The organism is Viridibacillus sp. NPDC096237, assembly GCF_050278625.1.
Taxonomy (GTDB): Bacteria; Bacillota; Bacilli; order Bacillales_A; family Planococcaceae; genus Viridibacillus.
The window spans coordinates 57,672-104,537 of record NZ_JBNNTI010000005.1; the positions used below are offsets into that span (position 1 = coordinate 57,672).

The following is a 46,866-nucleotide window of genomic DNA, read 5'->3' on the forward strand; positions in this document are numbered from 1 at the left end:
ACTTAAAGTGAAAACAAAAAATGGTCTAATTGATTGTGAAAGATCTGCATTTAAGAGTGCTGATTTAGAAACTGCTAACGGTGCTATTAAAGTTAAGAATGTAGCTGGAGAAGACCTTGAAGCCGAGACGTTAAATGGTCAAGTGTATATTGATGGTGCTATTCGAGACATTGAAGCAAAATCCGTAAGTGGTCATGTTGTAGTGACTACTCGTGCAATCGATGCGACAAGAGTGAAGGCGCAAACTGTTGCAGGTGCTGTTGAACTTTATATTCCAAGTACACTGTCACTAGAAGGTGAAGTATCTTCTAATCTTGGTAAAATGGATGTTCGATTGGAGGATGTCCAATATCGCAATGAGCAGGAGCAATTTTTACAAAAATCGGTACGCTTCTCTAAAAAGTTACCGGATACTTCAACATTAACTATTGATGGTGAAACTAAAACAGGATCTGTCGTTGTTCGATATAATCCTTAATATGAAAAATTTTAGCGAAGGAGATTTGATCTCCTTCGTTTTTTTAATACAAATTTATGATTAATTCGCTATCACAGCAAATTTTTTTTGTAATAAGCTAAAATTGAAATTTCAATTTAATTGAAATGAAATTGTAATAGTAGACAGGCTATTCAATGATATAATAGCTTTATAATAGAGTTGGGCTTATAGAAAATAGGTGGTAAAAAAATGATCGAAATGAAGAATGTTTACAAGAAATATCCGAATGGAATTGTGGCGGCAAATGGATTAAGTATTAAGTTTAATCAAGGCGAATTTGCGTATATTGTAGGACCAAGTGGCGCTGGAAAGTCGACATTTATCAAAATGATGTATCGAGAAGAACGAGCTACATCAGGAGATGTTATCGTAAACGGTATGAATTTGACTACACTAAAAAACAAAGAAATACCTTATCTCCGTCGACAAATTGGCGTGGTGTTCCAAGATTTTAAATTGTTACCGATGTTGAATGTCTATGAAAATGTTGCATTTGCACTGGAAGTAATTGAAGAACAACCTGCTACAATACGTAAACGTGTTATGGAAGTGCTAGAGTTAGTAGGGTTAAAACATAAAGCTCGAATGTTTCCGAATGAACTATCTGGTGGGGAGCAACAACGCGTATCAATTGCGCGCTCGATTGTTAATGTGCCGAAAGTTGTCATTGCTGATGAGCCAACTGGGAACTTGGATCCTGAGACATCTTGGGATATTATGAATCTTTTTGAGGAAATAAATGCACGTGGAACAACAATTATTATGGCAACACATAATAAAGAAATTGTTAATACAATAAGACGTCGTGTTATCGCTATTGAGGGCGGATTGATTGTTCGTGATGAAAATGGAGGTAGTTACGGCTATGAAATTTAGAACTATAGGTCGCCATTTCCGTGAAAGTTTAAAATCAATAGGTCGTAACAGTTGGATGACAGTTGCTTCTGTCTCAGCAGTAACGGTTACGCTATTAATAGTTGGCGTATTTATCATGATAATGATGAACCTGAATAAAATTGCGACAGATTTAGAAAATGATGTCGAAATTAAAGTGCTTATTGATTTAGAAGCTGATAAAAAAGCTGAAGAAACTTTGCAGAAACAGATTAAAGAATTGTCAGGTGTAGACTCTTACAAATATTCAACAAAAGAAGATGAACTTAAACATCTTGTAAAAGACTTTGGTGAAGATTTAAGTCTATTTAAACAAAGTAACCCTTTACGCAATGTTATCTATGTAAAGGCTAGTGATCCGCAGAAAACGGCTACAGTAGCTGAAGGGATAGACAAGCTCGATAATACATATGAGGTATTATACGGAAAAGGCAAGATTGAAAAGCTATTCAAATTCTTAAACATTAGTAGAAATGTAGGAATTGGTTTAATCGTAGCATTGTTATTTACGGCAATGTTCCTGATCTCAAATACAATTAAAATTACAATTGTAGCGAGAAGAAAAGAAATAGAGATTATGAAATTAGTAGGGGCAACAAACTGGTTTGTACGTATTCCGTTTATTCTGGAAGGTATGTGGTTAGGTCTATTAGGTTCTATCATTCCTATTACGGTTGTGACCATTGCTTATGTGAAATTACATAGTGTATTGCAACCAAAATTACAAGGTGAAATGTTCCAGCTGTTAGATGTAACACCATTTATTATCGAAGTAGATTTATTAATTTTAATAATGGGTATATTTATCGGTGTTTGGGGAAGTTTCATGTCCGTACGTAAATTCTTAAAAGTATAAGTAAACGAGATATGTTAATAGAGAATGAGGAGGGTTAATTGTTGAATAAGCAGTTGAAAAATATTTTATATGCTATTACAGCTACAGTAACTTTATCATTAGTTGTCCAACCAATAGCGAATGCTGAATCACTAAACGATTTAAAGTCTAAACAGCAAAAATTAGATCAAAAGAAATCGAAACTTAATTCCAACATAAATAAAAAATCAAGCAAGATTAAGTACAACAAATCTAAGCAAGAAAAAATTATGAAACAAATCCAAAAGCTTGATAAAAAGATCAACAAAACGGATGAGAAAATTAGTATTGTAAAATCAACAATTGCTCAAACAACTAGTGAAATAGAAGATTTGCAAGCATCTATCAAAGAATTAGAAATTAAAATTGCAGAACGTGATGCATTATTGCAAGAACGAGCACGCGCCATTCAAGAGGGTGGCGGTTCAGTTAATTATGTTGACGTACTATTTGGTGCAAGTAGTTTTGTAGATTTAATTGACCGTTTTTCTGCAGTAAACACTTTATTAGATGCGGATCGTAAAATTTTGCAAGAACAAGCAGATGATAAAAAGAAATTAGAAGAGCAACAGAAGAAACTTGAAGAAAAACGTGCAAAACAAATCGACAATCGTGATCGATTAGAAGACCTTAAGAAATCTTTAGACTCACAAAAATCAAGTAAAAATAAGTTAATCGATGATTTAGAGAGAGAGCAATCGAAGCTTAAATCTCAAAAGAAATCACTTGAGAAAAAATATTCTGAAGCACTTAAAGTAAGTAAAAAAGTCCATAAAGAAATTCAAAATGAGCAAGCGCGTTTAGCCGAAAGAGCTCGTAAAGAAGCTATAGCAAAAGCAAAGGCTCAAGCTCAAGCGAAGGCTGCATCAAATTCTAGTGCTGGAACATCAAACGTTGCAAATGATGAAGAATCATCAAATGTTCCATCAGTATCTAGCGGTACATGGACAAGACCGACAAGTGGTAATTTTACTTCTGGTTTCGGCTGGCGTAATATAGGGGCGGGTCCGGAATTCCATTATGGAGTGGACATTGCTAATGCACAAGGAACACCAATCGTAGCAGCAGCAGATGGTATTGTCTTCCGTGCAAGTCCTCTATCCACTTACGGTAATGTCATTATGATGACACACTCAATTGATGGGAATACATTTACAACAGTATATGCACACTTAAGTGGTTATAAAGCAACGGCTGGACAATCTGTATCAAAAGGTGAAGTAATCGGTTATATGGGACAAACGGGTCGTGCATTCGGAAGTCACTTACACTTCGAGATTCATACAACAGCTTGGCAAGGACAAAAAGTAGGGGCAGTTAACCCACTTCGTTATATTTCATTCTAATCATGTTAAATAAAGGTCGTCTGGAAATCGGTTAAATTACCGACTACAGGCGACCTTTCTTCTAGGTATAAAAAATAAGTAAAGAAATAAAGCACTGTAAATATAATTTAATACTCCACCAATCTGTAAAAACAAAAATCTTGTAGTCTGTAATGACACCTATCGATATACGGTATAGGGTATGTTGAGAAAGTAGGTTTGAACATTGCCAGTAACAGAATGGTATACTATACGCGGAGTGACATTACCGACATCATGGGTTTCAGCTCTTATCGCGTTTACTTTGACTGGATTTATTCTATGGTGGCGTTATAGCAGAAAAAAAGCTAGTGTATATGCAGATCATGCCATATTTTTCATCCTAATTTGGAAATTTAGTGTGATTGTCACAGATTTGTCGTTAGTAATAAAACAACCTTTAATTATACTATTCTTTAACGGAGGAACTTAAGGTTTCTTCATAGCGGTTGTTGCAACATGCATTTCTATATTCCGTCAATTGAAAAAGAATGCATTTGTAGCTTCTCAATTACGTACATTAACAATGACTATTATTTTAACGCAAGGCGTGTATAAAAATTGCAATGATCATACAAAGTGACGGTCTCGCATGGCGAAGGTGGCTAACAGCTATGATCTTCATCATGTGGCTTCTTATTGCCTTAAAGAATGGTCTTGATCAAGCAATTTGGCGTAAGCAACTCATCGTTTTGTTTAACTGCACGCATACAATTAGCGCATTAATACAGCCATGTGGTTTTTGGCAGAAGTCATTAATGGTAACTTTTATATTTAGTTTGTTTTTGTTACTTGTCCATTTCTTAAAAGATAACAATCGTGAACAGATGGAGGCTTCTACATGAAGAAAAAAATATTTGCATTGCTACTAATTGCAGCGATGATTGGATTTGCTGTCACAAATTTTGTGAAAACAAAAGTCACTGAGGAGCAGAAAGTGGATATGAGATCAACAATTGTCGAGGACAAATTAGGTGTTAAAAATGGCTTAGCAGTTGGAGAATTGGCACCAGACTTTGAATTAGAAACGTTGGATGGAAAAAAAGTAAAGCTATCTGATTTTCAAGGGAAAAAGGTTATTTTAAATTTCTGGGCGACTTGGTGTCCTCCTTGTAAAGCAGAAATCCCTCATATGCAAAAGTATTACGAGAACTTTGCAAAAGAAGATAACTTTGAAATCGTGGCGGTCAACTTAACAAGTTATAAAGAAAGTATAAAATATGTGGAAAAGTTTGTTAAAACGTATGAGATGACATTTCCTGTATTATTAGATACTGAGGGTGAACAAATGAATGCATATGATATTCACATCATTCCAACGACTTACTTCCTAGATACAAAAGGAATTATTCAGAAGAAGGTAATAGGACCTGTGGATCAAGATAGTATGCAGGAAAGTGTTAAATCGTTAAATTAATAAAGAAAAAACCACTTTTTGATAGTGTTAATCCCTTCTATCCGTTCATAAACTGAATAGATATGAAAGGGGTAGACATGATGCGGAAATGTTGGGTTTTTCTTTTTTTTATAGTGTTGTTAGGGGCGACAGGGGTTTATGCAGTATCAAAAATGCAAGTATCAGAGCCTTCAAGTGCAAAAGTGAGTAAGCTAGATAAAATTGATGAAGCTTACAAACTAATTAGAAAGGAATCCGTGCATGAGACTTCTGAGGAACAGTTAGTTGAAGGGGCAATTAAAGGGATGGCGAGTTCACTGGGTGACCCATATAGCACCTATCACACAAAGGAAGAAGCTAGAATGCATAAGGAATCGTTGTCTGATTCTCGTGTTGGCATTGGAGCAGAAATCACATCTAGTGATGGACGATTTATTATTGTTTCACCGGTTAAGGCGTCTCCAGCTGAAAAGGCAGGATTAAAACCTTATGATGAAATTGTACAAGTAAATAAAGAACGATTAGAAGGTAAATCAATGGCACAGCTCTTAGCTCTTATTCAAGGCGAAGAGGGTACAACATTAAAAATGACTATTTTCAGACCATCAGAAGATCGTCATATTGTGGTTACAATGACTAGAGCAGCAATTTCTATGGAAACGGTGCATAGTGAAATTTTACAAGCTGATGATAATCTTCTAGGTTATGTGTCTATTTCATTATTTGGCGAAAAAACGGCTGAAGAATGGCAGAAGCATACGTCTTCTTTAATGAAACAAAAAATATCAGGTCTTATTATTGATGTTCGTAGCAATCCAGGTGGCTATTTACGTAGTGTTGAGCAAGTTATCGGAAGTTTAGTTAAACCAGGCTCTACATATGCTTTTATGCAAAATTCACAGGGTGAGCTTGGACCGTTAGTAACTGATGAGAAGAAAGCGAAGTTGACTTTTGATGCGCAATTGAAAAAGGTACCAATTGTATTACTTCAAGACGAAGGAAGTGCCTCTGCAAGTGAAGTTTTAAGTGGAGCATTGAAAGAGTTAGATCGAGCTACGATTGCGGGTGTGAAAAGTTTTGGCAAAGGTACGGTACAAGAAACTTGGCCATTATTAAATGGCGGAGAATTAAAGTTATCGACGCATAAATGGCTTACACCTGATAAGGAATGGATTCACGGTAAAGGAATAGAATCAACATTACATGTAGTTCAGGATGAGTTATATCATATGGAATTACCGCCATTAACAGGTAGCTTCCAAGAGGGCGATTTCAATGAGCAGGTCCGATATGTACAAGAAGTATTATCTAAAATGGGCTATAAACTAGAAAGAACAGATGGCTATTTCGATCGCCAAACAGCTGAAGCAGTTCTGTTATATAGAAAGACAAAAAAACTAGCACAAGAACCAATTATTAATGAATCATTCTTTTCAGCATTACATAAAGAAATGGTAGAATATAAGGATAGCAATGAAAACGACCATCAATTGCAAATGGCTATCGGGTATATGCTGAAAAACTTAAAATGATGATATAGTAACCAATTTATTTGTTAAAAGTAGCCAATAAAATAAGTATAGCCTTATCATTTTGAGAAAGGGCCTTACCTTTACAAGCTTTTTTATAAATATTTCACCCAAAATAGGCTCTAATTATGAAATATAATCCAAATACCACTACGTTTTCAAACAGTCGTTTGATACAATTAAGAAATAATCATACTACTAGATACACAACGGAAGGTGATGCGGAAAATGTACTTAGATATAATAGTTGAGCTTGTAAAAGGCATTGGCCGTTTCTTTTTAAACCCAATTCTATACATTGCCATTATTTTTGCCATATTACTAGGCTATCGACGCGTGATTAAAGAGCGTGAATCATTCAACACAAGAATTCGCTGGGGCTGGACAGAAACACTTTTCTTGTTAAAAGACGGATGGCTATTAGCACTAGGCATTTCGATAGTAAGTATTGCTATTGGATTAGTTATACCATTTGAATACTTAATATTATTCATTTGTGCAAGTATCATTTGTATTTTAACTTTTTATTATTATACAGCTTCAGCAGTTTATCCTTTCTTCATAGCTTTTGGTGTAATTTGGTATTTATATGCGAGTGATAAGTCTTTTGGTTTTTTGAAATGGACATTCTCTGGCGAATCAATGGACAACGGGCTATATGTTGTAATACCAGCATTTATCGGTTTACTTCTGTTAGCTGAAGGTATACTTATTTATAAACACGCAGCGAATTTTGCCTCACCTAGATTAGAAAAGTCTGAGCGTGGTATGCCGGCTACTACATATTTAGTGAAACGATTATGGCTACTCCCGATATTCTTCGTTATCCCAGGTGGATTAATACAAGAATATCTACCTTATTGGCCAAAATTTACGATGTTCAATTTAACGTTTTCAATAATATTAGTACCAGTAGTTATTGGATTTCAACAGCGCACACGTAAAACATTGCCGGTTCACTTTTATCCTCGAATGGGGAGAACAATTATCTTATTAGCCCTAATTGTGTTAATAGGAGCAGGTATTGCTTACAAGGTAACTGTTCTTGGCTTTATCGCTGTTTGTATCGCCGTATGTGGGCGCGTTTTAATTTCAATTATATATACTTGGACTGAGAGAAATGCAGGGTATGCGGTAACCCCACGCAATTCTGGTGTGGTCATAGCAGCTGTCTTACCAGGGTCACCTGCACAGGCGATGGGACTACAGGTAGGTGAATGTATCCGAAAAGTGAATGGCATTGAAGTGCAAAAAGAAGAAGAATTGTACGAGGCGTTGCAAATAAACGCTGCACATTGTCGTATTGAAGTATTAAATCATGAAGGCGAAGTTCGCTTGCGACAGCATGTTATTCATCGACATGATCATTATAAAATCGGTCTACTCGTTGTAAGGTAAAGGAGAAAAAATAGATTCTATGGTTACTAAAGTAATTTTAGCGCTGTTCATTCCAGGATTACTCGTCATATTATTTACACGCATCACATTTAGTCATTATGTAGCTTTAGTATTATCTGTTGCGCTTATAGCAGCTTCAGTTTATGCTGGCTTTACACATACAACATTTTTATTTGTCATTGATGCATTTTCATTAACCGTTGGCTTCTGGTATGCCACACGTATGATGAATCGTAATAAAGAACAATAAGAATACAAAAGAAAGCCCGAATTGTCGAATGAGACAACCGGGCTTTTGCTTTTTCAGGAAATGACCTGAACGGGATGTAAGCTACAAATGAGTAGTGTTTGTAAATATATTGCTCGAATGAGAGCGGGAAGAATAGTTGTTACAAATGAGTAACAGATGGAATGACTGTACTAGAATGGGAGTTATGAATAGATTCTCTCGCAAATGGGCGATACTCAAATGAGAGTTTCTTAACAGACAATTGATATCATCAACCTTCTTTATTGAACGAAAAGAGCCTATTGCTCCTTTACCAGAAAGAAAACAATAGGCTCTCAAAAATATACGAAAACCATCTCGTTCTCATCTTTCAAGCAAATGATGCTTGTAGGAATTGGCACAGTGTTCATACGTGAATCTGTTGCCGAGACTTCATAGGGCCTGTCCCTCAGTCTCTCTGGATAAGAAAGTAATGTTACTATTTAATTGTTGTAAGAATTATATATTACTATACACTGTGTTGAGTGAAAAGTCAAATAATTTTAAAGGGATTAAAAAAATAAACTATAAATTGATAAAATAGCAATAGCACCAATTACAACAATGATAACGTTAGCGCCAGCAAACGCGATAGCAAAAGCAGTTACTGTACCAACTAAGCCAAATAAAATATCGCCTTCTTTAATTAGTAATATTGCAGGGAAAATCATAGCACCTAATATTGCATAAGGTATGTTTTGTAAAATACCCGATATGATAGGGGGTAACTCTTTTCCTTCTAAAAAGGTTAAAGGAATTGCACGTGGAACATACGTTACAATTGCCATACCGATAAGCATCCACCAGTACCAAGAACCCATTACATAAAACCTCCTTTACTTTTCGCACGATTTGCATAAATGATTTCAACCGTTATTGAAGAAACCAGAGCAGCAACTAATAACGCCCAGCCGGTAGACAACATTTGAGTCCAATAGAAAAAGCAGTTAATAACCGCAGCGAGTAATGCAAGCATGACTACTTTGTGATTACCTTTCATAGAAGGAACTAAAAGTCCGACGAACATAGCATATAGAGCAATCCCCATAGCAACTTGTAAAAATGCTGGTAAATTTGCACCGATTAAGTGCCCGACTGCTGTGAAAACAACCCAACTCCCATATGCGATGAGCATAACACCTACACCAAATGAGGTAGGTAGTTTTTCTTCATTTCGTGTCGCAAGTACAGAGAATGATTCATCCGTTACCCAAAAAGCATAGATTGATTTTTTCCACTTTTTATCAGATTGCATCTTTTCATTCAGTGATGCCGTCATTAAAAAGTGACGGATATTGACGACAAAAGTATTAAGGACAATAAGTAAAGGATCTGTCCCTGTTGTTAATAAATTTAAAGTAATATACTGTGAAGCCCCAGCGTAAACGAATATACTCATAGCCGTTGCTTCAATCATTGACAGGCCGGCTGTTTTTGCGAGCAAGCCAAATGTCAGTGCAATTGGAAAGTAGCCGATCGCAATACTAGAACCTGCCTTCATACCTGCTGAAAAGCCGAGTTTTTTCATGTGTAGGTCCTCCGTTAAAATGTTTAATAAAGTATACAACTGTATGATAAAATATACAAGAGGTGAAATTAATGGAAGAAATAAGCCGTAATTTAGGGAAACAATTGAAGAAGGTCCGTCATCAACGCTCGCTTAGCTTAGATGATATGGCCAAGTTAACTGATGTCAGTAAAGGTCAATTAGCGCAAATGGAAAAAGGAGAATCTAATCCAACCGTGTCGACGATTTGGAAAATTGCGGCCGGTTTACGTATATCATTTTCAACATTATTACAACCACCGAAGGAGCAATTTATTAAAATAAGTGGCGCAGAAATTCCCTTTGTCACAGAAAATGAAGGAAGATATCGAGTATATTCAATTATTCCTTATGACCCAGAGCGTGGTTGGGAATTGTTTAAAGTAGAGATGGATCCTGGGTGTAGTCATAAGAGTGAAGCACATAATGATGGGGTAGAAGAAACGATCACCGCTATAAGAGGACAAGTAGTTGTCGAAGCTGGTGACATGAGTGAAACCTTAAATGTTGGTGAAACGCTCGTATTTAAGGGACATCAAAGCCATCAGTATACGAATACTGCGAATGAAGTGACTGTCCTACATTTTATTTTACAGTATAAACAGTAACTTATAGGGTAGCGCTCATTCCTCAGTTAGGATTTGAACAAGACGCTATTTTCTAGAGAGGAAGAAATATATGCCGGATTGGTTAACATTAGAAAATTTTCATACATTAGCAACAGAATATAGATTATTTGGAACGCTTCTTGGCATCTTACTACCGTTTATAGAAGCGTTTTTACCATTCCTCCCATTAGCTGCTTTCGTTGTCGCAAATGCCAGTGCATATGGGTTATGGATTGGTTTTCTACTCTCTTGGAGCGGAGCAGTATTAGGTTCTTATTGTGTATTTTTGGTCGTACGAAAGTATGGGCAAAGTCGATTATTGAACTTTGTGACAAATCGTGCTACGGTGAAAAGATTAATCCATTGGGTTGAAATGAAAGGGTTTACTCCCTTGTTTTTATTATTATGTTTTCCTTTTACACCATCAGCACTTGTCAATATTGTCGCAGGCTTATCCAGTTTAAAACGCCATCATTATTTATTTACAGTAATGGCTTCAAAACTTGTTATGATTTTCTTCATTAGTTGGATTGGCTCAGATTTAAGTGCACTAATAACAGATCCTATTCGTACTGGTATAATTGTAATATTGATCGGCGTTATGTGGTGGGGTGGGAAAAAGGTTGAAGGACATCTAAATGCTAAAGTAGAAGAAGATATGAGAAGCATCTCCCGAGCAAATAAAAAGTGAAGTAATTTGCCATTGCTCTATTTTTAATATAAAATAAGAACAGGTGTTCCTGTTGGATTTGAGATTAACATGTTTAACACAAATAATAAAAGTAGTCGTCATTGAAAGAGGAGGAGTTAGAATGTCACTGCGTATCGTTTCTGGAAGGTCAGGCTCTGGAAAATCAACGCTTATTCATCATGAAATAGTTGATATTATAAAGGAACAGTCGATAGGGGCACCAATATTCTTACTTGTTCCTGACCAAATGTCATTTTCTTCTGAATATGATTTAACACATCGCTACGGTGTATCAGGGCTTATACGGGCGCAAGTTACGACCTTTAAGCGTTTAGCGTGGCGCGTTCTGCAAGAAACTGGTGGTATTAGCCGACAAGAGATTAACGGCTTTGGCTATAGAATGCTCATCAAACGTTTACTAGAGGATAATAAAGAACAGTTTTCATTGTTCCGTCAAGCAGCTGGAAAACGAGGTTTTACAGATGAGATGGAAACGTTGCTAAAAGAATTTAATCGCTATAGTTTAGATAGCAATACATTAGAAGCGCTTATATCAGATTTTGAAGGTTTGAATGCACCACAGACATTGCGCGATAAGGCGCATGATCTGCAGTTATTATTGGCAGCTTTAGAAGAGCGGTTAGGTACTACATATATTGATAGTGAAGGTTACTTCCCTTTACTAACAGCACAGCTAAAGGATTCGGAAATGATCCAATCTGCAGATATTTATATTGACGGATTTACAGCATTCACGACACGAGAATTCGAACTAGTGCAAGAACTTTTAAAAGTAGCGCGTCGAGTTACTGTTGTCTTACCTATGGAATCAGATGCTGATGCAGAGGATGAACAGGCATTATTTTATCAATCTGCTCGGACAAGTGTGCGCTTAAAAGAATTAGCATTTGAAGAAGGTATTGAAGTAGAGCCAACTGTACATTGCCAAACAACACATCGTTTTCAAAAAAATGATTTAAAATTTATAGAAGAAAAATTTGATTCACATGATGATGCAATAAGTAATTATTCGGGTAATTTTGAGATTATTGAAGCAGCTAATCGCCGTGCTGAAGTACATGCAATTGCTAGAAAAATTAGGGGATCTATACAAAATGACTCCATTCGTTATCGTGAGATGGCTATTTTGTATCGTCAAGCAGATGTATATGATCCGTTATTTTCTACAATCTTCCCTCAATATGATATTCCGGTCTTTGTGAGTCAAAAAAAACCAATGCTTCATCATCCGTTAATAGAACTTAGTCGCTCGGCTCTGGAGGCTATCCAATCTGATTGGAAGTACGAGCCTATTTTCCGTGCAGTAAAAACGGATTTGTTTTTTCCAGTAGATGCAGACTTACAAGTTTGGCGGGAGCGAGCAGACCGTTTAGAAAACTTTGTTATAGCGCAAGGTATTTATGGTGAGCGCTGGTTTGATGAGGATCGCTGGTTATATAAAAAGTATCGTGGACTAGAATTTTTAACGAAAAACCAAACAGATGAAGAGCGTGCCTTCCAGCAAGAAATTGAAGCAGCTCGCGGTAAAGTTAGAGAACCTTTAAGAGAGTTAGAAAATGAATTAGCTAGCTGTCAAACGGGTCGCGATATTGCAACAGCTCTGTTTAATTTTATTGAGAATCTTTCAGTTTATGAAAAACTACAAGCTTTAAAAGATAAAGAAATAGACAAAGGTCAACTCTTAGCTGCAAGCGAACATGAACAGGCTTGGAATCAGTGGGTAGACGTACTAGATCAATTTGTCATGATGTTCGGTGAACAAGAAATGACACTAGAAGAAGCACTACATACGTTAGAAGAAGGTTTTGATACTTTAGAGTTTTCACGTATCCCACCATCATTAGACCAAGTGACGATTGCAACGGCAGACTTGTCTCGTTTAACAAATATGAAAGCTGTTTTCGTAATTGGTATGAATGAAGGTATATACCCGCAACGGATGGACCATGAAGGGCTGCTATCAGATTCAGAACGTGAATGGTTTATGCAGCTTGGAATGGAGCTCGCACCAACATCTAAAACAAGGTTGTTAGAAGAATCATTCATCACCTATCGTGCTTTAACAATGGCGTCTGATAAACTTGTTGTTAGTTATGCGATTGCAGATGAAGAAAGTAAAGCATTATTACCATCACTATATGTGAAGAAATTACAGCAACTTATTCCAAATACGCCATTTACAAGAGCGTTAATGGATCCAACTGAAGCTTTATCAGAGCTATCGGATCTCCCTTATATTAATCACCCTAATACGTCTTTAGCCTATTTAATGATGCAACTAAGACAAGTGGAGCATGGAAAAGAGCTAACACCTGAATGGCGTGCATTGAGGGCTTATTATGAAGAGGATCCTTATTGGTCAGATATTTTAGAGCGTCTAATGCGTCCATTAACAGTACTGAATAAAGCAGAGCAACTTACACCGGATATCACTGAAGCCTTATATGGCTCAACACTTACCTCTAGTGTTTCACGTATTGAGAAGTTTTATGGTTGTCCGTTTTCTCATTTTTCTACTTATGGATTACGACTTGAAGAGCGCGCGGAATATCGCCTTGAAACGCCGACAATCGGTGACTTATTCCATGCCGCATTAAAATGGATTTCTGAGGAAACACATGAGAAGAATATAAAATGGGGTCAGTTAAACCCAGAGCAGTGTGCTGGTTTAGCGAAAAGAGCGGTAGATAAGATTTCCCCACTATTATATCACCAAATATTAATGAGTACGTCTCGTTATAGATACATTCAACGAAAGTTAACATTAATCGTACAAAGAACGATGCTTTCTTTAAGTCAACATGCACGGGTATCAAATTTCAAACCGATTGCTTTAGAAGCCGCATTTGGACCAGGAGAACCCTTACCACCTCTGATGATTAAATTAGATGGAGGTAAGAAAATGCAAATGCGCGGTCGAATTGACCGTGTAGATGCTACAACAATCAGTGACAAACCGTATATTCGCGTTGTAGATTATAAATCTTCTGCAAAAAAACTAGATTTAAATGATGTATATTATGGTCTATCTTTACAAATGCTCACCTATTTAGATGTAGCTGTTGAAAACTCTGAGGCATGGTTACCATTGCATTCCGAAGCTGGTGGTGTGCTATATATTCATGTCCACAATCCGATGTTAAAGCCTCATGATAATTTGGATGGACCACAGGCAGAGATTGAACGATTGAAAGAATTTAAGATGAAAGGTCTTTTATTAGACGATAGAGAGACTTTGATTGATATGGATGAAGCGCTTGAAGAAGGGGGCCATTCACAAGTTGTACCCGTTTATGTGGGTAAAAAGGATGGTACTGTTTCTCCAAAAATGTCTTCTGTTATATCGACGCAAGATTTGGGACATCTACGAGATTTTGTACGTCACAAGCATCAGCAGGCTGGCGAGGGCATTTTAGCGGGACATACTGATATAAGTCCTTACCGAATGAAAACACGAACAGCTTGCGAGTATTGCTCATTTAAGAGCGTGTGTCAATTTGATACAACAGATGCAAAGCAACATTATCGATACTTACAACCAATCGGCAAAAAAGAAGATGTTATAGAGCAAATTCGAAAGGAGACTAGAGTAGATGATGACAATTCCTGTGAAGCCGACGACAGCAACTTGGACTGATGAGCAGTGGAAAGCAATTTGGACTACTGGTCAAGATACTTTAGTATCGGCTGCAGCGGGCTCAGGAAAAACCGCTGTATTGATCAATCGAATGATTGAAAAGGTTATCTCTACAGATAATCCAATCGATGTTGATGAATTATTAGTTGTAACATTTACAAATGCGTCTGCAGCTGAAATGCGTCATCGTATGGCCGAAGCGCTTGAAAAAGCAATTACTAATCAACCAGACTCAAAGCATCTTAGAAGACAATTAAGCTTGTTAAATAAAGCGCAAATTTCTACATTGCACTCATTCTGTTTAAATATTGTTCGACAATATGCTTATTTATTAGATATTGACCCTGGCTTCAGAATTGCAAACGATACAGAAGCGGCACTATTAAAAGATGATACTTTAGCTGAGGTATTAGAAGAAGCTTATAACAGTGACCAAGTTGACGATGTTTACCGTTTAGTAGACAGTTTCACATCCGATCGAGATGACCAAGCAATTGAGTCGTTAATTGATAAATTATATGATATGTCACGTGTTAATCCAGAGCCGATGAAATGGCTAGAATCCCTTCCAGATCAATATAATCTTGACGGTATTACATCAATTAATGAGTTGCCAATCAGTCATATAATTAAGCGTTCGGTTAGCCATGCTATTGAAGCTGCATATTCGCTTATTAAAGACATGCGAGAGCTAAGCTTAGAACCAAACGGACCTTCAGCTTATGGTGAAACAGCTGAGAAGGATTTTATTTTATTAACTGAGGCACGTGCATTTTTACATGAACGTTCGTGGGAAGAGGCGTACGAATATTTCCATGCCGTAAGCTGGGCGAGAATTTCTACGAAGAAAATGGATTGTGATTTAGAACTAAAAGCTTTAGCTCAAAACAAACGTAAGCAAGCAAAGGATTTATTTGACACGGCTAAAAAACAATATTTCACAAGACGACCAGATAGATTGCTAGAAGAGATTCGTCTAATGAAACCTATACTCGAAACACTAGTGAAAATTGCTGCAAGTTTCAGTCAAAAATATGCTGCAGCAAAAAACGAAAAAGGTCTTGTGGATTTCTCCGACTTAGAACATTTTGCTTTGCAAATTCTAACGGATGAAATAGATGGAAAACTTGTCCCATCAGCAGTAGCACTTAGCTTTCGAGAAAAATTTAATGAAGTACTTGTTGATGAATATCAAGATACCAACAAGCTTCAAGAAACCATTTTACAGCTTGTGAAAAGTGGTAGAGAAGCGGATGGCAATATGTTTATGGTTGGTGATGTGAAACAATCTATTTATCGTTTCCGATTAGCAGAGCCAACACTCTTTTTAAATAAATATCTGGCGTTTGAAGAAGAACCAACAGAAACAGGTATGAAAATTGACTTAAATGCGAATTTCAGAAGTCGACCAGAGGTTTTACACGGTACAAACTATGTTTTTTCACAAATTATGGGCGAAGAAGTCGGAGAGATTAATTATGACGAAGCTGCAGCGTTAAAGCCGCAAGCTCCTTATAATGAAAAAGAAGCGCCTATTGAATTGACCGTCCTATATACAGACCAATCAGAAGAGGAAGTCGCTGCGGAATCTGATGATAGTCAAGTGGAGGTAAGTTCAGAGCTGCAAGCTGAAGAAGAATTAAAAAAATCTCAACAAGAAGCACGCTACATAATCGCGAAAATTAAGCAATTAATGGATTCTGGACAAATGGTTTATGATACAAAGAAAGGCATAGAACGCCCTTTAGAATATCGTGATATTGTCATATTAATGCGCTCGATGACATGGTCGGGTGACCTAGCAGAAGAGTTTAAGCTGGCAGGTATTCCGTTGTATGCAGAGTTGTCTAAAGGGTATTTTGAAGCCCTTGAAGTAATGATAATGGTAAATACGTTAAGAATTATTGATAACCCATATCAAGATATTCCATTAGCATCTGTACTAAGAGCGCCATTTGTTGGTCTAACGGAGAATGAGTTAGCAAAAATTCGTTTAGCTGACCCGAAAGCACCTTTTTATGATGCGTTGAAGCAATTTGTACGCATCGAAGGGACTGGTCTAAAATCTAGTACTGCTGAAAAGTTACAACGTTTCCTACTGCAATATGAAGATTGGCGTGATTTAGCACGCAGGGGTTCTCTAGCAGACTTAATTTGGCGAGTATATATTGATACAAATTATTATGAAATGGTTGGTGCAATGCCTAATGGCAAGCAGCGTCAAGCAAATTTACGTGCTCTTCATGATCGTGCATTATCGTATGAAAAGACTTCATTCCGTGGGTTGTTCCGATTTTTGAGATTCGTAGATCGTATGCGACTACGTGGTGATGATTTAGGAACTGCGCGTGCTATTAGTGAAACGGAAAATGTTGTACGTTTAATGACGATTCACTCATCTAAAGGATTAGAGTTCCCTTATGTTTTTGTAGCAGGATTAGGCCGAGAGTTTAACAAAATGGATTTCAATTTACCTTATTTATTTGACCAACAATTTGGCTTAGCGGTGAAAATGATTGACCCTGAAAAACGTATTCAATATACTTCTCTACCATTCCTTGCAATGCAAGAGAAAAAGAAGCTTGAATTGAAGGCAGAAGAGATGCGCGTTCTTTATGTTGCAATGACGCGAGCAAAAGAACATCTTTATCTAGTAGGTACAGTGAAAAATTGGGATAAGACAAAAGCTGTCTGGGAAGACGCTCAACTATTAACTGCAGGTGAAATGCTACCTGATCATGTACGAGCATTAGCAAAAAGTTATTTAGATTGGATTGGTCCTGCTTTAGCAAGACACCCAGATTATGACCGATGTCTAAATGATGGAGATCAGATAGAGGTTAACGAATTATCAAGATGGAAAGTTCAAGTTATAGGTGCAGAGCATTTTAAAGCACCATTAGAAGTAGCTGGAATAGAAGAAGAGGTTGTTGTAGATGCCAAAAAATCTGCTCAAGTAGATGAGGGCTTATTAACAACTATTAAAAAGCGTTTTGATACAGCGTATGCATATGATAGAGCGATAGCAAAACGATCTAAAACTTCTGTTAGTGAACTAAAACGTCTGCAAACTTTAGAACAATTTGAGCAACCTGAACTTTTTTGGAATGCTCCTAAAAAACTGCAGCAAGTGTCGAAAAGACCAAGCTTTTTACAACAACGTTCGTTAACTGCAGCCGAAATTGGAACAGCTATGCATACGGTAATGCAACATATACCACAGCAAGGTTTGCATTCAATCGAGGAGGTTGATGTTTTTGTGCAAGGACTTGTTGACCGTCAACTCTTGACGAAAGAAGAGGGGACAGCTGTGCAGGCACCGAAAATTACAGGTTTCTTTTCTACACCTGCGGGGCAACGCTTTATGAATGCAGTGGAACTTTATCGAGAAACGCCATTTACTTTTAGTATTACTGATGAAGACGGTGATTCACAAATTGTACAAGGGATTGTAGATTGTCTGTTTAAAGAAGAAGATGGCAAGTGGATATTACTCGACTATAAAACAGACCGTATTAATGGAATGATGAAAACGGATGAAGGCTTACAGAAAGAGATGAAGGAACGTTACGATGTACAGTTGAAGCTTTATAAAAAGGCACTAGAAGAAACTTTAAGGATTACTGTTGCAGAAAAGTTAATTTATGCATTTGACGCACAGCGATCAATTGAATTATAGGAGGGTAAGTTTTTGAGATTAACACCAACACCTATGCAAAAAAGGATTGATACACTCGATATAATACGTGGTTTTAGTTTGCTAGGTATTCTTTTAGTAAATATGTTTGCATTTAGTACTCCTTTACCACATATTGATTTAAAAACTTGGTTTGAAACGCCAATAGATAAAGAATATCATCAGTGGCTAGATATTTTTGTGCAAAGTAGCTTTTATCCGCTATTTTCAATGTTATTTGGATATGGTCTCGCAATGCAATTTACGAAAGCAACAAATATAGGTGACAACTTCTATAAAATTGGATCGAAGCGTTTAGCGGTGTTATTTGGCATTGGTGTGTTACATGCCTTCCTTATTTGGTGGGGTGACATTTTAATGACTTATGCATTTTGTGGTTTCTTCTTACTAACCCTGTTACGTTTGAAACCAGTTTGGTTAATAACGATTGGTGGAGCGCTATATGGAATAGTACAGAGCTTCTTAGTAATGTTAATGGGATTATCATCATTTGTGGAAGATTCTGCTGATTTATCTGAGTTTGTGGATATAGCTGCTATTGAAAGTGCAATAGCAGCATACGGTTCTGGTTCATGGACAGAGGCTTTCATGCAACGTCTAGCAGATTTACAAGTACAGGCTTCTCCAGGGGTGTGGATAGGAGCATTGTTTATGATTTTACCTTATATGTTATTAGGAGCTGCTGCATCCAAATGGCAACTAGTTGAACGTGCAAAGGAAAAACGAGTATTTTGGATTATTTTAACTGCTATTACCATACCGGTTGGGGTAACCCTTAAAATGTTGCCATATAACTTAGAGCGTAATTTTTTCCTTGACTATGTCCAAGTTTCATTCGGTGGGCCGATACTTGCGATAGGTTATGCGGGTCTCATCGTCTTAATATGCCAAATTCCGCAATTTATAAAAATCTTGTCGCCTGTAGCAAAGGCAGGTCGTATGTCGATGACAATATATTTAATGCAATCTATTATCGGAACATTCATTTTCTATCACTATGGATTAGGATTATATGGTAAAATCGGTGTCGATACCGTTACTTGGTTAGCTGTGGGGATTTTTGTTCTGCAATTAGTATTTGCTGAGCTTTGGTTCCTTAAATTTAAGCAAGGGCCGGTTGAAGCAGTATGGAAACGATTAACTTACGGAAAAATGTTAGAGAAAAAAGAGGAAATTGGTCGATAATTAATGTATCATTGAAAAAAAAAGAAGGAGTGCCAATATTCATGAAAATTTTATCATTTCGTTATAACAATGTAGTAAGTTTTGGTCCGAAAGTAAAAAAAGAAGAAGCTGTATGGGATGTTTTAGCCATCCAACAAGCTCTTCAAGTACTACCTTCTTTCGCTACAACAATTGTAGAGGGAATGACAGCTGGTTTCGAGTTTGTAGAACAATCTCGTAAACTTGTAGAAGCTGCACTGAATTCAGAAAACCCAGAGCAATTTAAATATGCATTTACTGAAATTGAGTGGTTAGCACCAATTCCACGTACAACGAAAAATATTATTTGTGTTGGTAAAAACTATCAAGATCACGCCAAAGAAATGGGCGCTGAATCTGCTCCAGAAAATTTAATGATTTTCACTAAAGCACCAACTTCAATTGCTGCAGATGAACAAACGATTTCTGCACATGCAGACGTCACTTCATCACTTGACTATGAAGGTGAATTAGCAGTTGTTATTGGTAAAAAGGGTAAGAACATCCCTACTAAACTAGCATATGATTATGTATTTGGTTACACAATTGCTAATGACATTACTGCACGTGATTTACAAGCAAAACATAAGCAATTTTTCTTAGGGAAAAGCTTAGATGGTGCATGTCCAATGGGTCCATATTTAGTAACAAAAGATGAGATTCCAAATCCGGATTCTTTATCAATCGTTACAAAAGTGAATGATGAAATTCGTCAAAATGGTTCAACAAAAGATATGATCTTCACGATTGAAGAAATCATTTCTGAGATTTCTAGACTAGTAACTTTAGAGCCTGGTGACGTAATCTTAACGGGTACTCCAGCAGGTGTTGGTAAAGGTATGAATCCGCCAACATTCTTAGCATCTGGTGACGTAGTAAAAGTGTCAATCGAAGGTATTGGAACTCTAGTAAATCGCTTCGAATAATAAGCTTAATAGAAATTTATAGATATTATGACAGGCCGGTGGGGAATTTTCCATCGGTCTGTTATATTTGTATAGTTTACCACCTCATGATAGGATATAAATGATTATTAATACTATTTAAGGTGGGGTAATAATGGATTTTTTTGCAAATACTAATCTACACATTGCAACTTGGGTAATCGCAATTATCTTGTTCCTAGTTTCTGCTGCTATGCAAAGTGGTACTAAAGGACAAAAAGTAACGCATATGATTTTACGTGTATTCTATATTTTAATCATCATTACTGGTGGCGCATTATTCGCTGATGGTATGCATTATAATATGGGGATGCTTTATGGTTTTAAACTTATTGGTGGTATTCTAGTTATCGGTATGATGGAAATGGTTTTAGTGAGAAAAGCAAAAGGCAAACCAACAACTATGTTCTGGATCCTATTTGCAGTATTCTTATTAATTACTATGTTCCTAGGGTTTAAATTACCCATGGGTGTGCACTTCTTAGCTTAATAACTGGCATGATAAACAGCCACATGACGAATCTCGTTGTGTGGTTTTTTTATGTTTGGAAAGATGTTTTATTAATTGAGAAGTCGTTTGTAGGACGTGAATATTCTGCTAAATAACAATCGGCGTAGTTAGCGCAACAATCAATGAAGATAGTGCAACAATCATCGACTTTAGTGCAACAATCAAGGCGCTTAGCGCAACAATCAACGAAGTTAGCGCAACAATCGAATTTTTGAGGAATATTCACTTGCGAGGTGTCGTCGTTGTACGGGCCGCTTCAGCATTTAGAGTTAAATTCACATTTTTGTCGAATTTGTTCTGCTTTCGTTTGTTTTTAATGTTAAAGCGTAGCGGGGAGGGTGGGGGTTTGGTAAAATTATGTTGGACAGTTCTGCAGAGGAGGACTATAAGTGAACGTTGCAAAGTGGATTAGTACAGTAGTTGCGTCAGCGCTTTTGGCTACGACAATGGGGTTTGCACCTATTGCGAAGGCAGAGACTGAAGTGACGCATAATATTAAAGACGAAAGTATCTATGATCTCTTAGTGGATCGTTATTTTAATTCATCGGTCGAAAATGACTATAATGTAGATGCCCGAGATCAAAATGAATTTGCTGGTGGTGACCTTTCAGGGATTGCTACTAAGTTAAAGCATATTCAAGATATGGGTTTCACTGTTCTATCGATTGGGTCGATTTTTTCGACTGAATCTTATGATGGGAGTGCAGTTGTAGATTACAAAAATATTGATCGTCATTTTGGTACAGCAAAGGAATTTGAATCTTTGCTGGCTGATGTTCATAAAGGCAAGATGAAGCTAATGGTTGATTTTCCGTTAAGTAATGTTAGTAAAAATCACGTTTGGGCTACAGATAAAGCCAACTCAGATTGGTACGATACCGCTGATAACGGCCGTATTAATTGGAAAACAGAGAATCCTAAGGTACAAGAGGAATTAATCAATGCAGCAACTGATTTTGCAAAGAAGTACGATATCGATGGTATTCGCTTAACTAATTTAGGCAATAGTGATAAAGCATTTTTAAATGAAATGATTCAGTCATTGAAAAATACTAATAAAGATATCTATGTTATATCTTCAGAAGACAGCGATGCAAATTTTGATATGTCTGTAAATAAAGAGACTATTGATATTTATCAATCTATTTTCAAAAATGTCGATATAGATTCATCAAAAGTTGAACAGCCACTTGGCACAATGAAAAAAGGTGATGAAGAAAAACCTTCAGCTATTATGTTAGACAGTTTAAATAGCTCTCGTTTCACATTTGCTTCTGCAAATGAAAATATGTATCCACCGACGCGTATTAAAGTAGCGATGGCGGCAATGTTTACGTTACCTGGTGTACCAATAATGACATACGGTACAGAAATTGCACAAAATGGTAAACAAGCTCCTGAATCACATGCAGTATTTGATTTCAAAACGAAGGATGATATTGTTTCATATATTGGTGACGTTCAATCTGTTCGTAATAAATCAGAGACACTTCGTACTGGTGACTTTAAACTATTAGAGAATAAAGATGGCTATATTGTATTCGAACGTTCTTCTGATGATGAGCAGTGGATTGTTGTTGTGAACAACACAAAGAGTACTCAACATATCGATTTAGGTAAAGATATCATTGGAGAAAACAAAGAGCTACGTGGCTTATTTGAAAATGATATTGTACGTCCGAACGATGATGGTACGTATCGAGTAGTGGTTGATCGTGAAATTGTCGAACTCTATCAAGTAAAAGACCATAATGGCTTTAATGTTTCTTATATAATTTCACTAGGTTTTGTCTATGTACTATTCATAACATTTATCGTATTAGTTTTACGTAGAAGTAAAAAAAATCGAAAAGCAAAAAATGACTAAAATAAAATCCCTTAGAGAGTGTAAGTAATCTCTAAGGGATTTTGTATTTTAAGTTGTGGGGTGTTGATTTAAGAAGAAAATAGCTAATGTACCAGGACCTGCATGTGATGCAACGGAAGAACCGATTAAATGGATTTCGACGGCTTTAGGCTGGAATTTGTCCATAATCATGGCTTTCATCTCTTCAGCAGCAGCTAAATCATCTCCGTGACTAATGGCAATTACTTGATCACTTAAATGGTCACCTGTTTCTTCCATCTTGTCTAGGATGCGTTTCATTACTTTCTTACGTCCACGATGTTTTTCAATCGGAATGAGTTTACCATCTTCTACATGAAGTAATGGTTTAATACTTAGTAAGCCACCGATAAATGCGCTTGCTTTTGAAACGCGTCCACCACGTGCTAAATAATCTAAGTCTTCTACTGTAAAGAAGTGTTCCATATGTTGTGCGTTGAAACGAACTTTGTCTACCATTTCATCTATGCTTAAGCCGGCTTCACGAAGGCGAACAGCTTCCTTTACAACTAGACCGTATCCTAATGAAGCACACTTAGAATCAACGATCGTTAATTTTAAATCAGGGTATTGTTCTTTTACCTGTTGGTAGATCATTACAGCAGTGCTGTATGTACCAGATAATTCAGATGAGAAGGCTATATAAAGTCCTTCTTCACCTGATTTTGCTAGCTCTTCGAATAGTTCTAAAAATAATTCAGGAGAAGCTTGAGAAGTCTTTGGTTGTCCACCTTGACGGATAAATTCATATACTTTTAAGACTTCGACTCCGGTGACATCTGCATATTCTTGGTTGTTCATATGAACTCTTAAAGGGATTAGTGTGAGGTTATTTTCTTCATAAAAAGATTTAGGTAAATCAGAAGCGCTATCTGCATAGATTCTCACTTATATACCTCCTAGTGTAGTTTATTTTAAGTTTAGTCGGTCAATTAGGAGGTTAGCTATACCATCCTCATTGTTGGTTTGTGTTATTTCATTTGCAATGTTTTTGAGCTGGCCAATACCATTACCCATTGCAACGCCAATACCCGCATATTCTATCATTTCTAAGTCGTTGTCTTCGTCGCCAAATGCAATTATTCGATCACGAGGTATTTGTAGGTCTTTGGCAACATGTGATAGTCCGACAGCTTTATTTATGCCGCGACGAACGATTTCAATTACTTCCCAAGGGTCACCCCAGCGACGATGATCGATTAGCTCGGCTTTTGTATCAGCTAAATGTTGACGAATTAAGGGTACATTAGAAGAGCTAGCCTGAATTAAAAGGCTTGTAGGATTATCTTTTAAATAATCACGTAAAATACCTGTCGTTACTCTTGGTTCGCCCATAGTTAAAATATCTAAGATTTTTTGATCATGGTATTGAACATACACATCATCCATAACCTCAGCGATTAAATTTTCAATTTCATAATGGTTGATGGATTCCACTACATCTTTTACAACTGATAACTCTATTGGGCTATGAAGTGTTTGCCAAGAGGTGTTGGTTGGATGATGTACGAAGGCTCCATTAAAGTTGACGATTGGTGTATATAAACCTAATTCTTGATAGTATATTTTACTCGCACGATAGGGTCTTCCGGTTGCAATCATAACTTGATGACCTTCTTCTTTCGCCTGTAGCAAAGTGCGTTTTGTTTTCTCAGAAATAACTTTCTCGTCGGTTAAAAGTGTACCGTCTAAATCTAAAACAATTAAATGAGGTTGTACCATATGAAAAAACTCCTTTCCTACTATAATAGAGTGTATCGTTAATCTTACTTGTTCGTCAAAACTTTGTCACCGTGAATAATTTTTGTTACGATATTATTAGGATAAACTATCAAGGAGTGAATGCAGTGAAGGTTCAACAAGAACAGTGGGGTAAAATTCCGTTACTTCACATTTATGATGAAAAGACCGTAACATCAGCATCACCAGTTGTCATTTTTCTCCATGGCTTTATGAGTGCGAGTGAACATAATTTACACTATGCGTATAAACTAGTTGAAAGAGGCGTTCGAGTACTATTACCAGATGCATATTTGCATGGTGAGCGAGATGAAGGACTAGATGAAATTCAACTTAGTTTACGTTTTTGGGAAGTGGTCTTAACTTCAATTGAAGAAGTTGATTTTTTACATAAGCAGTTAATAGAAAGAGGTTTGCTGCCAGAAGGTAAAATTGGTTTAGCAGGAACTTCTATGGGTGGGATTGTTACATTAGGTTGCTTACGTGTTTACCCATGGATTCAAACAGCATCAGTTATGATGGGTGCACCTGGTTATGTGGAGCTTTCAAAAGCTCAGATGGCTCAGTTTGAAGAACGAGGTTTCAAAATTCCAATATCAGATGAAGAGCTTCAGAAAATGGTGCAAACACTTAGCTACTTTGATATATCAAAGCATCCTGAATCGATGGCTAACCGTCCAGTATTATTCTGGCACGGTAAGAAAGACCATATGGTTCCATTTACACCTGCATATCAATTTTATGAAAGTATACAAGCAGATTATGCAGACCACCCTGAAAATCTTGTTTTCATTGTTGATAAACAAGCAGGACATAAAGTATCACGTCCAGGGATGCTTGCTGCTACGAAATGGCTCGCAGACCATTTGGCATAAGTCGTTTCATTTGTTATGATGTATTAAACACTATGCAGAAAGGGGAAACACTATGGATGCAGATATGAAAGAAGTAATATATGGTGCTTTAGAAAATGTAATTGATCCTGAGTTAGGTATTGATATCGTGAACTTAGGTTTAGTATATGAAGTGGATTTATCTGAAGAAGGATTATGTGTAGTAACCATGACATTAACTTCAATGGGTTGCCCACTTGGTCCAGTTATTGTTGACCAAATCCGTACAGCTTTATTTGAATTACCTGAAATTAAAGAAGTCACTGTTGATATTGTATGGAATCCACCATGGAATAAAGACAATATGTCACGTTATGCAAAAATTGCTCTAGGTATTCGCTAATTTTATAAAGATAAAACCCGTTCAGACTGGAAAAGTCGAGCGGGTTTTTTTAATGACATGTATGGATATAATACCTGAGGTTAGTCAATTCTACAAATTTGAAGAGGACAGTTTTCACATTCACATTCATCTTTGAGGAATTGTAAATTGAGAATTGTGATTGTGCTCTTATCAAATGTAATAATGTTATTTTTCTTGAGGTCATTTAACATACGGTTAATGACTTCACGGCTAGTAGCACAGAGATTTGCTAGCTCATTATTGGTCAATTTATAGTTAATATGGATTGAACCATCATCCAACTTTTCACCATAAGTGTTTGCTAAACGTATCAGTGTAGAAAATAACGCACCCTTTTTTCCGTGTAACAATAAATCGCGAAGTCTAGATTGACTTTTCATATTTTGTAACTGTATCCAACGCAAACATGCAATCATCAATGAAGGTTCTTGACTAAGGTAGAGTTCAAGCATGTTGTTATCGATAGTTAAAATAGTAGTTGGCTCCATAGCTGTTGCTGTCGTTGAATTATAGTCTAAGGAACTAAAAATAGTACTTTCCCCGATTAAATTATTGCTACTACATATGCGAATCGTCAATTCTTTCCCACTTGCAGTTTCTTTTGAAATTCTCACCTTACCAGACACAACGAAAAAAACATCCTGGGTACGATCGCCTTCTAAGAATATAGGGGTGTCTTTGGCGAATTTGAGAACTGTACCATGTTCTTCGAAAAGTGAATGGAGCTTAGGTGGGATAGTTTCAATTTCCTCCAAAAAAATTCACAACCTCTTCTGTTTTCCCTAATTATAACATACAGCTTTCTTGTAATTGGGCATATTTAAATATATCAAATATTTCCAATATTAAGGTGATAAAAATTCGAATGTATAGAATTTTAATATGAAAAATATAATAGTCAAAAAAGGTCAAACAAATCGCTTTACTTTAAAAGGAGAACGATAATATAATGAAGTTAATCAAAAGGTCAAATAAGGTCAAATAAGGAGTGAACTATAATGCAAATGAATATGAATGATGCAGAGCAAAAAAGTCCACTTGAACAATTTGGACGTAATTTAGTAGAAGAAGTGAAAAATGGCAAAATGGATCCTGTTATTGGTCGTGACCAAGAAATCCGTAATGTCATTCGAATATTATCTCGTAAGACAAAAAACAACCCTGTATTAATCGGTGAACCGGGTGTTGGTAAAACAGCAATCGTTGAAGGGTTAGCACAAAGAATCGTAAAAAAAGACGTACCAGAAGGTTTAAAAGACCGCAAAATTTATGAGTTGGATATGAGTGCATTAATCGCTGGTGCCAAATATCGTGGGGAATTTGAAGAGCGCTTAAAAGGCGTATTAAAAGAAGTAAAAGAAAGTGAAGGGCAAATCATCCTTTTCATCGATGAAATTCATACAATCGTTGGGGCAGGTAAAACGGATGGTGCAATGGATGCTGGGAATATGCTAAAACCGATGTTAGCAAGAGGTGAGTTACATTGTATCGGTGCAACTACATTAGATGAATATCGTATGTATATCGAAAAGGATCCAGCACTTGAACGTCGTTTCCAACAAGTTTTAGTTCGTGAACCATCTGTAGAGGATACGATTTCTATATTACGTGGTTTAAAAGAACGTTTTGAACTGCATCATGCCGTGAAAATTCATGACCGAGCAATCGTTGCTGCTGCGGAATTATCAAATCGCTATTTAACTGAGCGTTTTATGCCAGATAAAGCAATTGATTTAATCGATGAAGCTTGTGCTATGATTCGAACAGAAATAGACTCCATGCCACAAGAATTAGATGAGGTAACACGTCGTACTATGCAGCTTAAAATTGAAGAACAAGCATTGATGAAAGAAAAGGATGAAGCTAGTAAAAAACGTCTTGTAGCACTTCGTGAGGAATTATCGGAGCTAAAAGACTCTTCTTCTAATATGCGTGAGCAATGGGAAGCCGAAAAATCTTCACTTCATGTTATCCAAGAAAAACGTGAAACACTTGATCGTTATCGTAGGGATTTAGAAGAAGCTGAAAATAATTATGATTTAAATAAAGCAGCAGTGCTCCGTCACGGCAAAATTCCTGAATTAGAAAAAGAATTAGTAGAACTTGAGCAAACTTTGCAACAAGGAAATGATCGTCTGCTCCGTGAAGATGTGACAGCTGAAGAAATTGCTTCAATTGTTTCAAGATGGACAGGTATTCCAGTAACAAAATTAGTTGAAGGTGAACGTGAAAAACTACTCAACTTAAAAGCTACTTTACAAGAGCGAGTAGTTGGGCAGGACGAAGCAGTTCAGCTAGTGACAGAAGCAGTTTGGAGAGCACGTGCAGGTATTCAAGATCCACAAAAACCAATCGGATCTTTCTTGTTCTTAGGACCAACAGGTGTAGGGAAAACCGAATTAGCAAAAGCATTAGCCGCTCAATTATTTGACTCAGAGGATCATTTCATTCGAATTGATATGTCTGAGTACATGGAAAAACATAGCGTATCACGCTTAGTAGGAGCACCTCCTGGCTATATCGGTTATGAAGAAGGCGGTCAATTGACAGAAGCTGTCCGTAGAAATCCATATGCAGTAGTGCTTTTAGATGAAATTGAAAAGGCGCATCCAGACGTTGCGAATATTTTATTGCAAATTTTAGATGATGGTCGTATTACCGATAGCCAAGGTCGTATGGTTAATTTCACAAATACCGTAATCATATTGACTTCTAATATAGGCTCAAGTTACTTACTAGATATGCCTAATAATAGTGAACATGCTGTTGAAGACCTAGTAATGGCCTCTTTAAAAGAGCATTTCAAACCAGAGTTATTAAATAGATTAGATGATATCGTTATGTTCCATTCATTAACAAATGAACATTTTTATCAAATCACTTGGAAGTACATTCAGTTATTAAAAAAACGAGTAGCTGAACAAGAAATTGAACTCCAAGTAGATGGAAATGTCATTGAGTGGGTAGTAGCAGAAGGAACAGACCCAACTTTTGGTGCAAGACCTTTAAGAAGATTTGTACAGCGATATATTGAAACGCTCGTTGCAAAAGAATTGCTAAAAGGGGATACAGTACCAGGGGATCGATTAGTCGTTTCAATGGAAGATGATAAAGTAACAATCCATAAAGAATCAGCGCAAGCATAAAAAAGAGTCTGAGCAACCTTTATATAAGGGTGCTCAGACTTTTTTAAAAGAAAAAACCCCGTCCAATCTATGGACAGGATTTTGATTATTGTTGGTGACCTACTTGTTTAGGTGATTCGTTTGGAATAATATTGCTAATAATAATTAAGAATACTGAGAAAACTACTGAAAGCCCTAATCCAAGATTTAAGTTAAATCCAACATTCTGAATTGAACTTACTACGTAGTTCAGTACAGAAACTAATAATGCTGACCACAAAAATAGCATAATATATCTCATTAATTTCACCTCTAACTAACTTTTTTACCTGTTCTATCATATCATATTGCCACATTTAAATAAAAGAATCTTTTCATTATTATGCCCCGTTATTTGGACAAAAATTGACGAAGTGTTGAAAAAATATAAATCTTTCGTTATAATTATTACCAGGTACTAATAATTGATAACAAAAGAAAAGAGGCGCTACTTCATGAACGCTGGAATAATAGGCTTAGGAAGATGTATCCCTAATCGTGTAGTCACAAATGCTGACTTAGAAAAAATGATGGATACATCGGATGAATGGATTCGCACTAGAACAGGAATCGAAGAACGAAGAATTGCATCAGATGAACATAACTCTTCTCATTTAGCTTTTGAAGCTGCAAAAAACGCAATAGCTAATGCTGGTATTTCGGCTGATCAAATCGGGCTTATTTTAGTTGCAACCGTAACACCTGACCGACCATTTCCGAGTGTAGCGTGTATGATACAAGACCAACTAGGTGCACATAATGCGGCTGCAATGGACTTGTCCGCTGCATGTGCAGGATTTATGTACGGCTTGGTAACGGCTAAGCAATTCATTGAATCTAATACATATGATTATGTATTAGTAGTAGGTGTTGAAAAGCTTTCAAAAATTACAAACTGGGAAGATCGAAATACTGCTGTCCTATTTGGTGATGGTGCATGTGCAGCTGTGATGGGTAAAGTATCTGATAATAGAGGGATTTTATCATTTGAGCTTGGTTCAGACGGCTCAGGCGGAAAACATTTATTCCAAAATGATGCAGGTCACATTGAGATGAATGGCCGTGAAGTATTCAAATTTGCGGTACGTCAAATGGGTGAATCAGCTTTAAATGTCATAGAGAAAGCGGGATATGCTAAGGAAGATGTTGATTTCCTAATTCCGCATCAAGCAAATATTCGAATTATGGAATCTGCAAGACAAAGACTAGGTTTGCCAGAGGAGAAAATGTCTACGGCTATTAAAAAATATGGCAATACATCATCTGCTTCAATCGGCAATGCATTAATAGAAGAACTAGAAGCCGGCAAAATTCAAGATGGCGATTTACTTGTGCTCGTTGGATTTGGTGGCGGCCTTACATGGGGCGCCGTTGCAATGCGCTGGGGAAAATAACAATATTAGAAAAGAGGGAGTTTTAAGAACATGACAAAACGTCGAGTAGTTGTTACAGGTATTGGTGCTGTGACACCTTTAGGAAATGATGTAGAAACAACATGGAAAGCGATTAAAGAAGGAAAAAGTGGTGTTGGCCCGTTAACACGTTTAGATGCTGAACAATTTCCTGCAAAAGTTGCTGCAGAAGTAAAAGATTTTGATATTGAAGCATATATTTCTCGAAAAGAAGCACGTAAGATGGATCGTTTTACACATTACGCATTAGCGGCGTCTATTATGGCTGTAAAAGATGCAGGGTTAGAAATAACTCCTGAAGTTGGTCTGCGTACAGGTGTTTGGATAGGTTCTGGAATTGGTGGAATGGAGACGTATGAACAACAATTCCGCAATTTCCTTGAAAAAGGACAACGTCGTGTTAGTCCATTTTTCGTACCAATGATGATTCCTGATATGGCTGCAGGTCAAGTATCTATCCACTTTGGTGCAAAAGCAATTAACTCATGTACAGTAACAGCATGTGCATCAGGTACAAACTCAATTGGTGACGCGTTTAAAGTTATTGAGCGTGGTGATGCAGATGTCATGATTACTGGAGGAGCAGAGGCGCCGATTACGAATATGGCGGTTGCAGGATTTTGCTCAAATACAGCACTTACGTTAAACCAAGATCCACAAACGGCATCTCGTCCATTCGATGCAAATCGCGATGGTTTTGTCATCGGAGAAGGATCGGGTATTGTTATTTTAGAAGAATACGAACATGCAGTAAAACGTGGTGCAAAAATTTATAGTGAAGTTGTAGGATACGGTTCAACTGGAGATGCACATCATATTACAGCACCTGCTCCTGAAGGGGAGGGTGCAGCTCGCTCTATGAAGCAAGCGATAGATGATGCTGGTATTGATGCAACAGAAATTGGTTATATCAATGCGCATGGTACGAGCACACCTTATAATGATTTATTTGAAACAAAAGCTGTAAAAACTGTTTTCGGAGAACATGCTTACAATTTAGCGATGAGTTCAACGAAGTCGATGACAGGTCATTTACTTGGAGCAGCTGGTGGGATTGAAGCAATCTTCTCAGTACTTGCATTAAAAGAAGGTATTTTACCGCCAACGATGAATCTAGAAACAACAGATCCTGAGTGCGATTTAGACTATGTTGCTAACAGAGCAAGAGAAAAAGAAATTACTTATGCGTTAAGTAATTCACTAGGTTTTGGTGGGCATAATGCTTCACTATTATTTAAAAAATATCAATAAGTAACGAATGACCACAGGGTGAATTTCCTGTGGTTTATTTATCTATAGAACTTTATTGTAATGTTATTAAATCAAATGAATACTGCAAGCGAATATAGTAAGTGAAATACTATTAATGGTTTTGAAAATCATATTTTCGCATAAAAATGACCTCGTTAGTTATAACGAAGTCATTTTTTCATATAGTATTAAAAACTAGAAAAGGAAATATGCAAATGCGCTTACTATTTTTCTTAACTTTTTATGGTCTTATTGTACTGAGTTCAACACATATGATTCTATATTTGAACTACCGAGCACTAGGTTATACATGGACAGCCGTTTTTATGTTTATTTTGCAAACAGTTGATTTCAAAATTTTCATCGGCTCAAGTATTGGACTAGTTATCGTCTATTTCTCCCAAGGCCCATCGCGTCTTCCATTTTCTTAATTGTTGCACTTGCAATAGCGTTTGCTTTTTCGGCGCCTGCATCGAAGATATCATCTAATTGTGGTGAATCGATTAACTCGTTAAAACGTTCTTGGATAGGTACTAGATGATTAATAACACTTTCAGCAACGCCTGCTTTGAATGCACCATAACCAAGCCCAGCGTATTTTGCTACAAGATTGTCAATGGATTCGTTTGTTAGTGCTGCTTCAATTGTTAGTAAGTTAGATACACCAGGTTTAGATTCAGTATTGAAAGCAACTACGCCTTCAGAATCTGTCACGGCAGATTTGATTTTCTTCTCAATCTCTTTTGGAGTATCTAGAAGGCGGATTGTTGCTTTTTTGTTTTCATCTGATTTACTCATTTTTTTGGTTGGCTCTTGTAGAGATTTAATACGAGCCCCGTTTTTTGGTAATTGTATAGTAGGAATCGTGAATACTTTACCGTAACGTTTATTGAAACGTTCAGCTAAGTCTCTTGTGATTTCTAAATGTTGTTTTTGGTCATCGCCAACTGGAACGATATCTGTGTTGTATAGAAGAATATCACCAGCCATTAGTGGTGGGTAAGTAAGTAAGCCAGCAGAAACCGCCTCTTTACCAGTTGATTTATCTTTGAATTGCGTCATGCGCTCAAGTTCACCGATGTAAGAAATACATTGTAACATCCATCCAGCTTGTGCATGTGCAGGTACCTCTGATTGAATAAATAGAGTTGATTTCTCTGGATCAATACCTGTTGCTAGATATGTTGCGGCAAGCGTGCGGATGCTGTTTCTAAGTTCTTTGCTATCTTGTGGCATTGTAATCGCGTGCTGATCTGCAATACAGAAGATACAATCGTATTCGTCTTGCATAGTTGCGAATTGTCTAAATGCACCAAGGTAGTTACCTAATGTAATTACACCTGTTGGTTGTACACCTGAAAAAATACGTTTCATAATTGAGTTCCTCCTTAGATAAAAAAACATCATGCGTCTCCTAATATAGGGACGAATGATGTTGAATCCGCGGTACCACCCAAGCTTGTCGATAAATCGACCACTCATCCTCGTAACGTGAGGTTAACGAACTGAGCTACTACAAACCGGTTCACAAAGTTAACTCGGAAGTCCATTCCATTTAGCATATCATCTGTTTGCACCAACCACAGACTCTCTTTACATACGACATAAATGTACTACTCTTCGTCTTCGTTTTTTTTAATGCTTTTTGTGATTATAATATAGCCGAAAGCTAAAAATCAAGTATTGGTCTACAGTTTACAAATAATAAAACATAAGGGCAATGAACATCATCATAATGGTAGCTCCACCAATTTGTAAAATACCCTTAAAGGGCATTGAAACAATTTGAGAAGGAGCTCTCATATCTTTAACATCCTCTAGTCTAGGATCTAACAATAACCTTACGCATACTAACTGTGAAAATATCAAAAAAGCCCGATGATAGTATATATGCTGTGAGTCCAACAAAAAGCACAATACCCCCTGCTACAAATGAGACATTAATGTAATCGATTAATTTCAAGCCTTTATATTGAAAAAGCATTATGAGTACGATTTGCACTAGATGTATCAATTCAAGCACAAGTTGTTAACCTATTAAAAGAGTTACAAGAAGAAAAAGGTTTAACCTATTTATTTATCGCGCATGATCTCTCTATGGTTAAATATATTTCGGATAGAATCGGTGTAATGTATTTTGGTAAACTAGTAGAGATTGCACCAGCAGAAGATCTTTACAAGTATCCTATGCACCCATATACACAATCACTATTATCGGCAATTCCACTGCCTGACCCTGATTATGAACGCAATCGTGTGCGTAAAACATACGATCCAAAATCGCATAATTATAAGGACGGAGAGAACGTGAAAATGCGTGAAGTACGTCCTGGACATTTCGTCTATTGTTCTGATACTGAATTTGCCGCGTTACAAAAAGAGTATGAAAGTAACTAATCATTATTATTAGCTAAATGCTGCCCCTTTAGTCAATGAAATTAGTTGACTAAAGGGGCAGTTTTGTATTTTGTCAAATTTGATTTGTGAAATCTAACTATAATTGAAACTTTTTTTGCAGTTCCGACGTATAATTAGTGTAAATATAATATACATTTTTTCAATATAGAGATTCTAAATGAGAATATTTATTTGAAAAAAAGGTTTACCATAATGTGTTTTTGGGGATACTACATATATACGAGTAGTGAAGTTGTCCAACCTTTACGGAGAAACTAAAAATGATAGAAAAAACGGTCATAACTTACATGGAAAATTTTCTTAATAGCATATATTCAAATTGGACAAAATGTTGTATAATATGCTTACAGTTCTTTTTTTAAAGTCATTCTAATTTAGGAATGTTATTATATTCGCTACACATTTTGAAAGGATGTGTTTTATATGATGGTGACATTATTTACTTCACCCAGTTGTACATCTTGTAGAAAAGCAAAAGCATGGTTAGAAGAACATGATATTCCATATACAGAACGAAATATTTTCGCTGAGCCTTTAAGCATAAGTGAAATAAAAGAAATTTTACGCATGACTGAGGATGGTACGGATGAAATCATCTCAACTCGCTCTAAAATTTTCCAAAAACTAAAAGTAGATGTAGAAACTTTACCATTACAACGTCTTTATGAGTTAATTCAAGAACATCCAGGACTTTTACGTCGTCCGATTATTTTAGATGAAAAACGTTTACAAGTAGGGTATAACGAAGATGAAATTCGTCGTTTCTTACCACGTAAAGTTCGTGCTTACCAATTACAAGAAGCACAGAAGATGGTTAACTAATTTTAAGTGCCATTTTCATGTGACTTATCTCGCTTAGAATAGTCAACAGTATGCATATATATAATAAGTATATTGATTAGTTTGGATTCATACGTACCCATTTCTTCAATATGTCTTCAGAGCCAGTTGTTGTTAAGTATCACACAACTGGCTCTTTTTATGTGTTAAAAAAAATGCATTATTTACGATATAAAAGGGACTAGTAAACCTATACATAGGACCGTTATAACTTGATTTACTAAATCTTGTCTACTACAATTCATATACTGTTGTAATTTTCCGAGTTATTTCCTTTCCATTTTCAACAAACTCATCATACAATAGTATTAGACACTGTATTATCAAGAAATTTTAAAGACTTGTTCATAAGTGGACTCGATGCATCTATTAGTATTGACCGAAGGGAGTTGTGTAATATGGACATCGAACGCATAAATGAGAATACACTCAAACTCTTCATTTCTTATCATGACATTGAAGAACGTGGATTCACGAAAGATGAAGTATGGTATAACCGGGAAAAAAGCGAAGAACTCTTCTGGTCTATGATGGATGAAATAAATGATGAAGAATATTTTGAAGTTGAAGGACCATTATGGATCCAAGTGATAGTTCAAGAGAATGGTCTAGAGTTAACTATCACACACGCTAAAATTTATAAGGACGGTCAGCATATCGAACCGCCCTTCGATATAGAAGATAAACACAGAATGATGTCATCTGCATTTGGTGGCGATGAGCCAAAAGTGCACGAATTTGACGATTTTGAAGATCTTGTAAATAGCACAATTGATGAAGATTCCGATTTTATTTTTAAATTACAGGAATTTGATGATATTATTCCTCTTGCAAAAAAAATACAAGAGACCGCCTTATACCATAATGCTTTATATGAATGGGAAGGCGGCTATTATTTGCACATCCGTTTTAATGAAGAGGTTTTACATGATGAGGCCGAAGACATCTTCAGTGTTATTACTGAATTTTCTACGGACGCAGATGTAACAATTCACATTCTTCAAGAATACGGTAAAGCATTAATGGAAAAAGACTGTTTTGATACTGTCATAAAGTATTTTTCTTAAATGACATTGAAAATCCCCCGAATCCGAGGGTACTGAAAAATTTACGTTTTTAAAATGTAATGTTCTTCAATAGTAAACACCGGCACTTTTTGTTCGATTTTGAACAGAAAGTGCCGGTGTTTTTTTGGTATTTCCCTTATTTTTCATTTAAGAGCTTCAAGATCCGTTTCAAATTCACCGCAAATATTGTTGTAGCTCCTTGAACTTCCAGGCCAAATTAACCCGCCGATTTTGCCAATGTCCGTCACCTTTTTCACCTGTTGTCACAACTGCCACTGTAATAATTCATTCATCACTCATCGCAATGTGCATTTTAAATGCAAAGAAAGAAGAATCGGCCGATTTATGTCCTAATCGCGCATCTGAATCCGAGGTGTAACTTAGTTGTCCGTCATAATCTTCGATGACGTTTAATTTCTCTTGTACGGCAGGGACTGAGCGACTTTGGATTGTGTTTCTACAATTTCCACGACTTGACGACAATAGTCTAATTCCTCTGTGATTTCATTTGAAGTTAGTTTTAATGGAAATTTTTATTTTATCATTATATAAAGAGGTAGGTGTGAATCGGAAAGAATGAAAAACTCAGAAAAACGATAAAACTAGTTGATTGGAGTGCAGGCGGCGACTCCTTGAGGAATTAGCGAACGTCTTGAGACCCCGCAGGAGAGTTAGCGACGAGGAGGCTCAAGGTTCGTCCCCAGGAAAGCATCTGCCGGAACGGAAATAAACGGCATCGAAGAAAAAGCCGGGGCTAAAATTCATTTTATGGACTTTTTCAGTGCCTTCCCGAATCCCAGGGGATTTTTCCCTTGCAATTTATCCTGTAAATTTATAGAATGGATAAAAATAGGAGGTGGTTGTATTTTAACTGCTATAACAACAAATAATGATCTATTTATACTTTCTACTACACATACGAGAGAAAACCTAAAACATTTAAGGCAAACCCTTAAGTTTTTCTGTCCACAATGTAAAGGAGAATTACAACTTCGAGTAGGGGATATTGTTATTCCTCATTTTGCTCACAAAAAGGATGCGAATTGTCTTCAATTATTTTCGGATGGAGAGTCGAAGGACCATTTAGAAGGTAAGCAACAACTTTATCATTTTTTTGAAACGAAAGGATTATCTGTTCAACTAGAGCCTTTTATAAAGGACTTGTCACAGCGACCGGATTTATTGGTAACAACTCAAAATGAGCAATATGCCATTGAATTTCAGTGTAGTAATATTCCTATTGAGATGGTACAAGCTCGTACGAAAGGCTATATGAATGCAAAGATAGTTCCGATATGGCTTCTTAAAACCCCTAATTTTAAGCAGCAAAAATCTACAAGTATTCAACTCATTCAACTCTCTCCATTTCGTCAACAATTTATCACACGTCATTCCCAGCATGGCACAACCCTTCTCACATACAATCCGACTACAGCAATGTTTATGTACTATTCACATTTACTATTTATACAAGGGTATAGTTTTATCGCTAAAGTACAACAGCTTCCGATTGCTCATCAGCATTTTCCGTTTCTACAATTAAAAGAGCCAACAAAAGAGGAATTTGGCCTGTATTGGCAAGTACATTTACATATTCGAAATCGCTTTTTACGTCAACGATTCTACTTAAGTAGAAAAGGAGTGCAGGATTTGCTCTTAAAAGGCTGTTACAGTGCGCGTATGGGGCTTGAACAATTACCTCTATTCATTGGCTTGCCTGTCCGAAATGCCCAGTATATCGATGTCTACATCTTAGAATGGCAAGCTTCTTTCTTCTTCTTCTTACAAGATTGTCAAAAGAGTATATTACAAGTGGATGATGAGCTTATTTCAATATTTATGAAGAATAATCAATTTTATTTTCATGATGAACGAGGTAAGGAAGCAATTCTTCACTATATTTCATTATTGAAAAAGTTGCATATTCATTCCATCCACTCTTCTACAAAAGAAGCTGAAATTTTACAATTGTTGCATAATGAATTCCTTGCAAAGTGTTATGAAAATTGAGAAAATAATATAGTGATTGTTTCTCAATGTATGTACAATAGGAGGTCATAGATTATGACAATGAAACCAGAAACAAAAGTATTAACAAGACAAGAGGTGCCTGTTGAACTTACTTGGCGTCTTGAAGATATCTTTGAGACAGACGAGGCTTGGGAAGCAGAGTTTAAAGAGATTAGTGCTTTAAGTGAAAATGCTGCATCTTATCAAGATACAATTGTAAACGGTGCACAGGCACTATTAGCAGCCCTTCAATACCGAGATAAATTATTTTCAAAATTAATGCGCCTTTATACTTATTCTCATATGCGCTTGGATCAAGATACAGCAAACAGCTTCTATCAAGCAATGGATAGTCGTTGTAAATCACTTTATGCGAAAGTTTCAACGGGTCTGTCATTTTTAACACCTGAAATTTTAGCATTAGATGAAAATATAATTGAACAATATATAGTTGAAAATGAAGAACTTCAACTTTACAGACAAGAATTACTTGAAATTAACATTGGGCGTCCACATATTCTGCCAGCAGAACAAGAGGCAATCCTTGCGCAGTTGTCAGAGGTAACGGGTGCATCGTCTGAAACATTTAGTACATTAAATAATGCTGATTTACAGTTCCCTACGATTGAAGATGAAAATGGTCATCAAGTTCAACTAACACATGGGAACTATACACATTTCTTAGAAAGCGGCGATCGTAAAGTACGTGAAGCAGCATTCCGCGCAATGTATAAAACATACGGAGAATTCCGTAACACATTTGCAACGACTCTTGCTGGTAATATTAAAGGTGATAACGTTAGTGCGCGTATTCGTAAATACGAATCTGCTCGTCAAGCTGCTATGGCGGCGAATCATATTCCAGAAAAAGTATATGATCAACTCATTTCGACAATTCATAAGTATTTACCGTTGATGCATCGTTATATTGCTTTGCGCAAAAAAGTATTGGGTGTTGAAGAACTTCATATGTGGGATATATATACACCACTTGTACAAGAATCAAAGGTAGATATGCCATATGAAGAAGCTAAAAGCAAAATGTTAAAAAGCTTTGAAGTGCTTGGTGATGAATATGTAAATATTGTTAAACAAGGTTTAGAGGATCGCTGGGTAGATGTACTTGAAAACAAAGGTAAACGAAGCGGTGCATATTCTTCTGGTGCATATGGTACGAATCCTTATGTCCTAATGAACTGGCAAAATAATCTAGATAATCTATTTACTCTTGTTCATGAATTTGGACATAGTGTCCATAGTTACTTCACTCGCAACAACCAGCCGTTCGTATACGGAAACTATTCTATTTTCGTTGCAGAAGTTGCATCCACTTGTAACGAAGAGTTATTAAACCATTATTTGTTAAATACGATTGAAGATCCACAACAACGTATTTATATACTGAATCACTGGTTAGAAGGATTCCGCGGTACAATTTTCCGCCAAACTATGTTTGCTGAATTTGAGCATATTATTCATCAGCTTGATCAAAATGGTGAAGCGTTAACAGCGGAAAAAATGACGGAAGTCTACTATAGTTTAAATAAACAATATTATGGAGACGACATTGTGGTAGATGAAGAGATTGGTCTAGAATGGGCACGTATCCCTCACTTCTACTACAATTACTATGTGTATCAATATGCAACAGGTAAGAGTGCAGCTACTGCGCTAAGTGCTCAAATCCTTGAAGAAGGACAACCTGCAGTAGATCGTTATATTAACAATTTCCTAAAAGCGGGATGTTCAGACTTCCCGATTGAAGTATTAAAAGCAGCGGGCGTTAATATGGAATCTGCTGAGCCAATCGAAGAAGCTTGCAAAGTATTTGAGAAAAACTTAGAGGAACTAGAAAAACTTCTTAACGTATAATAGTAAATGGTTAAAAAGCCGAGGAGAGAAATAATTTTCCTCGGCATTTTTAATTAGAAAACATTCCTTATGGGATAATCTGCAATGGTTAATATTTGAATGAAAACTTAAAAATAGTAATTTTAAGGCTCGACAAAACCATGTCAATTTTAAGTTTAAAATGCTTATTACTACATGCAAACGCTTTCCTTATGACAACTTTGTGAATTCAATTCTGAATCGTTGCTATATCAATTTTTCCATGCTAAAGTGTTAGATGTGAAATAAATCACAAACAAACATACACCCCTTTGTTTGAAACGTGAACATTTCTCCCATCCCCTTTGTGAAAAGAAGGCGTCTCTCGTAGAGGCGCCTCTTTTATTTTTTTATATTCTATTAACTGCTAACTATCATCTACATATTCACTAGACCTTACATATAATCAAAAAGACTTTTAATAGTTACATTAAGAAAGCTAGCAACGACTAAAAAGATCGTTACTAGCCTATATATAATATTTATTTTAAACGCCACAGCGATGATTCTTCATAATTGATGCGGTCGACTTTTTGTTGTAGCATTTTCTTTTTTAACTCTCGGTCAGCAGTTTGTTCAGTAATATTATAAATTGATGCTACTTCTTTAGTTGTTAATGTATGATACCGTTTAAATAATTCTTCTACTGATGGAGGCTGTTGACAAATAAGTTCACCGTCTAATAATTCTTCTAATATTTGTTCATAAACTTCATATGAATAATTTCCACTAACTTTTAAACCTTCATCTTCAATATTTTCATTAAAGAAAACGAAGCTTGGTACCTCTTCTACTTCCATCTCACGCGTAATGCATAAATCACTTTGAAATGCACGAGAAGCTTCTAACGATTGGAAGTCTGTTTGGAACTCTTGAATATCTAATTTAGCCTCTTTGGCTATTTCGACTAGGGTCGAGCATGAGCGAACGTTTTTCGTATTCAACAATACATATTCTTGTAATTTCATTAGGTAACGATAGCCAGCTTTTTTTCCTTGTAATTCAGCAGCCTTTACTGCGATTGAAGGAAGAACGGGATGAGAGACATCAATTTCTTCATATTCACTATTACAGCTATTTACACGTTGGCAAGCGACATTAAGCGAGGCTAATTCTGTACTAAGAACAAAGCGTAAAGTAAAGTACTGATTATAATTTACTTGAAGCTTACGGATAATTGCTTGTAAATCCCAACTGTCTGGAGCAAGTGGATCGACGAATACATAAAGCTCAATCGGTCTACTAAGAGTTGTAGTAGGTGAAGGCGGTGCCGGCATGAACTGAATAGTATTCACTCTAATACCTCCTCGTCGTTATCAGGTGAATTAATCATGTGGTGCGCTGTAAGGACGAGTCGTTTATAGTATATTTCTCGAATCTTTCCATCTAATCCAACTTCATCCATAGCATCAGCCATACATTCTAACCATGCTTGTGCACGTTCAGGTGTAATTTTGAAGTGCATGTGGCGGGCTCTCATCATTGGATGCCCATGTTCTTCTGTAAAAAGATTTGGACCACCTAAATATTGAGTTTGAAATTGAATTTGCTTGCGGGCTGTTTCAGTTAAATCATCAGGAAATATCGGCTTTAGCTTCGGATTTTTAGCGACTTTGGAGTAGAAAATCTTAATCATTTTTGATAGTGTTTCTTCGCCAATTTCCTCATAAGGAATAATAGGTTTTTGCGTCATTGATGATGCTCCTTTGCTTTAGCTGTAATTCTATTCTATCAACCTAAACGTTTTTTCTCAAACAAATCGATTAAATTACATTACTTTTTTCATATAGTTTAATAAAAAAGTCCGTAAAAGTGTATGATTACTGTAGAAAATCGTACTTTCAAAGAAACTAATTAAAAAAAGAATCGACATATTGGTAGCTTAAATGTCGATTCTTAGAATAAATTGATATGTAATTGTTCGACAGCTCCGGCATTTCTGTCATTATGCTTGATAGCTATTCATGATCTTATTCACATAGTTTGTCGTTTCTTTAAATGGTGGAACACCATTATATTTAGATACATTGCCAGGTCCTGCATTATATGCAGCTAACATTAGATTCATATTACCTCCGAATTTATCATACATTTGCTTCAAATACTTGGTGCCCCCCATAATGTTTTGTTCAGGGTCAAAAACATTAGAAACTCCAAGGAATTTGGCTGTACCTGGCATTAATTGCATAAGACCAGCCGCTCCGGCATGACTAACTACAGAGTTATTGAAATTAGATTCTTGTTTGATCACAGCTTTAATCATTTTTTCGGGAATTCCATAAGTTTCGGAAGCTTTTTTAATAATAGTATCATACTGCGTATTTGATGTAACACTAGTAGGACCCGGTGTATAGCCAGTTAATACTGGATTCAAAGGTGTCATACTATATGTATTATTAGCCACAGAAGTTGGTTTATAAATAGGTGAGGTACCGTTATAGTATAAGCTTGCAAGTTCGTTATTCGAGCTCGTTGTTGAAGCCCCCATTAAGCCGCTACCTAATAATGAAGCATAGTCAGTAGCATTTGAACTGTTCGAGCCTGCTACCGAGTTTGTTAAGCCAAGTAATTGGGACATGTTGCTTTGAGATGTTGATGAAGTCATCATTTCATTCATTAATTGTGTGAACATACTAGATGAAGAAGATGATGAATCATTTGTTGATAAGCTAGTCGATCCCATGGATTGCAATCCTTGAATTTCAAGGAGCGTTTTTAAAGTCGAGATATCCATCTATTAACCTCTTTTCTTATTGACGGCAGCCATGAAGCGAGCGATTTTTTTATCCGCTTCTCTAACTGGTATTGAATGTTTTGCTAAAAATTCCTCAAAAATTACTCTACCTGTCTCCTCATCAGTCACTTCAAATTCTAGTTCATAGTCATCTGTGTCCAAATAGCGAGAATGGTCAAATACGAGAAGTCCGCCATTATATTTTATTTCGGCACGCTTTGTAAAAAGTGTACCTAATAGTTGGAGATTAGCCGGATTAATTTGAAGTTTTTTTAATCGAGTATCTACTTCTTCTGACATTAGAGTAGCCCCATTTAGCACTTCATTTACTTGTTCTGAAGTTAATAAATCAGTTGTTTCCAATAATCCAATACCAGATGCTGGTTCTTTTAATGTGCATTCAAAGCGGTTTTGAACTTCTCGAATTCGAAGGCCACAACGTGCTTTCTTTAATTGAAAATCTGCTGTATCGAAATAATGATTCTTCTGTTCTTGAAAATCTTCATTTGGAATGGCAAAAGTAATACAAAGTGTTTCATATTCCTCTTTCGAAAGTAGGTTTTTAAATTCAATTTCTAGTTGTTGTGCCATGCCAATCACCCTCTCTTTTTATGAATTCGTATTAATTAATTATAGGTGAAGTATAGACGGCATTGCAATGATTGTCGAAATGGGAAAAAGCATAACAATTCTCTGAAAAAGTGGGTAGTATTGAGGCTTACTATGATAAAATGATAGGAGATTCACGGAAAGGAAGATAGGCTTTGCGTAAAACATATATAGTAGAAAATGGATTACAACTAGAAAAACAAATTCAATTGCAAATATGCGGAGAAACACCTGATTGTGAATGGCGAGCTGCAGGACAGGTTATTACTGATTCAGACGCCATGGCTTTTATCTATCTAATGGATGCTGGGGAAGACTACCATTACATAAAATTCCCGCAAACTATTTGGCCGCTATTAGTCAAAACATTACAATCTGATTTTGAACCATTATTAACCTGGGGCGATAAACAGACTGAATTGATCAACTTCCAGGATGAATTAAACGCACTTATATTTAATATTGAAGGAAATCATAATTATGGAGCAGACTTTTCAACAGCTGTTGAAGAAGCCTTTGCAGAAATATTGAACGAATCCCGAGAAGATTAGGGGGACTTATCATGGGACAATGGGATCGCTTTTTACAGCCCTATAAGCAAGCCGTAGATGAATTGAAAATTAAGCTAAAAGGAATGCGCGCACAGTTCGAAAAATCGAATGAAACGTCACCAATTGAATTTGTAACTGGTCGAGTGAAGCCACTTGCGAGTATTTATGACAAGACGTTAGAAAAAGGTCTAGTCTTTGAACCGTCAGATATGCTAGCACATGAGTTACAAGATATCGCAGGGGTACGTATAATGTGTCAATTCGTGGATGAAATTCCGACTGTTATTGAATTATTACGTCAGCGCAATGATTTAATAGTTGTAGAAGAAAGAGATTATATCACCAATGTTAAAGTTAGTGGATATCGCTCCTATCATATGATTGTTGAATATCCTGTTGCAACCATTCAAGGTGAGAAACGGATTTTAGCTGAAATTCAAATTAGAACACTTGCAATGAACTTCTGGGCATCTATTGAGCATTCATTGAACTATAAATATAAGGGGATTTTTCCGGAGGAAATAAAAAATCGTCTGCAAAGCGCAGCAGAGGCAGCGTTCCGCTTAGATGAGGAAATGTCTTTAATTCGCGAGGAGATACAGGAAGCTCAAAAGTATTTTACGGAATACAAGGAGGCTTCAAATCCAAAAGTTAGAGAGAATAATTCGAAGGGAGCTCATGAAAACCTATGAAATTTGCCGTTCAATCACGTAATGATCCACAATCAAATGAATTAATGGAAAGAGCCATCTCTTACTTAACTGACTTTGGTTTAGAAATAGATGAAGAAAAGCCAGACATTGTATTGTCGATTGGCGGAGATGGTACACTTCTACATGCATTTCATCGATATAGTCATATATTGTCGGATGTTGCATTTGTCGGTATTCATACAGGACATCTAGGTTTTTATGCTGACTGGAAGCCAATTGAAATTGAAAAATTGGTTATCTCCATAGCAAAGAGTGACTTTAAAGTAATCGATTATCCACTATTAGAAGTTGTGATTAATTATCAAAATTCAGATGACAATTACACCTATTTAGCTCTGAATGAATCTACGGTTAAATCCCCAGAAGTAACATTAGTGATGGACGTTGAATTAAATGGGCGCCCATTTGAACGCTTCCGTGGTGATGGTCTTTGTGTTTCTACACCTTCAGGAAGTACTGCTTATAATAAGGCACTTGGGGGCGCCATTTTACATCCATCAATAGAGGCAATTCAAGTGACTGAAATGGCTTCTATTAATAATCGCGTATTCCGTACAGTCGGGTCTTCACTAGTTTTACCGGCACATCATAATTGCGTGCTAAAGCCAGTAAAGGCAAAAGATTTTATGGTCACAGTCGATCATGTGCAATTATTGCATAAAAATGTAAAATCAATTCAGTACAAAGTAGCTAAAGAAAAGGTAAGATTTGCTCGTTTTAGAGCATTCCCGTTTTGGCAACGAGTGCATGACTCATTTATCGATAGTGATTTAAAATAAGATGAAAGATTTACGGTATCGCTTAACATTTAAAGTAGAGCAGGAACAACTTTTTAGAGATGCACTTGCTATGTGGGGAATTTCTAAGAGAGCGTTAACTGCTATAAAATTTCAAGGTGGACAACTTTTAGTAAATGATATAGAGCAAAATGTCCGTCATAGTCTAAAGCAGAATGATTTAGTCACAATTATTTTTCCGCCAGAAGAAATTAGTAAGGGTTTAGTTCCTGAAGATGGAAAACTTGAGGTTATCTTCGAAGATCATGAACTACTGGTCATTTCTAAACAGCCTTTTCAAAATACTATTCCTTCACATGACCATCCAAATGGCAGTGTTGCTAATTTTGTAGCTGCCCATTTGCAACAGCAAGATTTAGCTTCAACGGTGCATATTGTAACCCGTCTTGACCGTGATACATCAGGGATCATGTGTATTGCAAAGCATCGTCACGTTCATCATTTAATGAGTGAAGCTCAAAAGAAACATGAAATACATCGGACATATGAAGCGGTTGTACATGGTCATGTGGAGTCTGAGCAGCAAGAAATAATGGCTCCTATTGGGAGAAAAGACGGTAGTATAATTGAACGTGAAGTAAGAAGTGACGGACAATTTGCACACACCGATGTTGTTGTGTTAAAACGTTTAATCATAGGTGGAGAAGCCGTTACACATATTCGTTTAAAACTGCACACAGGACGTACACATCAAATTCGTGTACATATGGCATCTATTGGACATCCACTTGTAGGAGATACATTATACGGTGGACGTAGGGATGTAATAGATCGCCAAGCATTGCATTGTGTAGAGCTTCAATTATATCATCCGGTGTCGAAACAATATTATTGCTGGCATACGGGTTTGCCGAAAGATATGCAATCACTACTAATAGAATAATCGATAAGGTGCTTTTTATTAAAAAAGTACCTTGGGCTGTAGACAAACTCGAAAAAAACGAGTTTTCTACAGTCTTTTTATTTGTATACAGGATAGATCAGATTTTCCGAAGCTTACCGCGGGCGAGCGCCGAGCCGCTTCGTCGCTACGCTCCTGCAGGGTCTCGTCTGTCTCGCTATTCCCGCAGGAGTCGAGCGGACGCTTCTCCAAACCAATAAATACCAATAAAATGTTACCTTCTACTTTTCCATTGATTCATTCATTTTAATAGATGTTAGATTGTAGACAAACTGCGAAGAAATCCGGGTTTATCTACAGTCTTTTTATTTGTATAAAGGATAGATCAGGTTTTCCGAAGCATACCGCTCGCTTTCCGCGGGCGAGCGCCGAGCCGCTTTGTTGCTACGCTCCTGCAGGGTCTCGTCTGTCTCGCTATTCCCACAGGAGTCGAGTGGACGCTTCTTCAAACCAATAAAATGTTACCTTCTACTTTTCCATTGATTCATTCATTTTAATAGATGTTAGATTGTAGACAAACTGCGAAGAAATCCGGGTTTATCTACA

General features: G+C 36.6%; 43 protein-coding genes, 2 pseudogenes, 1 riboswitch and 1 other annotated feature (1 of these 47 cut by a window edge). Of the genes and pseudogenes, 32 read left to right on the forward strand and 13 right to left on the reverse strand.

What is annotated here, in order from left to right; all coding sequences use genetic code 11:
* The 10 genes from ACQKMD_RS05450 to ACQKMD_RS05495 all read left to right on the forward strand — a co-directional run.
* On the forward strand, positions 1-478 hold the 3' end of the coding sequence (locus ACQKMD_RS05450) for a DUF4097 family beta strand repeat-containing protein (protein WP_427750167.1). It extends 734 nt beyond the left edge of the window; the window shows 478 of its 1,212 coding nt (coding positions 735-1,212); its start codon lies off the left edge, out of view; its stop codon occupies positions 476-478.
* Positions 479-688: 210 nt separating this feature from the next.
* Positions 689-1,375: a cell division ATP-binding protein FtsE gene (gene ftsE, locus ACQKMD_RS05455; RefSeq protein ID WP_427750169.1), complete on the forward strand. Its 687-nt coding sequence runs from the start codon at positions 689-691 to the stop codon at positions 1,373-1,375.
* Positions 1,365-2,249, forward strand: coding sequence for a permease-like cell division protein FtsX (ftsX, locus tag ACQKMD_RS05460; protein WP_427750171.1), 885 nt, complete (start codon positions 1,365-1,367; stop codon positions 2,247-2,249). The genes ftsE and ftsX overlap by 11 nt, the downstream gene beginning before the upstream one ends.
* A gap of 41 nt (positions 2,250-2,290) precedes the next feature.
* On the forward strand, positions 2,291-3,613 hold the full coding sequence (locus tag ACQKMD_RS05465) for a murein hydrolase activator EnvC family protein (RefSeq protein ID WP_427750173.1): 1,323 nt from the start codon (positions 2,291-2,293) through the stop codon (positions 3,611-3,613).
* A gap of 205 nt (positions 3,614-3,818) precedes the next feature.
* Positions 3,819-4,064, forward strand: coding sequence for a hypothetical protein (locus ACQKMD_RS05470; RefSeq protein WP_427750174.1), 246 nt, complete (start codon positions 3,819-3,821; stop codon positions 4,062-4,064).
* Between the two features lie 181 nt (positions 4,065-4,245).
* On the forward strand, positions 4,246-4,476 hold the full coding sequence (locus ACQKMD_RS05475) for a hypothetical protein (RefSeq protein ID WP_427750176.1): 231 nt from the start codon (positions 4,246-4,248) through the stop codon (positions 4,474-4,476).
* Complete coding sequence (locus ACQKMD_RS05480) at positions 4,473-5,048, forward strand: peroxiredoxin family protein (RefSeq protein WP_427750178.1); 576 nt, start codon at positions 4,473-4,475, stop codon at positions 5,046-5,048. The genes ACQKMD_RS05475 and ACQKMD_RS05480 overlap by 4 nt, the downstream gene beginning before the upstream one ends.
* A 77-nt stretch (positions 5,049-5,125) precedes the next feature.
* Positions 5,126-6,559, forward strand: coding sequence for a S41 family peptidase (locus ACQKMD_RS05485; protein WP_427750180.1), 1,434 nt, complete (start codon positions 5,126-5,128; stop codon positions 6,557-6,559).
* A 225-nt stretch (positions 6,560-6,784) separates the two neighbouring features.
* Positions 6,785-7,954 (forward strand): PDZ domain-containing protein, encoded by a 1,170-nt coding sequence (locus ACQKMD_RS05490; RefSeq protein ID WP_427750181.1) that lies wholly within the window; start codon positions 6,785-6,787, stop codon positions 7,952-7,954.
* Positions 7,955-7,973: 19 nt separating this feature from the next.
* Positions 7,974-8,204, forward strand: coding sequence for a CsbA family protein (locus tag ACQKMD_RS05495; protein ID WP_427750183.1), 231 nt, complete (start codon positions 7,974-7,976; stop codon positions 8,202-8,204).
* 339 nt (positions 8,205-8,543) lie between these two features.
* A riboswitch (SAM riboswitch) is annotated at positions 8,544-8,651 on the reverse strand.
* An 83-nt stretch (positions 8,652-8,734) separates the two neighbouring features.
* Here the strand turns inward: ACQKMD_RS05495 and ACQKMD_RS05500 are convergent.
* Both ACQKMD_RS05500 and ACQKMD_RS05505 read right to left on the reverse strand, forming a co-directional pair.
* Positions 8,735-9,043 (reverse strand): AzlD domain-containing protein, encoded by a 309-nt coding sequence (locus ACQKMD_RS05500; RefSeq protein ID WP_427750184.1) that lies wholly within the window; start codon positions 9,041-9,043, stop codon positions 8,735-8,737.
* A complete protein-coding gene (locus tag ACQKMD_RS05505) occupies positions 9,043-9,750 on the reverse strand; it encodes an AzlC family ABC transporter permease (RefSeq protein ID WP_427750185.1) in 708 nt (235 codons plus the stop codon). The genes ACQKMD_RS05500 and ACQKMD_RS05505 overlap by 1 nt, the downstream gene beginning before the upstream one ends.
* A gap of 71 nt (positions 9,751-9,821) precedes the next feature.
* Between ACQKMD_RS05505 and ACQKMD_RS05510 the strand changes: the two genes are divergently transcribed.
* The 8 genes from ACQKMD_RS05510 to ACQKMD_RS05545 all read left to right on the forward strand — a co-directional run bounded on the left by ACQKMD_RS05510 (position 9,822) and on the right by ACQKMD_RS05545 (position 22,948).
* Positions 9,822-10,376: a helix-turn-helix domain-containing protein gene (locus ACQKMD_RS05510; protein WP_427750187.1), complete on the forward strand. Its 555-nt coding sequence runs from the start codon at positions 9,822-9,824 to the stop codon at positions 10,374-10,376.
* Positions 10,377-10,446: 70 nt separating this feature from the next.
* Entirely contained in the window at positions 10,447-11,067 is a 621-nt protein-coding gene (locus tag ACQKMD_RS05515) for a TVP38/TMEM64 family protein (RefSeq protein WP_427750189.1), read from the forward strand.
* A 121-nt stretch (positions 11,068-11,188) separates the two neighbouring features.
* Positions 11,189-14,725: a helicase-exonuclease AddAB subunit AddB gene (gene addB, locus ACQKMD_RS05520; protein WP_427750191.1), complete on the forward strand. Its 3,537-nt coding sequence runs from the start codon at positions 11,189-11,191 to the stop codon at positions 14,723-14,725.
* Positions 14,682-18,404, forward strand: a complete 3,723-nt coding sequence (addA, locus tag ACQKMD_RS05525; protein WP_427750193.1) for a helicase-exonuclease AddAB subunit AddA — start codon at positions 14,682-14,684, stop codon at positions 18,402-18,404. The genes addB and addA overlap by 44 nt, the downstream gene beginning before the upstream one ends.
* 12 nt (positions 18,405-18,416) lie before the next feature.
* Entirely contained in the window at positions 18,417-19,607 is a 1,191-nt protein-coding gene (locus ACQKMD_RS05530) for a DUF418 domain-containing protein (RefSeq protein WP_427750195.1), read from the forward strand.
* A gap of 41 nt (positions 19,608-19,648) precedes the next feature.
* A complete protein-coding gene (locus ACQKMD_RS05535; RefSeq protein ID WP_427750197.1) occupies positions 19,649-20,551 on the forward strand; it encodes a fumarylacetoacetate hydrolase family protein in 903 nt (300 codons plus the stop codon).
* 133 nt (positions 20,552-20,684) lie between these two features.
* Positions 20,685-21,059, forward strand: a complete 375-nt coding sequence (locus ACQKMD_RS05540) for a YisL family protein (protein ID WP_427750199.1) — start codon at positions 20,685-20,687, stop codon at positions 21,057-21,059.
* A gap of 410 nt (positions 21,060-21,469) precedes the next feature.
* Entirely contained in the window at positions 21,470-22,948 is a 1,479-nt protein-coding gene (locus ACQKMD_RS05545; RefSeq protein ID WP_427750200.1) for an alpha-amylase family glycosyl hydrolase, read from the forward strand.
* A gap of 48 nt (positions 22,949-22,996) precedes the next feature.
* Here ACQKMD_RS05545 and ACQKMD_RS05550 read toward each other — a convergent pair whose 3' ends face one another.
* Both ACQKMD_RS05550 and ACQKMD_RS05555 read right to left on the reverse strand, forming a co-directional pair.
* Positions 22,997-23,854, reverse strand: coding sequence for a DegV family protein (locus ACQKMD_RS05550; protein WP_427750202.1), 858 nt, complete (start codon positions 23,852-23,854; stop codon positions 22,997-22,999).
* 21 nt (positions 23,855-23,875) lie between these two features.
* A complete protein-coding gene (locus ACQKMD_RS05555; protein ID WP_427750204.1) occupies positions 23,876-24,688 on the reverse strand; it encodes a Cof-type HAD-IIB family hydrolase in 813 nt (270 codons plus the stop codon).
* 125 nt (positions 24,689-24,813) lie between these two features.
* Between ACQKMD_RS05555 and ACQKMD_RS05560 the strand changes: the two genes are divergently transcribed.
* Positions 24,814-25,581: an alpha/beta fold hydrolase gene (locus ACQKMD_RS05560; RefSeq protein WP_427750206.1), complete on the forward strand. Its 768-nt coding sequence runs from the start codon at positions 24,814-24,816 to the stop codon at positions 25,579-25,581.
* Positions 25,582-25,633: 52 nt separating this feature from the next.
* Positions 25,634-25,942, forward strand: a complete 309-nt coding sequence (locus ACQKMD_RS05565; protein WP_427750208.1) for a metal-sulfur cluster assembly factor — start codon at positions 25,634-25,636, stop codon at positions 25,940-25,942.
* A gap of 80 nt (positions 25,943-26,022) precedes the next feature.
* On the opposite strand, the gene ACQKMD_RS05570 is transcribed toward ACQKMD_RS05565, so the two are convergent.
* Positions 26,023-26,718, reverse strand: coding sequence for a Crp/Fnr family transcriptional regulator (locus ACQKMD_RS05570; RefSeq protein ID WP_427750210.1), 696 nt, complete (start codon positions 26,716-26,718; stop codon positions 26,023-26,025).
* A gap of 243 nt (positions 26,719-26,961) precedes the next feature.
* On the opposite strand from ACQKMD_RS05570, the gene ACQKMD_RS05575 reads away from it, so the two are divergent.
* The gene (locus ACQKMD_RS05575) at positions 26,962-29,109 is read left to right on the forward strand and encodes an ATP-dependent Clp protease ATP-binding subunit (protein WP_427750212.1); all 2,148 of its coding nucleotides are present in this window, start codon (positions 26,962-26,964) and stop codon (positions 29,107-29,109) included.
* Between the two features lie 85 nt (positions 29,110-29,194).
* Here ACQKMD_RS05575 and ACQKMD_RS05580 read toward each other — a convergent pair whose 3' ends face one another.
* Positions 29,195-29,389 carry a YjzD family protein gene (locus tag ACQKMD_RS05580; protein WP_427750214.1) on the reverse strand — a complete coding sequence of 65 codons (195 nt, stop codon included), beginning with the start codon at positions 29,387-29,389 and terminating at the stop codon, positions 29,195-29,197.
* 193 nt (positions 29,390-29,582) lie between these two features.
* Between ACQKMD_RS05580 and ACQKMD_RS05585 the strand changes: the two genes are divergently transcribed.
* Both ACQKMD_RS05585 and fabF read left to right on the forward strand, forming a co-directional pair.
* Entirely contained in the window at positions 29,583-30,521 is a 939-nt protein-coding gene (locus ACQKMD_RS05585) for a beta-ketoacyl-ACP synthase III (RefSeq protein ID WP_427750216.1), read from the forward strand.
* Positions 30,522-30,551: 30 nt separating this feature from the next.
* Positions 30,552-31,790 carry a beta-ketoacyl-ACP synthase II gene (gene fabF, locus ACQKMD_RS05590; RefSeq protein WP_427750218.1) on the forward strand — a complete coding sequence of 413 codons (1,239 nt, stop codon included), beginning with the start codon at positions 30,552-30,554 and terminating at the stop codon, positions 31,788-31,790.
* 384 nt (positions 31,791-32,174) lie between these two features.
* Here fabF and trpS read toward each other — a convergent pair whose 3' ends face one another.
* Together trpS and ACQKMD_RS05600 are read right to left on the reverse strand one after the other, a co-directional pair.
* Positions 32,175-33,164: a tryptophan--tRNA ligase gene (trpS, locus tag ACQKMD_RS05595; protein WP_427750220.1), complete on the reverse strand. Its 990-nt coding sequence runs from the start codon at positions 33,162-33,164 to the stop codon at positions 32,175-32,177.
* 44 nt (positions 33,165-33,208) lie between these two features.
* Positions 33,209-33,426: a binding site (T-box leader), on the reverse strand.
* Between the two features lie 186 nt (positions 33,427-33,612).
* Entirely contained in the window at positions 33,613-33,774 is a 162-nt protein-coding gene (locus ACQKMD_RS05600) for a DUF3899 domain-containing protein (protein ID WP_427750280.1), read from the reverse strand.
* A gap of 14 nt (positions 33,775-33,788) precedes the next feature.
* Here ACQKMD_RS05600 and ACQKMD_RS05605 point away from each other — a divergent pair.
* From ACQKMD_RS05605 to mecA, 3 genes and pseudogenes are all read left to right on the forward strand, one after another.
* A pseudogene (locus ACQKMD_RS05605) lies at positions 33,789-34,187 on the forward strand (peptide ABC transporter ATP-binding protein); the annotation flags it as partial.
* Between the two features lie 447 nt (positions 34,188-34,634).
* Positions 34,635-35,030, forward strand: coding sequence for a transcriptional regulator SpxA (gene spxA / locus ACQKMD_RS05610; RefSeq protein ID WP_179078282.1), 396 nt, complete (start codon positions 34,635-34,637; stop codon positions 35,028-35,030).
* Positions 35,031-35,446: 416 nt separating this feature from the next.
* Positions 35,447-36,115, forward strand: a complete 669-nt coding sequence (mecA, locus tag ACQKMD_RS05615; protein ID WP_427750222.1) for an adaptor protein MecA — start codon at positions 35,447-35,449, stop codon at positions 36,113-36,115.
* 288 nt (positions 36,116-36,403) lie between these two features.
* On the opposite strand, the pseudogene ACQKMD_RS05620 reads toward mecA, so the two are convergent.
* Positions 36,404-36,553, reverse strand: a pseudogene (locus tag ACQKMD_RS05620) (IS5/IS1182 family transposase); the annotation flags it as partial.
* A gap of 330 nt (positions 36,554-36,883) precedes the next feature.
* Here ACQKMD_RS05620 and ACQKMD_RS05625 point away from each other — a divergent pair.
* On the forward strand, positions 36,884-38,125 hold the full coding sequence (locus ACQKMD_RS05625) for a competence protein CoiA (protein ID WP_427750223.1): 1,242 nt from the start codon (positions 36,884-36,886) through the stop codon (positions 38,123-38,125).
* A 54-nt stretch (positions 38,126-38,179) separates the two neighbouring features.
* Positions 38,180-39,997: an oligoendopeptidase F gene (gene pepF, locus ACQKMD_RS05630; RefSeq protein WP_427750225.1), complete on the forward strand. Its 1,818-nt coding sequence runs from the start codon at positions 38,180-38,182 to the stop codon at positions 39,995-39,997.
* Between the two features lie 500 nt (positions 39,998-40,497).
* Here the strand turns inward: pepF and ACQKMD_RS05635 are convergent, their stop codons facing one another.
* From ACQKMD_RS05635 to ACQKMD_RS05650, 4 genes are all read right to left on the reverse strand, one after another.
* Complete coding sequence (locus tag ACQKMD_RS05635) at positions 40,498-41,310, reverse strand: ClpXP adapter SpxH family protein (RefSeq protein ID WP_427750227.1); 813 nt, start codon at positions 41,308-41,310, stop codon at positions 40,498-40,500.
* Positions 41,307-41,708 carry a globin gene (locus tag ACQKMD_RS05640; protein ID WP_427750229.1) on the reverse strand — a complete coding sequence of 134 codons (402 nt, stop codon included), beginning with the start codon at positions 41,706-41,708 and terminating at the stop codon, positions 41,307-41,309. The genes ACQKMD_RS05635 and ACQKMD_RS05640 overlap by 4 nt, the downstream gene beginning before the upstream one ends.
* A gap of 252 nt (positions 41,709-41,960) precedes the next feature.
* Positions 41,961-42,749: a lytic transglycosylase domain-containing protein gene (locus ACQKMD_RS05645; RefSeq protein WP_427750232.1), complete on the reverse strand. Its 789-nt coding sequence runs from the start codon at positions 42,747-42,749 to the stop codon at positions 41,961-41,963.
* Positions 42,750-42,752: 3 nt separating this feature from the next.
* On the reverse strand, positions 42,753-43,340 hold the full coding sequence (locus ACQKMD_RS05650) for a CYTH domain-containing protein (protein ID WP_427750234.1): 588 nt from the start codon (positions 43,338-43,340) through the stop codon (positions 42,753-42,755).
* A 173-nt stretch (positions 43,341-43,513) separates the two neighbouring features.
* Between ACQKMD_RS05650 and ACQKMD_RS05655 the strand changes: the two genes are divergently transcribed.
* From ACQKMD_RS05655 to ACQKMD_RS05670, 4 genes are read left to right on the forward strand one after another with little or no spacing between them, the layout of a single operon-like run.
* Positions 43,514-43,909, forward strand: a complete 396-nt coding sequence (locus ACQKMD_RS05655; protein ID WP_427750235.1) for a hypothetical protein — start codon at positions 43,514-43,516, stop codon at positions 43,907-43,909.
* A gap of 11 nt (positions 43,910-43,920) precedes the next feature.
* Entirely contained in the window at positions 43,921-44,601 is a 681-nt protein-coding gene (locus tag ACQKMD_RS05660) for a GTP pyrophosphokinase (RefSeq protein ID WP_427750237.1), read from the forward strand.
* Positions 44,598-45,401, forward strand: coding sequence for an NAD kinase (locus ACQKMD_RS05665; protein ID WP_427750239.1), 804 nt, complete (start codon positions 44,598-44,600; stop codon positions 45,399-45,401). The genes ACQKMD_RS05660 and ACQKMD_RS05665 overlap by 4 nt, the downstream gene beginning before the upstream one ends.
* Before the next feature lies 1 nt (position 45,402).
* Positions 45,403-46,302 carry an RluA family pseudouridine synthase gene (locus tag ACQKMD_RS05670; RefSeq protein WP_427750240.1) on the forward strand — a complete coding sequence of 300 codons (900 nt, stop codon included), beginning with the start codon at positions 45,403-45,405 and terminating at the stop codon, positions 46,300-46,302.
* Positions 46,303-46,866: the final 564 nt, after the last annotated feature.

Coding starts and splice junctions, on each gene's coding strand:
- ftsX (WP_427750171.1), top strand. CDS start 1,365: ATGAAATTTAGAACTATAGGTCGCCATTTCCGTGAAAGTTTAAAATCA.
- ACQKMD_RS05555 (WP_427750204.1), bottom strand. CDS start 24,688: ATGGTACAACCTCATTTAATTGTTTTAGATTTAGACGGTACACTTTTA.
- addB (WP_427750191.1), top strand. CDS start 11,189: ATGTCACTGCGTATCGTTTCTGGAAGGTCAGGCTCTGGAAAATCAACG.
- ACQKMD_RS05670 (WP_427750240.1), top strand. CDS start 45,403: ATGAAAGATTTACGGTATCGCTTAACATTTAAAGTAGAGCAGGAACAA.
- ACQKMD_RS05580 (WP_427750214.1), bottom strand. CDS start 29,389: ATGAGATATATTATGCTATTTTTGTGGTCAGCATTATTAGTTTCTGTA.
- ACQKMD_RS05490 (WP_427750181.1), top strand. CDS start 6,785: ATGTACTTAGATATAATAGTTGAGCTTGTAAAAGGCATTGGCCGTTTC.
- ACQKMD_RS05495 (WP_427750183.1), top strand. CDS start 7,974: ATGGTTACTAAAGTAATTTTAGCGCTGTTCATTCCAGGATTACTCGTC.
- ACQKMD_RS05625 (WP_427750223.1), top strand. CDS start 36,884: ATGGACTTTTTCAGTGCCTTCCCGAATCCCAGGGGATTTTTCCCTTGC.
- ACQKMD_RS05650 (WP_427750234.1), bottom strand. CDS start 43,340: ATGGCACAACAACTAGAAATTGAATTTAAAAACCTACTTTCGAAAGAG.
- ACQKMD_RS05640 (WP_427750229.1), bottom strand. CDS start 41,708: ATGACGCAAAAACCTATTATTCCTTATGAGGAAATTGGCGAAGAAACA.
- ACQKMD_RS05510 (WP_427750187.1), top strand. CDS start 9,822: ATGGAAGAAATAAGCCGTAATTTAGGGAAACAATTGAAGAAGGTCCGT.
- pepF (WP_427750225.1), top strand. CDS start 38,180: ATGACAATGAAACCAGAAACAAAAGTATTAACAAGACAAGAGGTGCCT.
- ACQKMD_RS05665 (WP_427750239.1), top strand. CDS start 44,598: ATGAAATTTGCCGTTCAATCACGTAATGATCCACAATCAAATGAATTA.
- ACQKMD_RS05600 (WP_427750280.1), bottom strand. CDS start 33,774: ATGCTTTTTCAATATAAAGGCTTGAAATTAATCGATTACATTAATGTC.
- fabF (WP_427750218.1), top strand. CDS start 30,552: ATGACAAAACGTCGAGTAGTTGTTACAGGTATTGGTGCTGTGACACCT.
- ACQKMD_RS05585 (WP_427750216.1), top strand. CDS start 29,583: ATGAACGCTGGAATAATAGGCTTAGGAAGATGTATCCCTAATCGTGTA.
- ACQKMD_RS05575 (WP_427750212.1), top strand. CDS start 26,962: ATGCAAATGAATATGAATGATGCAGAGCAAAAAAGTCCACTTGAACAA.
- mecA (WP_427750222.1), top strand. CDS start 35,447: ATGGACATCGAACGCATAAATGAGAATACACTCAAACTCTTCATTTCT.
- trpS (WP_427750220.1), bottom strand. CDS start 33,164: ATGAAACGTATTTTTTCAGGTGTACAACCAACAGGTGTAATTACATTA.
- ACQKMD_RS05505 (WP_427750185.1), bottom strand. CDS start 9,750: ATGAAAAAACTCGGCTTTTCAGCAGGTATGAAGGCAGGTTCTAGTATT.
- ACQKMD_RS05535 (WP_427750197.1), top strand. CDS start 19,649: ATGAAAATTTTATCATTTCGTTATAACAATGTAGTAAGTTTTGGTCCG.
- addA (WP_427750193.1), top strand. CDS start 14,682: ATGATGACAATTCCTGTGAAGCCGACGACAGCAACTTGGACTGATGAG.
- ACQKMD_RS05485 (WP_427750180.1), top strand. CDS start 5,126: ATGATGCGGAAATGTTGGGTTTTTCTTTTTTTTATAGTGTTGTTAGGG.
- ACQKMD_RS05515 (WP_427750189.1), top strand. CDS start 10,447: ATGCCGGATTGGTTAACATTAGAAAATTTTCATACATTAGCAACAGAA.
- ACQKMD_RS05565 (WP_427750208.1), top strand. CDS start 25,634: ATGGATGCAGATATGAAAGAAGTAATATATGGTGCTTTAGAAAATGTA.
- ACQKMD_RS05540 (WP_427750199.1), top strand. CDS start 20,685: ATGGATTTTTTTGCAAATACTAATCTACACATTGCAACTTGGGTAATC.
- ACQKMD_RS05480 (WP_427750178.1), top strand. CDS start 4,473: ATGAAGAAAAAAATATTTGCATTGCTACTAATTGCAGCGATGATTGGA.
- ACQKMD_RS05645 (WP_427750232.1), bottom strand. CDS start 42,749: ATGGATATCTCGACTTTAAAAACGCTCCTTGAAATTCAAGGATTGCAA.
- ACQKMD_RS05500 (WP_427750184.1), bottom strand. CDS start 9,043: ATGGGTTCTTGGTACTGGTGGATGCTTATCGGTATGGCAATTGTAACG.
- ACQKMD_RS05660 (WP_427750237.1), top strand. CDS start 43,921: ATGGGACAATGGGATCGCTTTTTACAGCCCTATAAGCAAGCCGTAGAT.
- spxA (WP_179078282.1), top strand. CDS start 34,635: ATGGTGACATTATTTACTTCACCCAGTTGTACATCTTGTAGAAAAGCA.
- ACQKMD_RS05475 (WP_427750176.1), top strand. CDS start 4,246: ATGATCTTCATCATGTGGCTTCTTATTGCCTTAAAGAATGGTCTTGAT.
- ftsE (WP_427750169.1), top strand. CDS start 689: ATGATCGAAATGAAGAATGTTTACAAGAAATATCCGAATGGAATTGTG.